The organism is Vibrio sp. 10N.247.310.98, assembly GCF_041467395.1.
GTDB classification, from domain to species: Bacteria; Pseudomonadota; Gammaproteobacteria; order Enterobacterales; family Vibrionaceae; genus Vibrio; species Vibrio crassostreae_C.
This window is the reverse complement of sequence record NZ_JBFSUL010000001.1, coordinates 64,485-122,155: the sequence shown is the minus strand read 5'-3', so window position 1 is coordinate 122,155 and position 57,671 is coordinate 64,485. Positions and strand designations below refer to the sequence as shown.

Annotated in this window: 37 protein-coding genes (1 of these 37 only partly in view); 17 read left to right on the top strand and 20 right to left on the bottom strand. The window is 43.8% G+C overall.

Annotated features, from left to right (window positions below):
- Together AB6E78_RS00455 and fabA are read left to right on the top strand one after the other, a co-directional pair.
- Nucleotides 1-863: the 3' portion of a Lon protease family protein gene (locus AB6E78_RS00455; protein ID WP_102321155.1), read on the top strand. It extends 790 nt beyond the left edge of the window; only the last 863 of its 1,653 coding nucleotides appear in the window; the start codon falls outside the window, past its left edge; its stop codon occupies nt 861-863.
- 70 nt (nt 864-933) lie between these two features.
- Nucleotides 934-1,449, top strand: coding sequence for a bifunctional 3-hydroxydecanoyl-ACP dehydratase/trans-2-decenoyl-ACP isomerase (gene fabA / locus AB6E78_RS00450; RefSeq protein ID WP_017059675.1), 516 nt, complete (start codon nt 934-936; stop codon nt 1,447-1,449).
- Between the two features lie 252 nt (nt 1,450-1,701).
- On the opposite strand, the gene rmf is transcribed toward fabA, so the two are convergent.
- From rmf to AB6E78_RS00380, 14 genes are all read right to left on the bottom strand, one after another.
- Complete coding sequence (gene rmf / locus AB6E78_RS00445; protein ID WP_017059676.1) at nt 1,702-1,875, bottom strand: ribosome modulation factor; 174 nt, start codon at nt 1,873-1,875, stop codon at nt 1,702-1,704.
- 161 nt (nt 1,876-2,036) lie between these two features.
- Nucleotides 2,037-3,761 (bottom strand): DUF3466 family protein, encoded by a 1,725-nt coding sequence (locus AB6E78_RS00440; RefSeq protein WP_102321154.1) that lies wholly within the window; start codon nt 3,759-3,761, stop codon nt 2,037-2,039.
- 9 nt (nt 3,762-3,770) lie between these two features.
- Complete coding sequence (locus tag AB6E78_RS00435) at nt 3,771-5,687, bottom strand: ABC transporter ATP-binding protein (RefSeq protein WP_372132223.1); 1,917 nt, start codon at nt 5,685-5,687, stop codon at nt 3,771-3,773.
- On the bottom strand, nt 5,665-5,925 hold the full coding sequence (locus AB6E78_RS00430; protein ID WP_019823251.1) for a glutaredoxin family protein: 261 nt from the start codon (nt 5,923-5,925) through the stop codon (nt 5,665-5,667). The genes AB6E78_RS00435 and AB6E78_RS00430 overlap by 23 nt, the downstream gene beginning before the upstream one ends.
- Nucleotides 5,926-5,950: 25 nt before the next feature.
- On the bottom strand, nt 5,951-8,071 hold the full coding sequence (rlmKL, locus tag AB6E78_RS00425; RefSeq protein WP_372122137.1) for a bifunctional 23S rRNA (guanine(2069)-N(7))-methyltransferase RlmK/23S rRNA (guanine(2445)-N(2))-methyltransferase RlmL: 2,121 nt from the start codon (nt 8,069-8,071) through the stop codon (nt 5,951-5,953).
- Nucleotides 8,072-8,578: 507 nt separating this feature from the next.
- Nucleotides 8,579-9,127 (bottom strand): cell division protein ZapC, encoded by a 549-nt coding sequence (locus AB6E78_RS00420; protein WP_017059680.1) that lies wholly within the window; start codon nt 9,125-9,127, stop codon nt 8,579-8,581.
- A gap of 206 nt (nt 9,128-9,333) precedes the next feature.
- Complete coding sequence (gene pyrD / locus AB6E78_RS00415) at nt 9,334-10,344, bottom strand: quinone-dependent dihydroorotate dehydrogenase (RefSeq protein ID WP_069597199.1); 1,011 nt, start codon at nt 10,342-10,344, stop codon at nt 9,334-9,336.
- A 330-nt stretch (nt 10,345-10,674) separates the two neighbouring features.
- Entirely contained in the window at nt 10,675-15,516 is a 4,842-nt protein-coding gene (locus AB6E78_RS00410) for an NAD-glutamate dehydrogenase (RefSeq protein ID WP_372132227.1), read from the bottom strand.
- A gap of 228 nt (nt 15,517-15,744) precedes the next feature.
- Nucleotides 15,745-15,963 (bottom strand): DUF2835 domain-containing protein, encoded by a 219-nt coding sequence (locus tag AB6E78_RS00405; RefSeq protein ID WP_372132230.1) that lies wholly within the window; start codon nt 15,961-15,963, stop codon nt 15,745-15,747.
- A 189-nt stretch (nt 15,964-16,152) separates the two neighbouring features.
- Entirely contained in the window at nt 16,153-18,759 is a 2,607-nt protein-coding gene (pepN, locus tag AB6E78_RS00400; protein WP_372132233.1) for an aminopeptidase N, read from the bottom strand.
- A 218-nt stretch (nt 18,760-18,977) separates the two neighbouring features.
- Nucleotides 18,978-19,661 (bottom strand): hypothetical protein, encoded by a 684-nt coding sequence (locus tag AB6E78_RS00395; RefSeq protein ID WP_017068918.1) that lies wholly within the window; start codon nt 19,659-19,661, stop codon nt 18,978-18,980.
- A 322-nt stretch (nt 19,662-19,983) separates the two neighbouring features.
- A complete protein-coding gene (prc, locus tag AB6E78_RS00390; protein WP_372132235.1) occupies nt 19,984-21,978 on the bottom strand; it encodes a carboxy terminal-processing peptidase in 1,995 nt (664 codons plus the stop codon).
- Nucleotides 21,979-21,995: 17 nt separating this feature from the next.
- Complete coding sequence (proQ, locus tag AB6E78_RS00385; protein WP_017057223.1) at nt 21,996-22,619, bottom strand: RNA chaperone ProQ; 624 nt, start codon at nt 22,617-22,619, stop codon at nt 21,996-21,998.
- Nucleotides 22,620-22,716: 97 nt separating this feature from the next.
- Nucleotides 22,717-23,208 carry a GAF domain-containing protein gene (locus tag AB6E78_RS00380; protein WP_057622357.1) on the bottom strand — a complete coding sequence of 164 codons (492 nt, stop codon included), beginning with the start codon at nt 23,206-23,208 and terminating at the stop codon, nt 22,717-22,719.
- An 89-nt stretch (nt 23,209-23,297) separates the two neighbouring features.
- On the opposite strand from AB6E78_RS00380, the gene AB6E78_RS00375 reads away from it, so the two are divergent.
- From AB6E78_RS00375 to rsmF, 4 genes are all read left to right on the top strand, one after another.
- The gene (locus AB6E78_RS00375) at nt 23,298-25,094 is read left to right on the top strand and encodes an ABC transporter ATP-binding protein (protein WP_102432715.1); all 1,797 of its coding nucleotides are present in this window, start codon (nt 23,298-23,300) and stop codon (nt 25,092-25,094) included.
- Between the two features lie 54 nt (nt 25,095-25,148).
- Complete coding sequence (locus tag AB6E78_RS00370) at nt 25,149-26,432, top strand: paraquat-inducible protein A (protein ID WP_048660782.1); 1,284 nt, start codon at nt 25,149-25,151, stop codon at nt 26,430-26,432.
- Nucleotides 26,419-29,076 carry an MlaD family protein gene (locus tag AB6E78_RS00365; RefSeq protein WP_372132240.1) on the top strand — a complete coding sequence of 886 codons (2,658 nt, stop codon included), beginning with the start codon at nt 26,419-26,421 and terminating at the stop codon, nt 29,074-29,076. The genes AB6E78_RS00370 and AB6E78_RS00365 overlap by 14 nt, the downstream gene beginning before the upstream one ends.
- 147 nt (nt 29,077-29,223) lie before the next feature.
- Nucleotides 29,224-30,645 (top strand): 16S rRNA (cytosine(1407)-C(5))-methyltransferase RsmF, encoded by a 1,422-nt coding sequence (rsmF, locus tag AB6E78_RS00360; protein ID WP_372132243.1) that lies wholly within the window; start codon nt 29,224-29,226, stop codon nt 30,643-30,645.
- A 300-nt stretch (nt 30,646-30,945) separates the two neighbouring features.
- Here rsmF and AB6E78_RS00355 read toward each other — a convergent pair whose 3' ends face one another.
- Nucleotides 30,946-31,854 carry a S1 RNA-binding domain-containing protein gene (locus AB6E78_RS00355; RefSeq protein WP_017059694.1) on the bottom strand — a complete coding sequence of 303 codons (909 nt, stop codon included), beginning with the start codon at nt 31,852-31,854 and terminating at the stop codon, nt 30,946-30,948.
- 28 nt (nt 31,855-31,882) lie between these two features.
- On the opposite strand from AB6E78_RS00355, the gene AB6E78_RS00350 reads away from it, so the two are divergent.
- Nucleotides 31,883-33,238, top strand: a complete 1,356-nt coding sequence (locus AB6E78_RS00350) for a hypothetical protein (RefSeq protein WP_017063834.1) — start codon at nt 31,883-31,885, stop codon at nt 33,236-33,238.
- A gap of 108 nt (nt 33,239-33,346) precedes the next feature.
- Here the strand turns inward: AB6E78_RS00350 and AB6E78_RS00345 are convergent, their stop codons facing one another.
- Together AB6E78_RS00345 and AB6E78_RS00340 are read right to left on the bottom strand one after the other, a co-directional pair.
- Nucleotides 33,347-33,832, bottom strand: a complete 486-nt coding sequence (locus tag AB6E78_RS00345) for a PaaI family thioesterase (protein ID WP_017059696.1) — start codon at nt 33,830-33,832, stop codon at nt 33,347-33,349.
- A gap of 159 nt (nt 33,833-33,991) precedes the next feature.
- Nucleotides 33,992-34,879, bottom strand: a complete 888-nt coding sequence (locus tag AB6E78_RS00340; protein WP_136974300.1) for a putative PEP-binding protein — start codon at nt 34,877-34,879, stop codon at nt 33,992-33,994.
- 207 nt (nt 34,880-35,086) lie between these two features.
- On the opposite strand from AB6E78_RS00340, the gene AB6E78_RS00335 reads away from it, so the two are divergent.
- Both AB6E78_RS00335 and AB6E78_RS00330 read left to right on the top strand, forming a co-directional pair.
- Complete coding sequence (locus AB6E78_RS00335) at nt 35,087-36,145, top strand: 3-deoxy-7-phosphoheptulonate synthase (RefSeq protein WP_017059698.1); 1,059 nt, start codon at nt 35,087-35,089, stop codon at nt 36,143-36,145.
- 12 nt (nt 36,146-36,157) lie between these two features.
- Nucleotides 36,158-36,640, top strand: coding sequence for a YajQ family cyclic di-GMP-binding protein (locus tag AB6E78_RS00330; protein WP_017063832.1), 483 nt, complete (start codon nt 36,158-36,160; stop codon nt 36,638-36,640).
- Between the two features lie 190 nt (nt 36,641-36,830).
- Here the strand turns inward: AB6E78_RS00330 and AB6E78_RS00325 are convergent, their stop codons facing one another.
- Entirely contained in the window at nt 36,831-37,772 is a 942-nt protein-coding gene (locus AB6E78_RS00325; protein WP_017059700.1) for a bifunctional precorrin-2 dehydrogenase/sirohydrochlorin ferrochelatase, read from the bottom strand.
- A gap of 480 nt (nt 37,773-38,252) precedes the next feature.
- Here AB6E78_RS00325 and AB6E78_RS00320 point away from each other — a divergent pair, with 480 nt between their 5' ends.
- The 6 genes from AB6E78_RS00320 (at nt 38,253) to AB6E78_RS00295 (ending at nt 43,882) form a co-directional block, all read left to right on the top strand.
- Entirely contained in the window at nt 38,253-39,281 is a 1,029-nt protein-coding gene (locus AB6E78_RS00320) for an amino acid ABC transporter substrate-binding protein (RefSeq protein ID WP_017059701.1), read from the top strand.
- A 71-nt stretch (nt 39,282-39,352) separates the two neighbouring features.
- On the top strand, nt 39,353-40,558 hold the full coding sequence (locus tag AB6E78_RS00315; RefSeq protein ID WP_017063829.1) for an amino acid ABC transporter permease: 1,206 nt from the start codon (nt 39,353-39,355) through the stop codon (nt 40,556-40,558).
- Nucleotide 40,559: 1 nt separating this feature from the next.
- Nucleotides 40,560-41,657: an amino acid ABC transporter permease gene (locus AB6E78_RS00310; RefSeq protein WP_372132246.1), complete on the top strand. Its 1,098-nt coding sequence runs from the start codon at nt 40,560-40,562 to the stop codon at nt 41,655-41,657.
- A gap of 22 nt (nt 41,658-41,679) precedes the next feature.
- Nucleotides 41,680-42,444: an amino acid ABC transporter ATP-binding protein gene (locus AB6E78_RS00305; RefSeq protein WP_017059704.1), complete on the top strand. Its 765-nt coding sequence runs from the start codon at nt 41,680-41,682 to the stop codon at nt 42,442-42,444.
- Nucleotides 42,445-42,726: 282 nt separating this feature from the next.
- The gene (locus AB6E78_RS00300; protein ID WP_017057206.1) at nt 42,727-43,392 is read left to right on the top strand and encodes a Bax inhibitor-1/YccA family protein; all 666 of its coding nucleotides are present in this window, start codon (nt 42,727-42,729) and stop codon (nt 43,390-43,392) included.
- Nucleotides 43,393-43,552: 160 nt separating this feature from the next.
- Complete coding sequence (locus AB6E78_RS00295; protein WP_017057205.1) at nt 43,553-43,882, top strand: TusE/DsrC/DsvC family sulfur relay protein; 330 nt, start codon at nt 43,553-43,555, stop codon at nt 43,880-43,882.
- Between the two features lie 59 nt (nt 43,883-43,941).
- On the opposite strand, the gene yccX is transcribed toward AB6E78_RS00295, so the two are convergent.
- Entirely contained in the window at nt 43,942-44,229 is a 288-nt protein-coding gene (yccX, locus tag AB6E78_RS00290) for an acylphosphatase (RefSeq protein WP_017059706.1), read from the bottom strand.
- An 88-nt stretch (nt 44,230-44,317) separates the two neighbouring features.
- Here yccX and AB6E78_RS00285 point away from each other — a divergent pair, with 88 nt between their 5' ends.
- Nucleotides 44,318-45,721: a methyl-accepting chemotaxis protein gene (locus AB6E78_RS00285; protein WP_372132249.1), complete on the top strand. Its 1,404-nt coding sequence runs from the start codon at nt 44,318-44,320 to the stop codon at nt 45,719-45,721.
- A gap of 128 nt (nt 45,722-45,849) precedes the next feature.
- Nucleotides 45,850-47,043 (top strand): class I SAM-dependent methyltransferase, encoded by a 1,194-nt coding sequence (locus AB6E78_RS00280; RefSeq protein WP_372132252.1) that lies wholly within the window; start codon nt 45,850-45,852, stop codon nt 47,041-47,043.
- Between the two features lie 87 nt (nt 47,044-47,130).
- On the opposite strand, the gene AB6E78_RS00275 is transcribed toward AB6E78_RS00280, so the two are convergent.
- Entirely contained in the window at nt 47,131-57,657 is a 10,527-nt protein-coding gene (locus AB6E78_RS00275) for a tandem-95 repeat protein (protein WP_372153720.1), read from the bottom strand.
- Nucleotides 57,658-57,671: the final 14 nt, after the last annotated feature.

Below are 57,671 nucleotides of genomic sequence, written 5' to 3'. Positions count from 1 at the left end.
TGAACGAAGCTTTGATTGAAGCCGACAATGGTGAGATTGATATTCACCATATCCAGCAAGCTCAACAGCACAAATACAACCGTGAATCTTATCTACCAGAACGCGCCCTTGATGATATTCGTGATGGCCAAGTCATTATCGAAACTGAAGGTGAACAAGTTGGTCAAGTTAATGGATTGACGGTCATCGATGTACCGGGACACCCAATATCGTATGGTGAACCTGCACGAATTTCCTGTGTTATTCACTTTGGTGATGGTGATATTGCCGATGTTGAGCGCAAAGCCGAGCTGGGTGGTAATCTTCATGCTAAAGGCATGATGATCATGCAAGCATTTGTGAGCAGCGCACTAAACCTTGAAGATCCGTTGCCATACGCTGCTTCTGTTGTGTTTGAGCAATCGTATTGCGAAGTAGACGGCGATAGTGCTTCTCTTGCTGAGCTTTGTTCTCTGGTGAGTGCTTTGTCTGAATACCCTATCAATCAACAAATTGCGGTTACAGGTGCAGTTGACCAATTTGGACGTGTGCAAGCTGTTGGCGGGCTAAACGAGAAAATCGAAGGCTTCTACCATGTGTGTAAGCACAACGGCTTAACAGGCGAACAAGGTGTGATCCTTCCAAGATCGAACTTAAGGCATCTTGCACTAAAGCCTGACCTTATTGAAAGCATTAAGAATGAAGAATTCCATATTTGGTCTGTGTCTAATGTAGACGAAGCAATTCCTCTCATTATGAACAAGCCATTTAGAGACGATGAACAAGAAAGCGTTCTGAGTAAAATCGCGGAACGTATTGAAAACTTTGAAAGACATGAGCACCCTATTGGAATCGTTGGACGCATTAAAAACTGGTTTGTCTAGTACTGATCGGACTTGTTTAGCGTACACCTGTTCACTAATATGCACCTATCAAAAATCGGAGTAATTGATAATGCAAAACAAACGTGATTCTTACACTCGCGAAGAGCTTCTAGCATCAAGCCAAGGCGAACTATGGCCACAAGGCCCTCAACTACCAGCACCGAACATGCTAATGATGGATCGCATCACTAAGATGTCTGAAACTGAAGGTGATTACGGTAAAGGTTTAGTTCTTGCTGAGCTGGATATTACTCCTGACCTATGGTTCTTCGATTGTCACTTCCCGGGTGACCCAGTAATGCCTGGTTGTCTAGGTCTTGACGCAATGTGGCAGCTTGTTGGCTTCTACCTTGGTTGGGTTGGCGGCGAAGGTAAAGGCCGTGCTCTAGGTGTTGGCGAAGTGAAATTCACTGGTCAAATTCTACCTACTGCGAAAAAAGTAACTTACGAGATCCACATGAAGCGTGTTGTTAACCGTCGTCTAGTTATGGGCCTTGCGGATGGTCGCGTACTTGTTGATGGTAAAGAGATCTACGTTGCTAAAGATTTGAAAGTTGGCCTTTTCCAAGATACGTCAGCATTCTAATCTAATAGTTAGATTTTTAGTAAAGCAGCCCATGGCTGCTTTATTTTCGTTCCAATAAGTTTAGTTATAGTGCATTAAAGTATCCCGTATTAAGCTTGAAACAGGATAAATCCACCAGCGATACGCTTATGATAGCGAAACTAGAATGCTACATAGCTCTGGGAGTCTTTGTGTTGTTCTGAAACTAACAAGGCTCCAGCCATTGTAATCAACAGACAATGGAGCCCTGACCTTGAATTCTTTACGCCCTATCTACTTATAGAGACCTGATTGCTTGTCATCTTTGGCGTCACGCCATCCACCTAACCAATAAGACCGAGAATCCATTTGGCTATATGGGCAAGCTTCTTGCGACCGTCCATTTAAACCAGCCTTGTAGCCTTGAGATTGTGCTCGTTCTAGTCGATCACGCTTTTGTCTCTTCATAGTGCAGTCCTCATACGGGTGTTACATTTACTAACATACAATGATTACAACTTTACGGAGTTTTTGTGACTCCAACTTTAAGAATCGGTCAAATTTTCACTTTTCTCAAGGTGAAAAAAAGCCCGAGTTCAGAATTGTGAACTCGGGCTCAGGAGATAAAATTATTTAAATTTTCTGCGGAACCCTAATAGACCAAGCACAGTCAAAGTTAACCAACCTAGGCTACCACCTTGGCGCTCAACTTTCTCGGTGTCGGTGCTACGAGTTACTACGCTATCAATGTCAGAGCCAGTGTCATACCTTGCTCCCTTGATTGGGATAAGCTTAACAGCTACAACCTTTTCGACTGCGTTAGATGAGGCACCACCACAGTATGAGTTGTGTGATGTTGTGTCATAAGGCTTATCATTACCGTCGACTGTACATTTGATAGCCGTTGCTGAAATCACGCCAGCATCATTGATATCCGTCGCATCAATGATTCTAAATTGGTTATTGTGACTAGACGCATCACCATCATTTGTTAAGTCATCTAACCACCATGCTTTACCACCAAAAATATCAACACGGCGTTCATCAGTTGAAGACGGGAGATCGTAAGGGTAAATAAAGCCTCTGTGTCTTCTTTCGCTGCCATCGACTTCACGCGTCGTTTCCGCATCGATCTGGCCAACAAGTTCATTGTAATTATTTACCGCTTTAGCTTCACCGCTTGAGCCACTGAAGAAGATACCGCCAGACAAATACGTTGCTGTTGGGTTTTTAGCATCCGTTACAATAAAAGGCTTATTACCGGCACTACCATTTTCAGGAACATAACCGTTACGTTTTGAATATCCAACTGCAAACAAGTTGTCGTTAATATCGGTTGCTACTGAGTTACTGTATCTAGCATCATCGTTAGATGAACCAGACTTAACCTCTGCACCGCTAATAACTTTCGTTGACCAAGAGCCTGAAATGTCTAATGAATCACTAACAAAAACACTTGCGTTCATGTCTTGAAGGTCGCCATTCCCATCTACAGTGTTGTAACCGACACCATAAAAGATCGAACTCGACTCAACAATTGAACGCATACTGCCTTGAGCAAAATAATCGCCTTGTTGGGCATTACCACTTCTGACCCAATCAATTTCTTTTGTTGTTGTGCCACCCCAAATTGCCGCTTTAGAAGCAAACGCCTTATCTGGTTCAGAAGTGTCAGTCGGATCAAACTCTTCAGAGATACTACCTACATTGTAAACGGTACCGTTGCTTGCCGTTATCGCTTTCCAAGCACGAGTTTCTGAAGCTCCAGTTGGCGCCGCTGTCGTCGTAAACAATGCATTATTGCGAATATCATCTTTGGATTTGATCCCCACAGGTTGGGCATTCTCATCTAAAGAATTGATTACCGTATTGCGAGTTTCAAAAGTATCCCCCCCTTCAACAAACGCTTTCGCATTTACGTGAGTAAGGTCATTTCTTTCCTTACTCCAAGTGTCATTCCAACGGTTTTCAGCCCAACTTTCACATGTAGAATATCTCAGCTCTCGATAACAATAGTTTTCGAAATCATCACGCTCTTGAATGTACTGAAATGGTGCATCCATTGCGAATGGTACTTCTTCACGATAACTTACCGCTTCAAGCGTATCGCGAGTCTCACCAGCAAGTTTAAATGCACTATCGGTACAGTTGGTTGCAGCTGAATCGAAGCAACCTAACGCAAGCTCATTCGTTCCGTCTGTCGCAACACCAGGTTGAATCGCCACACCATAGATTTCAGAGGCACCTGTAATTGAAGGAGTGACTTCAACGACCTTGTAAAGCGCAGCGTTGGCATTAGTTGCAGCCAAAACTAGGGCTGCAACAGTTGTTAATTTGAATTTAGTACAAGTCATTATTACTTCTTAACTTTCCTGTTGTAGTGCCTCGAGCTCTTCCCAGCGCTCAAAAGCAACTTCAAGCTCCTGCTCTGCTGCAGATAGCTTATCTAATACTGGTTGTGTCTGCTCTACAGATTTTGAAAAGAAGCTTGGATCGTTGACTTCTTCCTGAAGAGTTTCAATTTGAGTTTCCAATTCTTCCAAACGCATTGGTAACGCTTCTAGCTCTCGTTGTAGCTTATACGATAACTTCTTAGGTTTAGCTTTAACTGGTGCAGTTTTGGGAGTTTCCTCAACTACTTTCGCTGGCTTTGATGGCTTTTCAACCTGTCGGTACTCTAATGCTTGCTTTCTTTGCTGCTGAGCATCGTGGTAACCACCAACAAATTCTTCAATAACGCCATTACCCTCAAAGATCCAACTTGTCATCACTGTGTTATCAACAAACTGACGATCGTGACTCACTAAAAGCAGCGTACCCTGATAGTTGGCAAGCAAATCTTCTAAAAGTTCCAAAGTTTCGATATCTAGATCGTTGGTTGGCTCATCGAGAATCAACAAGTTGTTCGACTTAAGGAAAATACGCGCCAATAACAGACGGTTTTTCTCACCACCAGATAGTGCTTTAACAGGAGTGCGAGCACGTTTTGGAGAGAATAAGAAATCTTGTAAGTAGCTTAGAGCATGACGCTCACGGCCACCTACGGTCACTTCTTGCTTACCATCCGCGAGGTTATCAATTACAGACTTCTCAGGGTCTAGAATTTCGCGGTATTGGTCAAAGTAAGCGACTTCAAGCTTAGTGCCACAATGCAAACGACCTGAATCAGGCTTAAGCTGGTCAAGAAGCAGTTTAAGTACCGTACTCTTACCACAGCCATTCGGGCCAATTAGAGCGATACGATCACCACGCATGATATTGAAGCTGAAGTCTTTAACAATCTCTTTGCCTTCGAAGCCAAAGTTAATGTTTTCAGCTTCAAATACAATCTTGCCTGAACGCTGGCCATCGTCGATTTGGATAACGGCTTTGCCCTGCACTTCTCGACGGTTTAAACGCTCTTCACGTAGCTTCTTAAGCGCACGCACACGGCCTTCGTTACGAGTACGACGAGCTTTAATGCCTTGACGAATCCAAACTTCCTCTTGAGCAAGCTTCTTATCAAATTCAGCGTTTTGCATTTCTTCTACACGAAGCGCTTCTTCTTTCTCAACAAGATAGTTTTCGTAATCACCCGGGAAAGAGCTCAATTTACCGCGATCAAGATCGACAATACGTGTTGCCATCGATTTAATGAACGCACGGTCATGCGAGATAAAGATGATTGAACCGCGGAAGTCTTTCAGGAAACCCTCTAACCATTCAATGGTCGCAACATCTAAGTGGTTAGTCGGTTCGTCAAGTAGAAGCACGTCAGGGTCACATACAAGCGCACGAGCAAGTGCTGCTTTACGTTGCCAACCACCAGACAAATCCGTCAGTTTGGTTTCTGCAGTTAGCTTAAGCGCCGCCAATACGTTGCTTACGCGATCTTCAAAGCGCCATGCATTCGCATGATCCAATTGCTCTTGAACACGAGTAAGACGATTTAGGTTCTTTTCACTAGGGTCAGTACCGATGAGATCCAGAAGATCATGATAGATCTTCAGCTGTTCACCGATTTCAGCTAGGCCACCAGCAACGTAATCATAAACGGTACCTTGCTCATTGCGCGGTGGATCTTGCTCAAGGCGCGACACAACCACATCTTGTGTGATTTGCATCTTGCCGTCGTCCATGATGATGTTCCCAGACAGGATTTTCATCAACGTAGACTTACCAGCGCCATTGCGCCCTACTAAACACACACGTTCGTTTTCTTGCAGTGCGAAGTCCGCACGATCTAATAACGGGTGATCGCCAAACGCTAATTGCCCATTATGAATTGTAAGTAATGCCATTCTTCTTTAACCAATCATTAAGTTCTAACAAGCCAAATGGCCAGTTAAGCTCTGAGCTTTGAGAAAGGTCAGAGCTTTCAAATTTGAGCACCGGAATAGTGACCCCGTAACGGGAAAAGAGCTCATCATCAAATGCAATGTCAACAACGTTGACGTGATGGCTAATGTTTAACTGTTCCGTGAGTTGGAATGCCATCTCACATAGATGGCACCCTTCTGTACTGTAGAGAGTCAGCACTATATATCCTTATACGATCTCTTAACTACTTATGTGTAATCAACCAGCAGTTATGAATGTGCTTATTGCGAGAGAAGTCCAATGGAAGTGTCTTCGCTGAGATATTCTGAGCCTTAAGACCTAACTCATCTAGAGCTTCCAAGTCCATTTTGAAGTGACGCTTGTTGTTAGAGAACACAATCGTGCCTTCTTCACGAAGAAGACGTTTAAGGTTTTCCATCAGCTGAATGTGATCACGTTGAACATCGAAAGATTGATCCATACGCTTTGAGTTAGAGAACGTAGGTGGATCGATAAAGATCAGATCATAAGAACCCTGCTCTTTAGCTAGCCATTGTAGACAGTCAGCTTGAACAAACTGATGTTGACGACCAACACGACCGTTAAGCTCCATGTTCTCTTTCGCCCACTCTAGGTAGGTATTAGACATATCAACAGTAGTTGTAGAACGAGCACCACCCACAGCAGCATGAACAGATGCACTTCCTGTATAAGCAAACAAGTTTAGGAAATCCTTACCTGCGGCCATCTCACCGATACGACGACGAGTGATCTTATGATCTAGGAACAACCCGGTATCTAGGTAATCATGAAGATTAACAATCAGCTTAACGCCATACTCGTTCACTTCTAAGTTCGATGAGTCTTGAGCCAATTTCTGGTATTGAGAACGGCCTTTCTGTTTCTGACGAACTTTAAGCACAACGTTGTTTGCTTCTACGCCTGTTACTTGAATAGAAGCACGGATGATATCGGTTAAGCGACGTTTTGCCTTCTCTTCCGGTACATCTTTAGGCGCTGCGTATTCTTGAATCACAAGGTGACCTGGGTATACATCAATCGCTACATTGTATTCTGGTAAGTCCGCATCGTAGATACGGTAACAATCTAATTGCTCTTTCTTAGCCCACTTACCAATTTTACCGATGTTCTTTTTAAGACGGTTTGCGAAGTCAGGAGCAATTAACTGTTCTTGCTCGCCCGTTGGACGTTCTGACATCGGACGATCTGAAATTGAGTAGTTCTTTTGGTGACACGGTAACGCACCGTTATTCAATTTGAACTGTTTGTCTGCACGCATGCGTAAGCAGCTCAGTAGTTCGTCTGAACTAGAGAAGATAGACGCGTTACAACCGCCAAATTCAGCTTTAAGCTGCGCGCCAAATGCTGTGTAAAGAGCAATAAGACCCGGCTCTGTACCTAAACGCTCACCATAAGGTGGGTTAGAAACAATCACACCATCAGTAAACTCGGTAGGACGCTTAAGTTTTGCAGCATCACCTACTTCGAATTCAATCAACTCTTCAACACCAGCACGACGAGCATTGTCACGCGCTGTTTTGATCATGCGTTCGTCATTGTCATAGCCATAGAACTTACATTCTACTTTCTTAACGCCACGACGGCCTTGGACGTTCGCTTCTGCTTTCACTTCAGCCCATAGCTCTGGTTCGAAATCTTCTAGTGATTCAAAACACCACTTCTGACGTTTAACACCTGGAGCCATGTTTGCAGCCATCATCGCCGCTTCAATCACTAACGTACCTGAACCACACATTGGATCTAGGAAAGGCTTAGTTGCGTCCCAACCACTACGAAGAAGAATCGCGGCAGCAAGAGTTTCACGTAGTGGTGCTCGACCTGATTCAGGACGGTAACCACGTTGGTGAAGACCGCTACCTACCATATCAACACCAAGAATCGCTTTATCACGGTGTAAACGAACGTGGATACGAATGTCTGGGTTCTCTTTGCTAATAGAAGGACGAGGTAAAGACTTCTTCTCAAAGCAATCAACAACGGCATCTTTTACTTTCATCGCACCGTATTGGCTATTACGGATTTCGTTGTTCGTACCATTGAAGTCAACAACAAAACGCTTAGAGCTATGGAATTGATTTACCCAGTTAACCGCAGTGGTTGATAGGTACAAATCCATGTCGTCCATACAAGTGAATTCAGAAAGGACACGTACAAATCGAGAAGCCAAACGGCTCCACAAACAACAACGATAAATTTGCTCATTGGTCGCTTTGAATTTAACACCTGCTTGAACAGGTTTTGCGTTTGTAATCCCTAGTTGGGTTAGTTCTTCAACTAATAAATTCTCAAGGCCGTTTGAGGTAACCGCTAGATATTGATTCATAGTGTTCTTTTATTGATAAAAATGAGTTCGATTATACCTGAATTTGTAACTAGAGCATCACACTAAACACGTCTTTTCATTGAATCTTTCGACTAACTGGCTAGCAAATGCACAGTCTTGAAGCGATCGCTTACCCACATCCCCTTAGAACATAAGACCTATCAAACCAACTTCATTTCTGACCACTTATTAACCAAAGTAGCAATGTGAATTTATATTCACCTCAAAACTGGTATATACCAAAGGAGATTTGTGGATGAAATTTAGCTACAAAAGACCAAAAACAGGGAATAAAGACGGTAGATTTACTCTTCTGGCGATGAAAACGGGCAGAAATTAAGGTGAAAAAATAGTCGTAAGTTCACTATTTAAATGGTTAAGCCGTGATGTATTTATCAGGATGAGGTTTTTTAGGCACAAAAAAATCGGCTAATGAGCCGATTCTGAGGAAGGTTTATACGTTTGTGTGCTGCGATGCGTGGTTGAAATGATGTGCTAGATTAGAGGTTAACCTACCATCGCTATGTGCGTTTGATGAAGAATAGCGTTCGCGTCTATCATTCTATCGTGCATGACCTTAATCGAGTCGCCAAAGCGTAACCCTTTTGAAGGTGTAAGCAGAAACTCTTCTAGGTCGACAAATGCACATAGGCTCGCACACTCTCCCACTTCTAATACAATGAAATACCCTAAGCTATGCTCGTTATTCATTTGTACGATATCCCCTTCTTGAGGGTATTCGTGGCCAGCGCCCTGTGAGTCGAAGAACCAACTCTTAGGCTGTACAGGCTTGTGGAAGCGCTTTGCTGCCACGCAATAAAGCGCGAGTTCAGCTTGGCGAGGCTCAGACAGTTCTAAGCCAGAAATTTGTTCTTTGAAGGTTTGGTATGAAGATGCGTCATCAACGGTGAATTCATTATCTCTAAACGCGCAGTCCACCAGCTTATTTCGGACCAGATTCGTTTTGAAAATCATATCCTCTCCGAGGTTTAGCATTAATGAACATTGCTGCTCATCGTAATACCAACTCCATGTATCGCTAGGTTTAAGCATCATTTCGTCTCACACTGTTGAACCATTCCATTAGGTAAAACGCAAAATTACCTTCAATTACAGTAATTTTACTGAGCAATAGGCAAAAAAAAAGAGGAAATGAATTCCTCTTTCTTATCGCTTTTCTCTACAACTCAGTGAGTTACAGTGTCTCTTTTAGTAAGACGATGCCAGATTGTCGCTTTTCAAAAATAAAAGCAATTTTCAGCTTATAGATTTTTAACGATGTCGCCAACTAGGCCTGGGCCTTTGTAGATGAAACCAGAGTAAACCTGTACAAGCTTCGCGCCCGCCATCATTTTCTCTTTTGCAGCAACATACGAGTCAACACCACCTACTCCAATGATCGGCAGTTTGTCACCCAGCTCTTCGTGAAGTTTACGAACTACTTCAGTACTACGAGATTGAACAGGACGTCCACTTAGGCCACCCGCTTCATCACAATGTTTCATACCTTCAACGATTGAACGATCCAATGTTGTGTTTGTTGCGATCACACCATCGATCTTATTTTTGATCAATGATTCACAAATTTGGCGAATTTCGTCGTCGCTTAGATCCGGAGCAATCTTAAGAGCAAGAGGAACATATTTACCATGCGTCTCTTCCAGTTCAGATTGTTTCGTTTTAAGTTCAGACAATAGATCGTCTAGAGCTTCGCCGTATTGTAGAGAACGAAGTCCTGGAGTGTTTGGTGAAGAGATGTTCACAGCAATGTAACCAGCGTATTGATATACCTTCTCCATACAGATCAAGTAATCTTCAGCGCCCTTTTCAATTGGTGTGTCTTTATTCTTACCAATGTTAATGCCTAAGATGCCATCGTAGTTCGACTTCTTAACATTCTCAACAAGGTTGTCGACGCCTAGGTTGTTAAAACCCATGCGGTTGATGATACCTTCAGCTTCAACAAGACGGAATAAACGAGGTTTGTCGTTACCCGCTTGCGGACGTGGAGTCACTGTTCCTACTTCTACGAAACCAAAACCCATTGCGCCAAATGCATCAATACATTCGCCGTTTTTATCTAGGCCAGCAGCAAGGCCAACTGGGTTTTTAAAAGTAAGACCCATGCACTCTACAGGTCGGTGAGGTAATTGTTGGCGATACAAAAGATCAATAGGTGTGCCTGTGAAGCGCTTGAAATTTTGAATTGCAAGATCATGTGCCTTTTCGGCATCAAGTTGGAAAAAGCCAGTTCTGGCTAGACGGTAAAGCATTGTGCCTCCGATAGAAAAAAGCCCCGTGTAAACGGGGCGCTATTATTTACTTATTTACCCAACTATTCAATCTATTACTGTCTGTAAGGGTAAGATAATCAAGTTTGCTAACGAATGAGGTTCATTATTAAGCAAACGTTATCGTTTCTTCAAGTTATTAAGCCATTTCTAATCTCAACCTTAGTACAGCCATCAGGTCACTTAACAACAAACAACGTTTGCGTCGAAGTTTGTTCTTCAAAAGTCGTTAGGCCTATTGTTTCCACTTTACCGAAACGAAAAAGGCAGACCTTTTGGCCTGCCCTTATACTTTTTCGTCTTATCTAGTAACTAGTCTTTTGACATGCAGTTTAGATTCAACAGCATCAATTCACGCAGTGCTACTGAGAACTTAGCAAACTCATGAACAGAACCTACTTTGAATTCGTTTAGGATGCTTTCCCAACGATGTAGAGAAACAGAGTTACTTTCCATCCAGTCATCAAGCGCTTTAATCACATCGATATCTGAAGCACAACCACAGTTAAGTACTTGACCAGTTAACTGGCGTTGCTGCCAATCCAGATCTTCTCTGAATGCTGCACGCGCCAGTGCTTGCCAGTTGTTGTCTATAGCTTGGCCATTGATTTGCTTCAAGAACCAGTGCAGTGACAAACGGTCGCCTAGGTTGAAGTAAAGCTTAGACGCTTGCTGTACTGTTTTACCTGTTTCACGAGCCACTGTAGATATATCCAGTGCTGAGTACAGGCTAGACAAACGAGCCACTGAATTAGCCAGCTCAGCGTTTACACCTTGGTCAATCCATACTTGAGCCATTGCTTGATGCTCTTCTACTTCTGAAGCCACTAGGTTTTCATCCAGCTTCTCAGTAATTGCGACGACATCACCTTGGTAAAGCTCAATCAATGCATTCACTGACTGTTTACCGGTACGGTTTCTTAGCAACCAGCGTGCTAGACGACGAAGCGTACGACGTACATGGTAAAGCAATTCGTATTGAGCTTCAGAACTTGAGATGTTGTCCAGTTCACGGATGCTCTTCAATACCTCACCCAGGCCGTAGATTTCACGTGATGCCGCGTAAGCATTCGCAATATCAACAATGTTCGCGCCCGTCTCTTCTTGCAAGCGAGTCACGAAGTTACAGCCCATCTCGTTAACCATTTGGTTAGCAAGCGCAGTCGCAATGATCTCTGCACGAAGTGGATGGTTATCCATGTGCTGAGAGTAGTTACGGCGTAACTCTGTTGGGAAGTATTGCATCAGTTGTTGAGCATGGAACTCATCATTCGCAATGTCATCACTCACAAGATCTTCTTTTAGAACCATTTTACCGTAAGCGATCAATACTGATAGCTCTGGTCTTGTTAGTGCTTGGCCCTGCTTCTCACGTTCTAGCAGCGTTTCGTCATCTGGGATGTATTCCAAACCACGGTCTAAGTACCCGGCTTTTTCCATTGTGTGGATAAAGCGGATTTGCTCTTTCACTAAGCCTACACCTTGATGCTCAGTAACAGAGATAGACTCAGCTTGGCAGTAAGCGTCGTCTAGTACGATTTCACCTACTTCATCTTCCATAGATTCAAGAACTTGGTTACGTTGCTTAACGGTAAGATCACCATTAGACACCAAGCCATTCAAGAAGATCTTAATGTTAACTTCGTTATCCGAGCAATCTACACCACCAACGTTATCGACAAAGTCAGTATTAACTCGACCGCCCGTTAGAGCGTATTCAATACGACCCAATTGAGTCATACCCAAGTTACCGCCTTCACCAACAACCTTAGCTTTCAGGTCACGGCCATCGATACGTAGCACGTCATTTGCACGGTCACCCACATCGGTATGAGTCTCACTAGAAGACTTAACGTAAGTACCAATACCGCCGTTCCAAAGTAGATCAACTTTCATAGACAAGATCGCTTTGATCAAGTCGTTTGGTGCCATTGATGCTTTCTTGGTACCCAGCATTTTCTGAATTTCAGGTGTCAAAGAGATAGACTTCGCTCGGCGAGAGAAGATGCCACCACCTTGAGAAATCAGGTCTTTATTGTAATCTTCCCAACTTGAACGAGGCAGATTAAACAGACGGTCACGCTCTACCCAGCTTGATGCTGATTCTGGATTCGGGTCAATGAAGATGTGCATGTGGTTAAACGCAGCTTGCAAGCGAATGTGCTTAGATAGCAGCATACCGTTACCAAATACGTCACCCGCCATATCACCCACACCAATGGCAGTGAAGTCTGTGCTTTGACAGTTAATACCCATTTCGCGAAAGTGACGTTTAACCGATTCCCAGCCACCTTTCGCCGTGATACCCATGGCTTTGTGGTCGTAACCGTTAGAGCCACCCGATGCAAACGCATCACCTAGCCAGAAGTTGTACTCTTCAGCTACTGAGTTCGCTAGATCTGAGAATGTCGCGGTGCCTTTATCGGCTGCAACAACCAAGTATGGGTCATCTTCATCGTGACGAACAACGCTCTTAGGTGGGATAACCTCACCTTCAATGATGTTGTCTGAAACGTCTAGCAATGCACGGATGAAGCGCTTGTAACAACGTTGACCTTCAGCAAAGATCTCGTCTCGGCCAGACATCATGTGTTGACGCTTACAAACGAAACCACCTTTAGCACCAACCGGTACGATAACCGTGTTCTTAACTTGTTGCGCTTTAACTAGGCCTAGAATCTCAGTACGGAAGTCCTCTTGACGGTCTGACCAACGTAAACCACCGCGTGCTACTTTACCGCCACGTAAATGCACACCTTCAATGTCTGGTGCGTAAACGAAGATCTCAAACGCAGGAACCGGCGCAGGGATATCTGGAATCTCGCTTGGTCTCATTTTCAGAGCCAACCAAGGTTTAGACTGCTTATTCTCGTCTACTTGGTAGTAGTTAGTACGAAGCGTTGCAGTGATCATTTCCATGTAGCGACGAATGATACGATCATCATCCAAGCTTTCTACATGATCCAACTGTTCAGTGATCTTCTTAATAAGATCTTGTTGGCCTTTTACGCTGCCCTTCAGTTTCGGGTCAAAACGCTTGCCGAATAGGCTCACTAGCCCTTTCGCTAATTCTGGGTAATGAGACAATGTGTCTTCAATGTATTGTTGGCTGAATGGGAAACCAACTTGACGCATGTAACGAGCATAAGCACGTAAGATTGAGATTTCACGGCCAGAAAGACCAGCGCCAAGTACTAAGCGGTTGAAACCATCGCTGTCTAACTCACCCGCCCAGATTGCCGCAAAGGCTTGTTGGAAAAGATCGCGAGCTTCACGAAGATCAATGGTCTTATCGCTCTTGTGCAGCATAGAGAAATCAAGGATCCAATAGGTCACACCGTTGGTTTTACGCACTTCATATGGAGATTCACCGATAACGCGTAGGCCAAAGTTTTCAAGCATTGGCATAACATCAGAAAGGTGAATTGGCTCATCGCTGTGGTAGAACAACTTCAAACGAACGGCTTTTGAATCTGCCGCTTCTTCTTGAGGACGGTAGAAAAGCATACCCAGTTTGTTGTCTTCACTTAGCGCTTCTAAACGTTCAATGTCGGCAACAGCAGAACCTGGCATCATGTCTTCTTTGTACGAACGTGGGAATGCACGCATGTACTCTTTCGACAATGGAAGACCTTTGCTTTCACCGAAGTTTGCAATGATAGATTCAGACAGACGGTCATCCCACGTAGACGATACTTCCATTAAATTTTGCTCAATTGTTTTCACGTCCACATCCATGTTGTTGTTATCAACACGAACAATATAGTGCGTTCTTGCTAGCGGGCTTTCAGAGAAGTACGTTGTAAATTCAACCTCTTCTTCACAACCAAAGTACTGTTTCAAGATGCGCTGTGTTTGGCGACGAAGCTCAGTGTTGTAACGATCTTTTGTTACGTAAACCATGCAGCTAAAGAAACGACCAAACGGGTCTTTGCGAACAAACAAACGCAGGAGATCGCGATCTTGCATTTGTACTACGCCCGTACCGACTTCTAGTAGCTCTTCTTCTCGAGCTTGCAGCAGTTCATCACGTGGGTAGTTTTCAAGAATGTTGTGCAGCGCTTTGTAAGAGTATGAACCTTCACGGTAACCACTCGCATCCAAAATACGTTCTACTTTCTCGCGAACAAGAGGAATCGTTTCAACGGTTTGGTTATAAACGGCAGATGTGTAAAGACCAGTAAAGCGGTGCTCACCAATGACCTTACCGTTCTTATCGAACTTCTTAATACCAATGTAATCGTTGTAAGCTGGGCGGTGAATGCGTGAAGCCGTGTTGCCCTTGGTTACGATAAGCACATAAGGCTTTTTCGCTTCAAGACGTGCCGAATCAGAAAACTCAGATAGCTTAACGTTACGTACACGATCTGAGTTCGCAAACAAACCAAGACCTTGCTCCTTGGTCGGTTGCAGTTCAGTGTCGCCGTTAACTGAAACTAGGTCATATTCCTTATAACCCATGAATGTAAAGTTGTGTTGGCCTAACCAACGAAGAAACGCCAACGTTTCATCAAAGCGCTGGCCGTCTACTGGAATGCTCTCTTTTTGCTGTTCAACTTGATTGGTCACTTCTTCAAGTCTTTCAACCATCTTCAACCAATCGTTCACGACTAAGCTAGTGTCGGTAAAGATATCCAGCAACTCCGTTTTAAGTGCTGTCATTTCAGCTTTACTACTCAGACGGTCAACTTCGATATGGAAAAGCGATTGGAATGCACCTTCGTTATTGCTTACACCGACAACACTGCCCTTATCTGAGCGAGAGATTTGTGTTGGGTTATGAAGCATAAGGTGAGAAGAACGGTCTAGGCGAGTCAATGCCATTTTTACGGAATCAACAAGGAATGGACTGTCTGGAACGACTATCTCAACGATAGTATGAGTAGACTGCCAACCTTGACGACTTACCGTCGGGTTGAATACGCGTACAGAGATTTCGTCGGCTTTCTTTTCATTGATGTGATGCCATAAGCTAACTACAGCACCATATAAATCGGATTCGTTTCTCTGAGTTAGATCGTCGTGAGAAACGTTACTAAACAAGTGTTGAGCAAGTTGAGTTACGAGAGGTCGATGAGCAAGGTCAAGTTTGTCTTGAATCAGCTTGTAAACTTTTTCAAGTAAAACTGGAACCACAGTTTCACGTGCGGTCATAGTCACACTCCACAATTAGAATTATATTTTATTATTAGGGGGATCACTTAATCTGGTGTTTGAAACGTGCCGTTGAGCGCTTTTCTACTAACGAGTTAAGCAAAGGTAATGCATTCATTTATTGTAAAAGCATTATTGAGAAATAGTTAATTGTTTTGGAGGTGGTAAGAGGTGAAATGTTTGATTATGTGATTAAGATTCCTTTTAACTCACTAGGCATGCCAAGGTTTACAGAGCTTCTAACTTAATAAACTTATTTTTTTGGTCAGTTGTCAACCTAAACTGCCCTCTAACCCCTATTTGTGTAAGAAATGGTTTGAATCGAGTTGCAGGTAACTGTAAGCGTAAACCTGTTGTTGTTATCACTTGAACTTTACTTGCCGTACCAGAATAGCTGGCCAAAAACTGCTGATATGAGATGTTAAGTTGGAAAATATAGCGATTCATACGATACCTGTATAAATATACAGTGCCAGTATTTTTTGGCACTTTTAGATGTCTGACGGTGAAACTGAACTTGAAGCTGCTCTAGCTTATCGAAAATTCGATGAACCAGAAACAAAAAATCAGTGGCAGATATTCTCTACCACTGATGACCTTTCGTTGTAGCAAACAGTTACCTGAATGCGCGCTGACTTAAGCCTCTAGTGCTTTCGTCACTTTCTCAAACAAGTCTTTTGCTAGGTTGTCCATGTTCTTTAACGTCTCTAGTTCTTTTTTGATCAGAGCTTGGCGTTCATCGTCGTACTTACGGAATTTAAGAAGTGGATCAATCAGACGTGAAGCCACTTGCGGGTTGCTGCTGTTCAGTTCACGTAAGATCTCGCCTGCAAATGCATAGCCTTGACCAGACTTGTCGTGGAATTGAACCGGGTTCATGTTTAAGAATGAACCGACCAAGTTACGGGTACGGTTCGGGTTCTTCAAACTGAACGCCTGGTGCGACATCGACGCTTTGATCACTTCAAGTGCGTTTGAACTTGGGTTTGTACCTTGCAATGCAAACCACTTATCCATAACAAGACCATCGTGTTTCCACTTGTCACTGTAATCCACCATCAAGGTTTCACGACATGGTAGTTGTGCACTGTTTGCCGCGCCCATTGCTGCCATCGTATCTGTCATGTTATTCGCTTGTTGATACATCGCAACAACCAAGTCATTACCCTGCCCAGTATGAGCTAAGTAACTTAAGCAAACTTTACGTAGAGTACGCTTACCAATCGAATCGTGATCGATCGTGTATTCTGTTAGTGCGTGGCTGTGATAAACCGCCGCTAACTCGTCTTCAAGTTCTGCAGCTAATGTAACTTTCATCGAGTTAAGAACCGATGCGACCGCATCAATATCAACGCGCTCGTACCAACCCGATACTTCATTGTGGCTTGGTAGAGAAAGCATTTCTGCAATAAACGCAGGCTCTAGTGAATCACTCAGCAGTACGCCACGGAATGCATCAACAACAGAATCAGAAAGCTCAAACGCTTGACCCTGCTGAACTTTCTCCACGTTACTGCGGATGTACTTCGCTAATAGCATTTGACCCGCATCCCAACGAGAGAATTCATTGCGAGCATTCACCATCAAGAAGATCAGTTCTTCATCTGAGTAGTCATATTCCAATTTCACTGGCGCAGAAAATTCACGAAGTAATGATGGGATCGGTTGCTCAGAAACGTTTTCAAACACGAACGTTTGCTCTGCTTCTTTCACATCTAATACATTATGAACTGGCTTACCGTTACATTGTAACTCAACAACTTCACCCGCAGCTGTGTATAGCTCGATATCTAGTGGAATATGCAGAGCCTGCTTTTCGGTTTGCTCATGAGTTGGCGCTGTTACTTGGCGAGTCGTTAACGTGTACTCTTTTTTCTCTGCATCGTAGTGGCTTTCAACAGAAAGCGTCGGCGTACCAGACTGGCTGTACCATAAACGGAACTGAGACAGATCAACACCCGATGCATCTTCCATTGCCGCTACGAAGTCTTCACATGTTGCCGCCGTGCCATCGTGACGTTCAAAGTACAGCTTCATGCCTTTTTGGAAACCTTCCTCACCCAACAATGTGTGGATCATTCGGATCACTTCACTGCCCTTTTCGTACACCGTTAATGTGTAGAAGTTATTCATTTCTATCACTTTTTCAGGGCGAATTGGGTGAGACATTGGGCTCGCATCTTCAGCGAATTGTGGCCCACGAATAATACGAACATTGTTGATACGGTTTACTGCGCGAGAACCAAGATCAGATGAAAACTCTTGATCACGAAAAACCGTTAAGCCTTCTTTCAAGCTTAATTGGAACCAGTCACGACAAGTGACTCGGTTACCTGTCCAGTTATGGAAATATTCGTGACCGATTACTGCTTCGATACCTAGGTAGTCAGTATCTGTTGCTGTTTGGTCGTTCGCTAAAACGAACTTAGAGTTGAATACGTTCAGGCCTTTGTTTTCCATCGCACCCATGTTGAAGAAATCAACGGCTACGATCATGTAGATGTCTAAGTCATACTCAAGATTGAAACGCTCTTCGTCCCACTTCATTGAGTTAATCAAAGAAACCATCGCGTGATTTGCGCGGTCTAGGTTGCCTTTGTCGACAAAGATTTCTAGATCGACATTACGACCTGACTGCGTTGTATATGCGTCACGAAGTACATCGAAGTCACCCGCGACTAAAGCAAACAGGTACGCTGGTTTTGGATGTGGGTCTTGCCATTTCACCCAGTGACGGCCGTTTTCAGCTTCGCCTTCGTCGACACGGTTACCATTACTTAATAAGAATGGGTTTTCAGCTTTGTCTGCGATGACCGTTGTCGTGAATTTCGCCAGCACATCTGGGCGATCCATGTAGTAAGTAATGCGGCGGAAACCTTCAGCTTCACATTGAGTACAGAACGCACCACCCGACTTGTACAAACCTTCAAGTGCACTGTTCCCTTCAGGGTCAACTTCCGTAACGATCGTTAATGTAAAATCTTTCGGAAGATCATTCAAAGTAAGTAGAGTTTCAGACTGTTCGTACTGCGTCCAATCCTTACCTTCAACCAAAACAGAAACCAACTTCAAGCCTTCACCATCAAGTACTAATGTCGTGCTGTCTTTCTCCTGCTTAACACTAGAAACAGCCGTAACAATGGATGCTGAGTCGTACAAATCGAAAGTAAGATCGATTTCAGAAATCGTGTGAGATGGTGATTGATAATCTTTACGATACTTGGCTTGAGGTGTATGTGCCATGACGGGTTCCTTTTGATCGTTATACGTAATTATTTTTTAACTGTATATATCTAAAGGTTGAGCGCCAATAAAACAAGGGGAATATTAAAAAAAGGAGGCATTGTAAGAAAATGCCTCCATGTTTTGCTATTTTATCAATCAAATCAGACAGGAACGCCTAAGAAATGAACTGTGCACAATATTATCAACGAGTACGCCGTTACTGCTAAAACTCACGATTATCGAATGCGATTGAGTACCGCAAACATATCTCCCTCTTCACCTTGCAGCGTTAACACATCGCTGTTCAGTGTATATCGAGTGCCGTGTTCACCGTTCTCATAAAGTAACACTAGTTGATCGCCTTCTGTGTAATACACCCCGCGACGAATGACTTCACCACCTTCTTCATCTGATACTCGGAACATGAATATAAAGTCCGGCTGAAGGACTAAATCCATTTTTTGAATGTTACTCGCACGTAGATCGCTTCCAGACAGTTGGGCACTTGACCAGATTCCCGCCAATGCATTTGGCAAGGCCTTAGTGAACATAACACCGTTAAGATTCAGCATGTTGTGATTACTGCTGTACGCGTAAACCTGAGGTTCTGAGGTATTCAAACCCAAAATAATCGTGTCTTCATTGGCGTTATACAAACCTTCCCAATGATCGACACTGTAGTCTTTCTTTTGGATATCGATAGTGAATGAGTAGTTTGAATCAAGAGTGAGCTTGATCGCTCTAAAGTTTTCAGTGCCTTGCTCAGGATCAGGATTCATCAAATACCAATCACCAAGCAGCAAAGGAAGGTCAAAATGAGATAGATTACTATCACTTTTTGATTGTTGGTTACTCGAAGCGACCTCGCTCCCAAAAGCCACAAAACTTAAACAAGATAAAAATAGTAGAATCCATTTCATAAGCGTCCCCTCGTTTTCTTTAAGTTTAGGCACGTAATGAATAGAAAGCGAAAAAATATGATCTAAGTCACTAAATTTTAAGTGCGAAGTAACTTAAATGTCATTATCACTCGAAAAATAATACTTAAGTTTAGTTATTTTTACAGTGTACTTCACAGCCGAAAATCAAATAACAGTGGTTCTGCAGCAAGTTAAAAAGCGAGGAAGCATGCCGTTAACATGACATTATTCGAGGCAAGAACACAGGTACAAAAAAAGCGAGCCTAAGCTCGCTTTTCAAATAGTACGTCTTTAAACAATCACCTTATAACAGGTATTTTGTTTATTTCTTGATCATATCCAGCATGATAGCAACTGATTCATCAAGATAAGCATCCGGGGCTTCGTAGTCTTTTGGAATATCATCCAACGTTTTAAATGCCTCTAACTTAGCGGCTTTTTGACGTTGATTGATACGATCTAGACGAAGCGCATCCGCATCATCGCTCTCTTGCTGACGTACCTTTTCATTCAAAGAAAGGTCGTTATCGTCTTTATCTGCCTTATATTTTTCAATATCTTGCGCGATAAAGCCAAATTCCATGTCTGTTGCGATACGAGCTTCGTGTTTAGCCGTCAACGCTGCGATCTGCTCATCGTTACGCTGTAACACTGAGTACTTCGCTTTGTCGATGCTGTCCCAAGGAAGAGCGTTGTCTTCAACACTTTCACCAGTATCTGCAGGATCAATTGGCGTTGGGTAAGCAATATCAGGTACTACACCCTTGTTTTGCGTACTACCACCATTGATTCGGTAGAATTTTTGGATTGTGTATTGAACGTAGCCTAACTCTTTATCGAACAAATCATAGATATGATTCAAAGAGCGATGTTGTTGCACCGTTCCTTTACCGAAAGAGTTTTCACCTAGAATGATTGCACGACCGTAATCTTGCATCGCTGCCGCAAAGATCTCAGAGGCTGAAGCACTGTAGCGATTGACCAATACCGTTAGTGGACCTTGGTAACTAATTTCGCCATCAGTATCACTGTTCACTTTGACACGACCGTAACTATCACGCACCTGAACAACGGGTCCCTCTTTGATAAACAAACCAGAGAGTTCAGTTGCTTCAGTGAGTGCACCACCACCGTTGTTTCTCAGATCAACAATAATGCCTTCAACACCTTGCCCTTTAAGCTCAGTGATCAGTTTGTCTGTATCTTTAGAAAGACCAACATAGAAGCTTGGTACTTCGAGTACACCAATCTTCTTGCCATCTTTCTCGATAACTTCTGACTTAACAGCGCGGTCTTCTAAACGAATCTTATCGCGTACAATTGTGACAACGTGACTTTTTGCATCTTTACCATCTGGCAGGATCTGTAGCTTAACTTTGGTCCCTTTCGGTCCTTTGATTAATTGCACTACATCGTCTAAACGCCAGCCGATAACATCAACAATCTCTTCGCCATCTTGACCGACACCAACAATACGATCGCCGTCGCTCAATTGTTTGCTGTTTGACGCAGGGCCACCAGCAACGAGAGATCGAATAACGGTGTAGTCGTCAGTCATCTGAAGTACAGCACCAATACCTTCTAGAGATAGATTCATCTCTGATTGGAATTGCTCTGCATTTCTTGGAGAGAGGTAGCTGGTGTGAGGATCAACTTCACGCGCAAATGCGTTCATGTAGATCTGGAAAGCATCTTCATTATGCGATTGCGTGATACGCTTCATCGCATTGTTGTAACGCTTTTCCAAAACTTCTTGAATCTCTGGCCATTCTTTACCAGTAAGTTTTAGATTCAACGCATCGTATTTAACACGCTTCCTCCAAAGCTCATTCACTTCGGCGATATCTTTCGGCCATTCCGCTTCATTGCGATTGAGCTCAATACTTTCATCGGTATCAAACTTAATCTCAGTGTCTAGCAAAGACAGCGCATACTGAAAACGTTCAAAACGCTTCTGCATAGAAAGATTATAAACATCGAAAGCAATCTGGTTATTACCCGCTTTCAGCTGATCATCAATTTGAACAGATGATGAGGAGAAAGAGTCAATATCAGCTTGAGTGAAGATATTACGATTATAATCCAGCATCTCTAAATAACGATTAAAGATAGCTTGAGAGAAATCATCGTTGAGATTGAAGTGTTTATAGTGAGAACGAGTAAATCGAGAAGTAACACGTTTACTAGCAGTTTCGTGTTGGGCCTCAGGAACGAGTAAAGGTAAATCGTCCTGATCTAATTTGGCTTCAAGAGCCTGAGCTGAAGCTGCTAGACAAAAGCTAGCAGCAATCAGTGTCAATTTTGAACGGCATTTCATGCGTAGGAGTATCTCCTTTAAGCGCGCAAGTGCTCCGCTTTAACAACCATTTGTAGGCCGTTTGCTAACTGAACACGCACATCTTCCTTATTGATTTCAACAATGGTCGCAGCCATGTTTCCTTTACCCATGTTCACATTTACTTCTTTGCCAGCGATGAATTCGTCAGCGTTCAAAGCGCGTGTTTCTACAGGCTTTTCTACTTTTGGTGCTTTAGGCGCTTGACGACGAGGCTGTTGAGCTTTCTTCGCCTTAGGTTTCGCTTTGCCTTCTTCACGAGCTTTTTGTGCTTGTTCTTTACGACGAGCCTGAACTTTCGCTTTGCTTTCAGCAAGTGTAGCTTTAGCGTGTTCAACGTGCTCTTCTTCTAGTGTGCCACACGCGTTGCCGTCTAGGTCAACACGTTCTGCGCCAGCTTTTACGCCGTGCAGGTAACGCCATGATGATGTGTACTGTCTTAACGCTGCACGAAGCTGAGTCTTACTTACTTTTTCGTCTTCATTTAGACGTTCAGCAAGATCTTGAAAAATACCAATTTTAAGTGGCTTCGCTTCACCTTCTAGAGTAAAGCATTTAGGGAAACATTCAGCAATATATGCGATAACTTCTTTGCTGTTTTTTAACTTTTCAGTGTTTTCCATGTGGGTTCCTGGTTTTTGCGGTTTTCCGCGAGCATTAAGAAAATATTTTTACGTATTATAGAGAGATGCTTGGGAAAAACCACAGTAAGAGAATAATTTATGCCTTGTTCGCGTGCGAATTAAGCAGCTTTTCCACTTCTGCCATGAAAAATGTCAATCCGTCCTCGTCAATTTGAGAAAAACGGCCAACATTTGGGCTATCGATATCAAGAACACCCGCTATTTTTCCACCAATAGAGAACGGAATTACGATTTCAGAGTTACTTGCAGCGTCACAAGCGATATGACCTTCGAACTCATGAACATCATGAATGCGCTGAACTGTATTCGTCGCAACCGCAGTTCCACACACACCACGCCCTACCGGAATTCGCACACAAGCAGGTTGACCTTGAAAGGGACCCAGTACAAGTTCGTCTTTTTCCTTAGCTTGATCTTGCTTCATTAAATAGAAACCCGCCCAATTCAAGTCATCCAATTCCATGAATAATAATGAACTGATATTAGCAAGATTAGCAGTTAGATCGATTTCTGATTCAATTAATGCAACGGCTTGTTTGGTTAAGCGTTGGTAATGTTCTATTTTCATATTAACTTCCAATTAAATTGAGACTTCCATTATCAAGAGAACGCAGTAGAATGCGACCATCAAACTAAATAGGACTTATTCTCATTACAATGAACGATTCAGAAGACACTATTAGCCGTTCTTGGTTAATAACTCAAGTAAAAAAACACAAGTCCAAATTACTGTTTGCTAACATTATTGCCATACTTGCAACTCTCATCAGTGTCCCTATCCCGTTGCTCATGCCATTAATGGTTGATGAAGTATTACTTGATAAGCCAGCTTCTGGCTTAGATATGATGAACCACCTACTTCCAACATCGTTGCAGACACCCACTGGCTATATTGCACTGACTTTACTGTTAGTCATTATCATGCGTACCGTTAGCCAAGCGTTGAACATTCTACAAGGGCGTCAATTCACGCTCGTCTCCAAAACAATTACCTATCAAATGCGTAGCAAGATGATAGATAAACTTGGCCGTATTAGTATTCGACAATACGAGACCAAAGGCAGCGGCGGCATTAATGCTCACCTAATAACAGACATAGAGACAATCGATAAGTTCATTGGCTCAACGCTCTCTAAGTTCCTCATCAGCTTCTTAACTGTGTTCGGTACCGCGATCGTGTTGTTATGGTTAGAGTGGCGTTTAGGGTTGTTCATTCTACTGGTCAATCCTGTTGTTATTTATTTCTCTCGTAAACTAGGCAGCAAGGTTAAGCACCTTAAAAAGTACGAGAACCAATCTTTCGAACGTTTTCAGAATCGCTTGGTGGAAACCTTAGATGGTATTTACCAACTGCGTGCAGCGAATAAAGAACGCATTTTTCTCGATGAGCTTAAGATTCAAGCAAACCAAGTAAGAATCGATGCCGACAAATACGCTTGGCAATCTGAAGCTGCTGGCCGCGTTTCGTTTCTCCTCTTCTTGTTGGGTTTCGAGCTTTTCCGCGCTGTCGCTATGCTAATGGTTCTATTCAGTGACTTAACCATTGGTCAGATTTTTGCGGTATTTGGTTACTTATGGTTCATGTTGGGCCCGGTTCAAGAGCTGCTAGGGATTCAATTCTCTTGGTATAGTGCAAAAGCGGCACTGCAACGCATCAACGATCTACTTCAATTAGAAGAAGAGAAGCGCCCGATTAGCAAAGTAAACCCGTTTTATGAAGATCAAGAAGTGACAGTCGACATCGAAGACGTTACATTCTCTTACACATTAGAAAACACTGTTTTAAATAGGCTATCACTACACATCCCTGCAGGTAAGAAAGTCGCTTTGGTGGGTGCGAGTGGTGGTGGTAAATCTACCTTAATCCAGTTGCTAATTGGGGTTTACCAAGCGGACTCAGGTTGCATTCGCTATAACGGTGAAACAACCGACGACATCAGCTTTGATGTAATACGTAATCAAATTGCCGTTGTTTTACAACAACCTATACTCTTTAACGATACATTGAGGCATAATCTGACCCTTGGTGCTGAATACGATGAAATGTCGTTGTGGCGTGCGCTTGAAGTCTCTCAAATGCAAGATGTCATCAAGCAACTCAGCAATGGCTTAGATACACAGATTGGTAGGAATGGCGTCCGACTGTCTGGCGGTCAACGACAACGCTTAGCAATAGCTCGTATGGTGCTGAGCAATCCTAAGTTTGTTATTCTTGATGAAGCGACATCTGCACTCGATACAGCAACAGAGTCAGCACTGCATAAAGCGTTGAGCGAGTTTTTGAAAGATCGCACAACTTTGATAGTGGCTCATCGATTATCAGCGGTGAAACAGGCCGATCTAATCTATGTTTTAGAAGATGGGCAAGTCACACAAACGGGAACACATGGTGAATTGGTTGAACAACAAGGACTTTATCAAACACTCTACGGCAGTGTGCAATCGCACGCCTGATGTTTGTAGTCCTAAGCATTTAAGTCGGGCATCGAGCCTAACTGACGTTTCAACTTGGGAGGTCGCGTGACCTCCCCATTCCCCACCAACCCTTTATCAACTCAGCATCAATGCGATAGTAGCTCAGTGCGCCTTTGTCAGGGCTGCGAACTCCCCGTTGATAAAATGGACATCCCTTTAGGGAAATCCGCTTACTGCCCAAGGTGTGGCACTCAGCTTTATAGAGGCGGCACCCCTAGCCTGTCTGGAAACCTAGCAATCGCTGTCACTTGTTTATTGCTATTTATCCCATCGCACTTTTTCGAATTCATCAGTATTCGCTTGATTGGTGTCATGATACCCGCGACTTTACCATCCGGCGTCTTTACCTTAATGGGCGAAGGTTTCCCTTTGCTTGGTTTGCTGATTCTGTTCTGCAGTTCGATCGCTCCGTTGCTTGTATGTAGCTCGGTGCTCATCACCCATGTATCACTGCGTTTTAAGATCTTCACACCCTTTCGCTATGCATTAGCCATTATTCAGACCCTCAAACATTGGATGATGTTGGATGTGTTTCTGGTAAGTTTGGCGGTCTCATGTTTCAAACTGCAAGATTACTCAGATATTTTTGTAGGCCCAGGATTGGTTGGCTTGATTCTTCTGCAACTTTTCAGCGTATTATTGGTAAGCCGTATCAGTGTGCGTCGCTACTGGGAAGCTTGGGCAAAAGAATCTGACTACTCTTTTGCTGAAAGTAAGAACATACACTGTCACAACTGCCACCTATCTCAACCGGATGGACATACTTGCGTGCGTTGTCACCATGACTTATACCACCGCAAGCCCTACTCTATACAGAAGACATGGGCTCTGCTGTTTGCCGCATCAGTGGCTATTGTGCCAGCCAACGTTATTCCGATTTCTATCCTTATAACAAACGGACAAAGGCTAGAAGACACCATAATTTCTGGTGTCGCGTCGCTGATAAATAGCGATATGTACGGCATTGCAGCGATCATTTTTATTGCCAGTATCGTCGTGCCCGTCGCGAAAATACTCGGCCTCGCGTACATCTTAATCTGTATCAAGATGAAGCGCGCCGTTTACCACAGACAACGCATGACCATCTATTTCATTGTGAAATGGGTGGGGAAATGGTCGGTGATGGACCTGTTCGTTATTTCGATCATGATGACCTTGGTCGACCGTGGACAGATTTTAAACTTTACACCAGGTTATGGTGCAGTCGCTTTTGGCGTCGTAGTTGTTCTCACGATGCTGGCAGCGGAAAGCTTAGATCCTAGGCTAATTTGGGATAACTACACCTCTAAAGATGAGTCAGTGAATGAACAACGATAACCAATCACAAACGTCATATTCACCAGAAGTAAGGAAAAACAAAGGCATCTCACCTTTGTGGATTCTACCGATATTAACCGTTGCATTAGCCGGTTGGTTGGTCATGAAATCGATACACGATGCCGGGCAACGTGTGCAGATATACTTCTCAGATGCCGCAGGTTTAGTCGCAGGTCGAACAACGATTCGTTACCAAGGCTTAGAGGTGGGTATGGTGCGTGACATCACCTTGTCCAAAGATTTATCGAGCATCTACGTTGATGCTGACATCTACCCAGAAGCTAAGAAGCTTCTCTCAAAAGGCACTCGTTTTTGGCTTGTGAAGCCAACGGCAAGTTTGTCGGGTATCTCAGGGTTAGACGCTCTTGTTTCAGGTAACTATATTGCTATACACCCGAGCGAAACCAAAGAAGACCCAGAAACCGTTTTCCAAGCCTTAGAATCATCCCCTTCCGACTTACTGGCTTCTGAAGGTTTGAATATTTCACTGACGACCAAAGATCTAGGCGGTGTGTCTGTTGGTTCTCAAATCGTTTACCGCAAAATTCCAATTGGTGAAGTTTACAACTACCAACTAAACGACAACGCTAAATCCGTTACGATTCAAGCGTCGATTAAAGACGAATACAGCCATATCATCACCGACCAAAGCCGCTTTTGGAATGTCAGTGGTTTGGGTGCAAGTATTGGTTTTTCTGGTGTTGATGTTCGCTTAGAAAGCCTAAGTGCATTGCTTGGCGGTTCAATTGCGGTCGACTCTCCGGGAGAAGGCCAACCGGTTGAGATGAATACCAAGTTCAAGCTCTACCCAGATTTGAAAACAGCGGGTCGTGGTATCTCTATCAAGATCGCCGTTCCCGATGATAATAAGATCAGTGCAACGGGTGCTCCGATCATGTATCGAGGAATCGAAATCGGTCAAATCACTGACTTATCCTTAAGTGAAGGGCGCGAAAACGTCGTTGCATCTGCCGCTATCCAGCCTGCATTCAGTGACTTTTTGAATAGCGGCAGTAAATTCGTTCTAGAAGAAGCAGAACTATCGCTTACAGGCATGAAAAATATTGCCAACTTAGTGACAGGTAACTTTTTAACCTTGGTACCGGGTGAAGGTGAAAAAGCACGTCGATTTACTGCGATCCGTAAAAACGAGTTCAGTCAGGAACAAGAAAAGTCGGTCGCGATTCGCTTAACCTCAAACAATTCATTCGGGCTGGATGTCGGTACACAGCTTCTTTACAAAGGTATTGCTGTTGGCTCTATCATCCATGTGGGATTGGTTGATGGTGTTGGGACGGGCTCTGATAAGCACGAAGTGTTCATGGATGCACTTATCGATAATGAATACGCGCACCTTATCAAAAGCCACAACCGTTTCTTTGTGACAGGCAGTGCGACGGCAGAGCTAACCGAGTCAGGCTTGAGTGTTACGGTCCCACCGGCGAAGCAGCTTCTTACTGGCTCAATTAGCTTTGTGAGTGAAGGAAAATCTGAGGCTAGAACGAATTACCAGCTTTTCCAAAGTAAATCGTTAGCAGAAATCGCCAAGTTTAATCAGTCTGGTTCAAAGACGCTTTCGTTGTTTGCGAGTGAACTGCCATCAATTTCTAAAGGCAGCCCACTACTCTACCGCAACCTACAAGTGGGTAGTATTTCTGATTTTCAGCTTGCAGACGGTGGCGTAAGAATTAAGGTCACGATCGAAAATCGTTACACGCACTTACTCAATAAACATACCGTTTTCTGGAACCGTTCAGGCGTTGAAGTTGATGCGTCGCTATCGGGTATAAGTATTAAAGCTGCACCGGTTAAAACCCTTATCCAAGGCGGTATTGCTTTTGACTCTCTGCCGGGAATCGACAACAAACTCGACGATGTGTGGAAGCTTTATAAAGATTCGAAATCCGCTCGAAAATTTGGCCGCGCGATTACCATCACCTCTTCCGGCGATCAAGAAGTCAGCAAGGGCATGGCGATCAAATATCAAGGTGTCACTGTTGGTGAGGTTACTTTGGTGATTCCGAACTTCAACAAGGGCGGTATTGAAATTACTGCGCGTATTTTACCAGAGTACGTCGACAAGATTGCCGTGGCGAACAGTCACTTCTGGTTAGCTGAACCTGAGATTGGCCTTAACGGCATCAAAAACGTCTCTGCGCTGCTCTCTAAGCACATAAATGTAGATCCTGGCAAAGGCGAAAGAAACACGAAATTTAAGCTCAGCAAAGGACCAGTGCAGCCTGAAGGTAAGATATTCCAGCTACAAAGCGAAACGCGAGGCTCGGTATCTGAAGGCACACCTATCCTATTCCGTGAGCTAGAAATCGGCAGTGTTATCGATGTTCAGCTAGGCGAGTTTGCTGACCGTATCATCTCTACAATTCAAATCGAGCCAGACTATGCTTACCTAATCCGCGCAAACACTGTGTTCTGGAACGTATCGGGCGTCGATGTCTCTATCGGTCTGTCAGGCGCAAACATCAAAGCTGGAACGGTAGACAGTTTATTACGAGGTGGTATTACATTCTCAACGCCACCGGCGAATGAACTTCAACCAGTGGCAAGCGAAGATCAGTCTTTCTACCTCTATCCTAAAGCCGAAGATGAGTGGAAGTCATGGAGAACTGCGATTCCTCGCCCATAGTGAATCCCCTGACATTCCAGGAAGATTAATTCTTCATCAAAATGCAGCCATTAGGCTGCATTTTTGTTGTTTGCTGTAAATATGGTTTAGGGCGGCCTCATTTTGCTTTAAACTCCACGCATTAATGCAATAAATCGAGATACTCTTTTGCACGCTAACGTATATATTCCTGAAGAATTCCTAACGCACATCGAAGCAATCATGCCTAGTCATCTAGATATGGCTTCTTTTGTCGCATCATGCCAAAAACCACTTCGTAAAAGTATTCGACTCAACACATTGAAAATCAGTGTTGAAGACTTCCTAGTACGAGCAAAAGAGAAAGGCTGGGAACTGGAACCTGTACCTTGGTGTGAAACGGGCTTTTGGATTACAGCGGACGAAAGTGAAGCGCCACTAGGTAATACGGCAGAACACATGTCTGGTCTTTTCTACATCCAAGAAGCCAGCTCGATGATGCCACCCTCGGCACTTTTCCAAGGCGAAGCTGATTACCAAGCGGTGCTAGACACTGCGGCTGCACCCGGCTCTAAAACAACGCAAATCGCTGCGCTAATGAATAATCGCGGTGTATTGGTTGCCAATGAGTATGCAGCAAGCCGTGTGAAAGTCCTTCACGCTAACATCGAACGTTGTGGCGTTCGTAATGCCGCTCTAAGTAACTTTGACGGTCGAGTTTTTGGTGGTTGGTTACCAGAACAGTTTGATGCTGTGTTGCTAGACGCACCCTGCTCTGGCGAAGGCACCATTCGTAAAGATGCCGATGCGATGAAGAACTGGACGTATCAATCAGTGGTCGACATTGCCGACACGCAAAAAGATCTGATTGAAAGTGCATTCCATGCTCTTAAACCTAATGGTGTTTTGGTTTACTCAACGTGTACGCTTAGCACCGAAGAGAACCAACAAGTGTGTCATCACCTAAAAGAAACCTTTGGTGATGCGGTTGAATTCGAATCTCTGGAATCACTATTCGACAACGCAAAAGCAACCACGACAGAAGAAGGCTTTCTTCACATCTTCCCACAGGTCTATGACTCTGAAGGTTTCTTTGTTGCACGTATCCGTAAACTAGCGTCTGTTACTCCACCAGAAGTTAAAAAACGTATGGGTAAATTCCCATTTGAAAAAGCATCAAAGAAAACTCAGCAAGAAGTCGCTGAACAACTAATGAGTACTCTCGATATCGAATTGCCAAGCGATACTCAGGTTTGGATTCGCGACAAAGACGTTTGGCTATTCCCAGAAGCGCTAGAGCCGATGATCGGTGAGTTCCGTTTTTCTCGCATGGGAATCAAGATCGCTGAAACCCATAAAAAAGGTTACCGCTGGCAGCACCAAGTAGCGACAACGCTCGCAACAGGTAATGAAGCTAATGTTGTAGAGCTTAGTATTGAAGATGCTCGTGAATGGTTCATGGGCCGCGATGTTCGCCCTGAAAACTTGTCAGGAAAAGGTGAAGTACTAGTGAAGTACAATGGTGCAATCATCGGCCTTGGTAAGTGGGTTGGCAACCGAGTGAAGAACGGTTTACCACGCGAACTCGTGCGCGATAAGAACCTTTTCTAAAAGCGTTCGCACTGAATACACCTTAATAAACAAAAAGCCCAAACAACGTTAATTGTTTGGGCTTTTTCTATTCTATCGGCCATATAAGTCAGTGTGCGAGCGCTTGTAAATCAACAGCTAATTATATAAATATCAATTCAAGTCACTATTTCCAAAAAGAAAAATTGCACTTTAGAGAATCTAAACTAGACTTCAATCTAACAGTCAAAAGATTAAAACGATTAGCGTAGGCTCTTCGGAGCCCTTTCCCCTAAGCCCAAACAGGAAGGTTTGGGCTTTTTTTTTGACCGAAAGGACCGCTTACTTAACTAAGCTGATACCTTCTTTGTCGATAGTGATCTTGCCAGATTTGTATAGACCACCAATTGTCTTCTTGAACGTACCTTTGCTGGTTCTGAATGCAGAGAAAATAACTTCAGGAGAAGACTTATCATTCAAAGGCAGGTAACCGCCTTTCTTCTCAAGCAGGTCAAGAACCTTAGTGCTTAGGTCATCCATCTTAGCCACACCAACCTTCTGAAGAGACAAATCAATCTTACCGTCTTCTTCACGAACGTTTTTAATGTAGCCTTTTAGTGTTTTACCAATGAACAGCTTACCGATGATGTCAGATGGGAAAATCATACCCCAGTGTTCACCGTTCACGATCGCTTTGTAACCTAACTGGCTGCGCTCAGCGATAATGAGATCGACTTGCTCATTTTGCTTATAAGTCGCAGGCGTGTTGTCTAACCATTTGTTGAACTTCGTTGTACCAACGATACGGCTCGATGCTTTATCGATATACACATATACTAAGATTGACTGACCTTCGTTTAAACGGCCACGTTGCTCGCTGAAAGGAACAAGAAGGTCTTTACCTTTCACGCCCCAGCTCATGAATGCACCAGTGCTGTTAACACCTTCAACCGTCATCAAACCAAACTGGCCTACTTGAGCTATTGGTTTTTCAGTCGTTGCAGCGATCTGGTTGTCAGAATCTATGTATAAGAAAACATCTAGCTTTTGACCAATTTCAACACCTTCAGGAGTAAATCGTTTCGGCAGCAACACGGTTCCATAGTCGCTCGCGTCAAGGAATACACCGAAGTCTGCTTGTTTTACTACTTCTAAGTTGTTTATTTGACCAATATTAATCATCAAGGTTGTCTCTACTTTAAATTTGGCGGAGATTATACGTGATCTCTGATATGCTTTCGCTAGTTTCATTCATATTTTTACATTCTAGGAGACATCGTTGATCACCGTTGATAAACAAGATGCGATAACACTTAAAATTAACCATGCCATGGCTAAGACCAAAAAGCTCGACATGGACGTTTATCTATTCATTCCCGGTGAACTTGGACTGACTCCTGAAGTGCTTTCTGAAAGTGCCTTTTTCTACAGCTCAATCACTCAAAAACGTGCCTACTATAGTGACAAAACACTTTTACCTTTGGTACACAGTCGCTTGGCAAAACGTGGACGCTTATCTACAACACAGTATCGTGTCAGTTTGAGTCTGTTTGCCTACCAATATGTTATCGCGTTAGATAAAGCAGTCAGCAGCTTAAATAAAACTGATAGTGACGACGTAACGGCTGATGAAGTAGATGAAGTCATTGAATTGGCTTTAGATATCTTGAAGAAGCTACGCCGAAGCATCCCTTACGAAGAAAATCTCAAGCGCTACTACGCTAATATCGATAACTACCTATCTTGGTATACCGAGCAAAAGTTCCTATCGCTAGTTTCACACATGCCACGAGGTAGTGAGTATTCAACGATTAAAGAACGACTCTTAACGCTTTGTGATAAAGAGACCGCGCACCGTAAACTGAACCGCTACAACTCAGCAAGAGTTCGAGAGGACGTTACCCGCTTGAGTAACAAGATGCGTTTGCTGCGTCGTTTGATTGAACACCCTATCGTGCTTAAAGAAAAGACAACGTCGATGGGTAAGAACGTTAAGCGTGCCGTGAAAGGCATCGCGACCGGTTTGGTGATGGTTGTCGTGACCACTACTGTGATCTTGGCTCGTGACTTTCTTGGTGAGATTACCGCCTCTTTCATCGTGGCAATGTCTTTCATTTACGCACTGCGTGAGATCTTTAAAGATGACTTGAGAGACATCCTTTGGCGCTGGCTGCGTAAAGGCAAGCCAAAATGGAAGCGTCGTTACTATGATCCAACGACCAACAAGTCAGTAGGCCATAAACTGGAATGGTTGGACTACGCAAATTTTTCTAAGCTTGCAGATCGCATTCAGTCGATCCGTAAAAAGCGTGTGGTACAACGTGAAGAGCAAATCTTGCATTACCGCTCTCATACTGAGATGTCGACATCGACCTTTATGAGTGGTTATGAGGAGACTCGTGAAACGTTATCGATCAGCCTAAGAGCGCTGACACGGTTGATGGATAAAGGCTCAAACAAGATCTACCGCTTGAATGAAGGACAAGTGAGCCGCGAATCAGTAGAAAAGCGTCATCTTCTCAACCTGATCATTAAAGAGAACAACCATGATAACGAACCAACCTACTACCGTTGGAAGATCGTTATGAACCGTTCAAAAATAGTTGATATTGAGCAGATCACTCAAGAGTCATAGAGCCGTTATAAAGTTCTCTATAACGGTATGTGGAAACCATTCACATACCGTTGTTTTATCTCTTCAACGTTACCCATGACTTCTAAACCAAAATCTATTATTTAATCGCTATTTTCTTGAAGGGACTTTCTTAATTGAAAGCGTAAGCGTGAACTCCGCCATCGGCTCGTCACCATGTAAAGATGGGCAAGTCGCGATAATGGTTACGGGTTGATTGACCCGTTCTCCGGTCGACATGGTTTCTGCCAGCATAGTGTTGATCAGCTCACCGTCGTTACAAGTGAAATGCACATCACCTTCAGGGCGCTTCAAAAAGTTACCCGTCACCTCTTTAAAAGCCAACGAGATCTTTTCACCTTGCTGCTGAGATTTGCTCATCGCAAGAAACCCACCCGCGACATCCGCACCTACAGCCAAAACGCCAAAGTACATACTGTTAAGGTGATTCTTAGTACGCCTTCTAAGCGGGATTTTCACTTCAACATGTTGGTTGTCCAACGCGAGTAGTTTTGGTCGGCACAACCAGATAAGTGGGACTTTGAAAAAGCCAAACATGCTTAAGTAGAAATTTGCTTTTTGTAGAGGGGTCAACATTCGAATTACCTAGCCAAGTTAGTCATCAGACCAGTTAATCGACTAGCGATAAGAATGTCAAAAAAATGTTACAAAAAAGAGATATCATCGCACAATGATATCTCTTTCATTCTCAAAGCATTAGCGCCTTAAGTCGGCTTATCAGGCAAGCTAATCGATTTACGCAGTCACGACCGTTTCAACACCTTCAAGGTCAGCAATGTAACCTTGTAGACGTGGATAATCGACTAAACCTTGCGTAACTAGCAGCACTGGCTTCTTCGCGTTCAGGGTTGCTTTAACAATCATATCCAACAAGGTAATAACCGCTTCGTTTTGTGGATCAAAAGCGTGTTGCTGAGCTTCATTGTGTTTGTCTACGCCTAAAGTGAAAGACGCTAAGCTATCAACGTTTACCACTACACCATCGAAGTAATGCAGTAAACGTTCGCTCAGTAGCACTGCAGACGGCACATCGCACGAGAACAGTACTTTCAAACCGTTAAGGCCGCGTGGTAGCCCTTGCTCGGCAAGCAGGTCAATAATCTTAGCGGCATCGCTTAATGTTCGTACATAAGGCACAACCACTTCAACGTTAATACCCTGCTCACGCAATGTTTTAATGACCTGACACTCTAAAGCGAAAGCCTTGCTGTATTCTGGTGTTGCATAGCGAGCAACGCCACGAACGCCTAGTGCTGGGTTAATCTCTTCAGCTTCACAGTTCCCGCCAAGTAGCGAACGGAAGCCATAGCTGTCTGCACTACTTAATGCGATACGAACAGAAGTGTGATTTGGCTGAACGGCAGCTTGAATGGCAATCACTAAGGTCGAAACAAAATGCTCATCGACAGTTTTATCGCCAAGGATCGCATCTAAAGACGTTTTTTCAATATCAGTCAAAGTATCTAAGTGACTCTCGATACTTGGGTGATAAAAGACACGATCCATCACCAATTCTGATAGTGAAACGTATAAGTGGTTGGAATTATTATTATCGTTATAAGAAGGCAGCACATCACCTAAGACAAGTTCTGGGTGCAAAGTGCTTTGATTTTCTTGAGTCATTGCTGCTCCAGCATTTTTATGTTGTGTTCAAACGAAAATACCGATAGCTGCCTGTTAATACAAGTGAAAATCCCTTATTTGACGCTGGCCTGCTGATAAAAATAAGAATATTAGCAATAACTGAGATAACTTTGACTCAATAGAGTTTATTCCTCTGTTCAATTCCGTTATCTTAACCACTTCGCAATAGAATAAAAAAGCTATCACATGCCATTAAAAACTGATGAGTTGAGAACCCAAGCTCTGGGTCCTATGCCAACTCCTGCCGAACTAGGCAATGCACACCCTATTACTGACGACGTTGCTGAGCGCATTAAAAATTCTCGCCGCCAAATCGAAGATATCCTAACTGGTCGTGATAACCGCCTATTAGTTATCGTAGGCCCTTGCTCTGTTCACGATACAGATGCGGCACTTGATTACGCTGAGCGCCTAAGCAAAATTCAAGACCAGTACAAAGATGAACTGTTCGTTGTAATGAGAACCTACTTCGAGAAGCCTCGTACTGTTGTAGGTTGGAAGGGTTTGATTACAGATCCTAACCTTGATGGTTCATACGCACTTGAAACAGGCTTGAACAAAGCTCGTAAGCTTCTGCTAGATATCAACAAGCTTGGCCTAGCTACCGCGACTGAATTCCTTGATATGATCACAGGTCAGTACATTGCAGACCTTATCACTTGGGGTGCGATTGGCGCTCGTACAACTGAATCTCAGATTCACCGTGAAATGGCTTCTGCACTGTCTTGCCCTGTTGGCTTCAAGAACGCGACCAACGGCAACATCAAGATTGCTATCGATGCAATTCGTGCAGCACATGCTTCACACTACTTCTACTCTCCAGATAAGAACGGCCGCATGACGGTTTACCGTACTTCTGGCAACCCATACGGTCACGTTATTCTACGTGGTGGTGATAAAGGCCCTAACTTCGACGCTGAATCTGTAGATACTGCATGTAAGCAACTGGCTGAATTCGATCTACCTCAACGTTTGGTTGTAGACTTTAGCCACGCTAACTGTCAGAAGCAACACCGTAAGCAGTTAGAAGTTGCACAAGACATTTGTGAGCAAATTAAATCTAACAAGAACCAAATTGCAGGCATTATGGCAGAGAGCTTCATTATTGAAGGCAACCAGCCAATGACAGACATTAACAACCTAGAATATGGCAAGTCGATTACTGACCCATGCCTAAGCTGGGAAGATACTGCAACAATGCTAGACATGCTTGCAACAGCAATTAAAGATAGAAACTTAGCTTAAGGAAACAACACAATGCCATCATTTGACATTATCTCTGAAGTAGAAGCAGTAGAACTGCGTAACGCAGTAGACAACGCAAACCGTGAACTATCGACTCGTTTCGATTTCCGCGGCGTTGACGCAAGCTTTGATTACAAAGATGAATCAGTAAAATTGACTGCTCAAGACGATTTTCAACTGAAGCAAATGCGCGATATCCTTCGCAGCAACCTAACGAAGCGTAATGTTGATCCTAACGCGATGGAAGCGAAAGCGGCAGACCAAACAGGTCGCACTTGGCACCAAACGGTTATCTTTAAGCAAGGCATTGAAACTGATGTCGCTAAGAAGATCGTTAAGCTAATCAAAGACAACAAAGTTAAAGTTCAAGCTTCTATCCAAGGCGACAAAGTTCGTGTTACTGGTAAGAAGCGTGATGACCTACAAGCTGTTATGGCTCTAGTTCGCGGCGGTGAACTTGGTCAACCTTTCCAGTTTGACAACTTCCGCGACTAATTTTTGAGTTTGAGCGACCGCCTATTTGGGTTACTCATTCATCAGCACAATGCCGTGTTTGAAATAGCAAAAAGCCACTTCTTTAAGGGAAGTGGCTTTTTATTTATCTGGTCCAGCTTTAGTTTTATTCCGAGCCTCTAGCCGATTTCAAACAACCAGAAAGCTCTCATTTCAACTAGAAGCAATTACCTCAACTGAGTACTTGGGCTGCTGACAATTTTAGATCTTTGCCGACCAACAGATTAAACTCTACGCTTGCTGGTGGAATAAACACACACACTCGTAATTTCTCTGCTCTTGCTTGCTCAAGCTTTGTTGATAGCTCTCCGCTGTTGGCGTAGCTCTCTCTTTCTGCATCTCGGCGGCACAGGTCGATAAATTCAAATGGACAATCGCTCGGTGAAAGTACGAGCTCTGCCTCCTGCATCAAACGTAAAGCCTTCATAGACAACAGCTCGACATCTTGCTCGAATTCAATCCAAGTGACCTGCCCTTCGCTATCAATGCCTTCGGTTAGCGCTTGCTGGTAGTAAGACTCTAACTGCTCTCTGTCATTCACCTGCTCGATAAAGCTGGATGACAAGAAACGCTCCCAAAATTTACGACGCTCGTCGACGGTTGGGAATGACTCTTTGATTGAATTGCGTTTTGATGCACCGAAGTCTGCTATCAAACCTATGTTTTGTGGCAATACCGTTTCGAGTTTTTCTCTGATATTTCTTACTAAAACAGGTGATGCCCCGCCACTAGAGATGGCAATTTGGATTCTGCCGCGATTTATCATCGAAGGTGTGATGAAGTCGCAGTAAGGAAGATCGTCAACCACATTGACTAAAATGCCCAGTTTTTTCGCATCATTATACACTTGGTGATTCAAGCTTGGGTTGTCTGTTGTGGCCCAAACCTGCAAGTAATTTTTCGATATGATCTGTGACGAGTAAAAGTTTTGAACCCAGTGAAGCTTGTTCTCGTCCACAAGCTGCTTTAAGTAAGGCGCTACCTTGGGAGACACCAAAGTCACATCCGCTCCCGCTCGTAGTAAGCTATCGACTTTACGGCAAGCAACCTCACCCCCACCAACCACTAAGATTGGCTTATTTTCTACATCCAAAAACATTGGGAAATAACGCATGTTCTTCCTTGAGACTACTTCAATAACTATTCAGCCATGCTACCAAATTTGGAGCATATTCATAACTATCGAAGTGTAATAAAAATATTTATTGACCAAATTTCAACATTTCTTAAGTTTAATATTTCATCATTGTGATGTTTATTCAGAATATTTATCTAGTCGATTATCAATATAAAAATCTAAATCTCGTTGCACCAACAGTGTGAACCGTTGCACTATTTACATTCACTTAACATTTGGTCATTCTAATTGTGTTCGGATTTGTGATTTCATTCAAAATTCTTTTTAAATTATACATTTGTGAAACTACGGATCCTTTCCTAACCTTATAAACAGTTGTTTAAATCGCACACAGTTTCATTTGCAAAATGCAACTCGTTTAATTTGAACAACAAGGTCATAGAAAACGCAACACATAAGAGAAACTCAAACGAGCACGAGTATCAGGTGTCACCTGGTTAACAAGGAAGGATACAAATGACAAATAAACTAACACTTCTTGCTTCAGTAGTAGCTGCATCAACTGCGATGATGGCAACATCGGCATCAGCGGCAGAAAGCACTCTGGACAAAGTCACATCTCAAGGTTTTCTAACTTGTGGTGTAAGTACCGGTCTTCCAGGGTTCTCTAACCCTAACTCAAAAGGTGAATGGGAAGGAATTGATGTTGAGTATTGTCAAGCTCTTGCAGCGGCTGTACTCGGTGACAAGACTAAAGTTAAGTATGTACCTCTAACAGCAAAAGAGCGTTTTACTGCGCTTCAATCTGGCGAAATCGACGTACTATCTCGTAACACAACATGGACATTACATCGTGACACTGCTCTAGGTCTGAACTTCGTAGGCGTTAACTACTACGATGGTCAAGGCTTCATGGTTAAGAAAGAACTTGGCCTAACAAGTGCTCAAGAGCTTGATGGCGCTTCTGTATGTGTTCAATCAGGTACAACAACTGAACTTAACCTAGCCGATTACTTCCGTAACAGTGGCATGTCTTACAAGCCAGTGGTATTCGATACGGCAGCACAAACATCGAAAGGTTTCGACGCAGGTCGTTGTGACGTACTAACAACTGACCAATCTGGTCTATACGCACTTCGCCTAAACCTAGCTGATCCTAAATCTGCAGAAGTACTTCCTGAAATCATCTCTAAAGAGCCTCTAGGCCCTGTTGTTCGTCAAGATGATGATCAATGGTTTAACGTTGCTAAGTGGACACTTTCAGCAATGATTAACGCGGAAGAATACGGCATCTCCTCTAAAAATGCAGACGAAATGCTTAAGTCAAAAGATCCAAACATCAAACGTATTCTTGGTGTAGACGGTCCTAAAGGTAAAGGCCTTGGCATTCGCGACGACTGGGGTTACCAAGTAATTAAGCAAGTTGGTAACTACGGTGAGAGTTTTGAGCGTACTGTTGGTACAGGTTCTCCACTTCAAATCTCTCGTGGTGTAAATGCATTATGGAATGCGGGCGGCTTTATGTACGCTCCACCAATCCGTTAATAAATTTTCAAGCATCAATTAGGGCGGAGTTTTCCGCCCTATTTATTAAATGGATTTGAGGTTATAGTAGTATGAAACCTAATGAAACTATTTCTCCAGCTCAGGCAAAGCCACAGCCCAAAAGTGCCAACTTATTTTACAACCCCACTTTTCGCTCCATCATTTTCCAAATTATCGCCGTCGGGGCGCTTTGTGCTTTCTTTTACACGATTGTAAATAATGCACTCACAAACTTAGATTCCCGTGGTATCACCACTGGTTTTGATTTTCTCTCACAAGAAGCTGGTTTTGGTATCGGCTTAACACTGATTGAATACGACGAGACCTACTCATACGGTCGTACATTCTTTATCGGTCTTCTCAATACCGCTTTGGTTTCAGTACTCGGCATCATGCTAGCTACAGTGCTGGGCTTTAGTATGGGTATCGCTAGACTCTCTTCAAACTGGCTAGTTAGCCGATTTGCAGCTGTCTACATTGAGATATTCCGAAATATCCCTCTGCTATTACAAATCTTTTTCTGGTATTTCGCCGTTCTACAAGCCTTGCCTTCTGCTCGTCAAAGTATGAGTCTAGGTGAAGCAATTTTCTTGAACGTACGCGGGTTGTACTTCCCTGCTCCAGTCTTTGAGCAAGGCAGTAGCATTGTCATCGCATCATTGATTGTCGGTATTATCGCTACGTTTATTATCAACATCTGGGCTAAGAACAGACAGAAACTGACCGGCCAACAAACACCGATGTTGCGAATTGCCGCTGCGTTGATTTTAGGCTTACCGTTGATAACTTACTTTGTTATGGGCATGCCTATCTCTGCAGATTACCCTGTGTTGAAAGGGTTTAACTTCAAGGGTGGTGTTACGATAATCCCTGAGCTTGCTGCATTGATGCTCGCTTTAAGTATCTATACAGCAGCGTTCATTGCTGAGATTGTTCGTTCAGGTATTAACGCGGTAAACCATGGGCAAACTGAGGCTGCGATGTCTCTAGGCATCCCACGTTCTAGAACTCTAAAGCTTGTCATTATTCCACAAGCATTAAGAATCATTATCCCACCACTAACCAGTCAGTATCTAAACCTGACCAAAAACTCATCACTTGCGATGGCCATTGGTTATCCTGATCTTGTCTCTGTATTTGCAGGAACAACACTTAACCAAACTGGACAAGCTATCGAAGTAATCGCGATGACAATGGGCGTCTACCTAACCTTGAGCCTATTAACGTCCGCTCTAATGAACATATACAACCGCAAAGTAGCATTGGTGGAGAGATAAGATGAGTACACATCAATTTCAACCTGATCTTCCGCCTCCAGCGAATACCGTTGGGCCAGTCGGTTGGTTAAGAAAAAATCTATTTAATGGACCTGTTAACAGCGTCGTCACTGTGATTCTTGCTTACTTTGCTTTCACCCTATTATGGGCAATAGCGGATTGGGCATTCATCAGTGCCGACTGGATAGGAACCACACGTGATGCCTGTACTAGCGAAGGCGCTTGTTGGGTTTTTATCAGCGTTCGTTGGGACCAATTCATGTATGGCTTCTACCCAGAAGCTGAACTGTGGCGACCTCGCCTCTTCTATGCAACGTTGGCCATTTTTGTAGCCTTACTGGCTTATGAAAAAACACCTAAACGTACGTGGATTTGGTTGTTCTTCGTCAACATCTACCCATTTATCATTGCTGGCTTGCTATACGGTGGCGTCTTTGGGTTAGAAGTTGTTGATACCCATAAATGGGGCGGCCTACTGGTTACACTGGTCATCGCACTTGTTGGTATTGTAGTGTCACTCCCTATTGGTGTTGCACTTGCTCTTGGGCGCCGCTCAGAGATGCCGATCATTCGCAGTATGTGTACCATATACATCGAAATTTGGCGTGGCGTACCGCTCATTACAGTTCTATTCATGGCTTCAGTAATGCTGCCACTCTTTTTATCAGAAGGGACAGAAACCGATAAGCTCATTCGAGCACTTGTAGGGGTAGTTCTATTCAGTGCAGCCTACATGGCCGAAGTAATTCGAGGTGGTCTACAAGCAATACCAAAAGGCCAATACGAAGCAGCTGATGCTCTGGGGTTAAGCTACTGGAAAAAGACTGGGCTTATCATTCTACCTCAAGCTCTTAAAATCACGATTCCTTCAATTGTGAACACCTTCATTGGTTTGTTTAAAGATACCAGTCTTGTTTTGATTATTGGTATGTTTGATGTACTAGGAATTGGCCAAGCCGCGAATACCGACCCTGAATGGCTTGGGTATTCAACAGAAAGTTATGTATTTGTCGCGTTAGTGTTCTGGGTGTTTTGTTTTGGCATGTCGAGATATTCGATATGGCTAGAAAACAGACTTCACACCGGTCACAAACGATAATTAACAAGATCAAGGACGTATTATGACGCAGCAGACAGAAAACAACTCTCAAGGTCTTATGATCGAGTTGAAAGACATGAACAAGTGGTACGGTGAATTCCACGTACTTAAGAACATCAATTTAGAAGTTAAAAAAGGCGAGAAAATCGTTATCTGTGGCCCTTCAGGCTCTGGTAAATCAACGATGATCCGCTGCATCAACCGATTAGAAGAGCACCAAAAAGGTCATATCTTCGTTTCAGGTAATGAATTAACGGAAGACCTAAAGAACATCGAAGCCGTGCGTAGAGATGTCGGCATGTGTTTCCAACACTTCAATCTGTTTCCACATCTGACGGTATTAGAGAACTGTACTCTGGCTCCAATCTGGGTCAAAAAGATGCCAAAAGAAGAAGCCGAAGCGATTGCAATGAAGTACCTAGAGCGCGTAAAAATCCCTGAGCAAGCGGACAAGTTCCCAGGTCAGCTTTCAGGTGGTCAACAGCAGCGTGTAGCTATCGCTCGCTCTTTGTGTATGAACCCTCAAGTGATGCTGTTTGATGAGCCAACGTCGGCGCTCGATCCAGAAATGGTTCGTGAGGTGTTAGACGTAATGGTTGAGCTTGCAGAAGAAGGCATGACGATGCTTTGTGTAACGCACGAGATGGGCTTTGCTAAAGAGGTCGCGGATCGCGTTATCTTCATGGATGCCGGTGAAATCATAGAAGAGAACAACCCTGTCGATTTCTTTGAAAACCCACAATCAGACAGAACGCAGAACTTCTTAAGCCAAATCTTACACCACTAATGTGTTATGATGCATAAACTACAGAGGCGGCTTAGGTCGCCTCTTTGTTTTCAGTGTTATAATTAGTTTTTCAAGATTATAAACAGCGATTCAGTGCGATTAAAATTGAACAACGAACCTTAACTGCACTTTAAGAAATACTTTGTTACACCTTCAGAAACACTTAACCGACTATTTTGATTATTATTTTACGTATACAAGAGGAATGAGAGACTTGATTTTTCGAACTTTCACCCCCATAAATGTACTAATAACTATTGAAGTCACCTTACGAGGAAGATTATGAACAGCCCTATGTTTTCACGCACAGCATCTCAAGAAAGTGCTCTGCAAACCAATAAAGTGTTGCGTAACACCTACGCATTACTGTCTATGACACTACTTTGGTCTGCTGTTGTAGCAGGCGTATCCATGGCGATGAACCTTCCTCGCCCGGGTCTTATTATCATGCTAGTTGGCTTCTACGGCCTACTTTTCCTAACAGAAAAGAACCGTGACAACAGCATGGGTCTAGTCTTCACATTCCTATTTACAGGTTTCTTAGGCTACACCATCGGTCCAATCTTAAACATGTACGTTGGCGCAGGCATGGGTGACGTCATCCTAACTGCACTTGGCGGTACAGCACTGGCGTTTATGGGCGCATCAGCTTACGCACTAACAACTAAGCGTGACCTGTCGTTCCTTAATGGCATGCTATTAGCTGGTTTCGTAGTACTACTTGTAGGTATGGTTGCAAACATCTTCCTACAAATGCCTCTACTATCATTGGCAATGAGCGGTATGTTCATCCTGTTCTCGACTGGTGTTATCTTGCTTACAACGCAAAACATCATTCGTGGCGGTGAAACAAACTACATCTCTGCAACGATCAGCTTGTACGTATCGATCTACAACATCTTCATCAGCCTACTAAGCATCCTAGGCATCATGGGCAGCGACGACTAATCGTTCCCACCATTGAAGAATATCTAGCCCAAGAGCCTACCTCTTGGGCTTTTTTGTATCTATAAGTACGATATTTCATTGGATAGCTACAATTTCTGTTGAGAAAGACAAACTTGGTCATGTACCCTATCCGCATAGTTAATTGGATTCTGGATTAAACATGTTTGAATATAACGGCAAGCAAATCGAAACCGACGCTCAAGGCTACCTATTGGATTACACGCAATGGGAAGAAGGCATGATTGAAATTCTTGCTCAAGACGAGGCGATTGAACTTACAGATGCACACTTAGAAGTCGTACATTTTGTAAGGAGCTTTTACGAAGAGTTCAACACCTCACCAGCGGTTCGCATGCTCGTTAAAGCAATGGAAAAAGCTCACGGCCCAGAAAAAGGCAATAGTAAGTACCTTTTCAAGTTATTCAAAAAAGGCCCTGCAAAACAAGCGACCAAGCTCGCCGGTTTACCTAAACCAGCAAAGTGCTTGTAAAACCTAACCCGCTTTAGGTCATTAAGTTACGTTCAATATAAAATACTGTAGTGCTACAACTACAGTATTTTAAACGCCCCTATGCGTACGTCTTGGCGCTCACTATCTTTAACTTGATGCATCACAACGTTGTCTACTGTTGCGCTCGAAGGGCCAATATAGAGCCAAGCATGTAACTTCTCAATTTGCTGACTCTCTCCGACAACTAACACTTCAACTCGACCATCATTTAAGTTCTTTGCATAACCTGAGAGACCCATAGCTTGCGCCTGCCTACTGGTGTGGTAACGGAACCCAACACATTGAACTACGCCTGACACGACAAAAATATATTGTGAACTTTCCATAACGTTGCCTCATAAATTATATGAATGATATAGTCGAGTTTCTATTCATTCACCGCTTATTGGTGGACTTACTTCGAGTATAACGATTATGAAAGAAATCCCATTTCGTTGGATTGACAAATATCTCATTCACCTAAAAATCCAAGAAAAGTTCTATCTACTCTTCTTATTGCCTCTTCTCGCCCTGGTTATATTAACTCTCGTTTTAGATAGTGCCGCGGACTCTTTACTTGCTCACCTTTATCAAGAAGAAATGCTCTTGATGAAAGGGCTTATCGAAGCGGGTCAACTCACTAAAGATCAAGTAGCTCAGCTTGTCAGCAGCTCTGAAACCATCTCTTTAGGCTACGGTGCTGGTTCTGTTTCAGTGATGAATGGAGCGTTCAGCCTAGTTGCTAACCATGACCAAAACCTTTGGTCTGCTCTATCGACGACTCAGGTTTCTATCATCGCTGTAACCCTAACGCTTATCGCACTAGGTGTTTACTACATCATGACCTTTATTGGCGGCGCGATGTTCTCTATGAACAAAGCTCTGAACACGCTTGCGAATGGCGACTTAACTTGCCGCATGAACTACTTCTTAGTTCGTGACGAGTTCAGTGAAATCGCGATTACAATCGATAAAGTTGCGGAGCGTGAACAAAACATGGTTCTATCAATCCAAGAGTCTGTCGCTCTCATGCAGCAGATCAGCTCGGACTTGAACCAGTCAACACAACAAAGTTCAGACATCTCAGGTAACCAACAAGAACACCTGAATTGCTTAGCAAGTGCAACGGAACAAATGGCGGCTACCATTCGCGAAGTCGCTACCCTTGCTCATGCGTCTAGCTCACAAACGATGGACGCTCGCGGCGTTGCTCAGAGCGGTCAAGTCAAGGTTTCAAATACACTGGAGTCTATCTCTAGCCTATCTCAAGAGATCCAGTCCGCTTCACAAGCAGTAGAAGAACTGGATGCCAACGCGGCGCAGATCGATGAAGTAGTCACAACCATCAACGGTATTTCTGAACAGACTAACCTGTTAGCGTTGAACGCAGCTATCGAAGCCGCACGTGCTGGCGAGCAAGGTCGTGGATTTGCTGTTGTTGCCGATGAAGTTCGTGCCCTTGCCGGTCGTACTCAGCAAGCAACGGTTGAAATCCAAAGCATGATTGAATCATTACAACGTAACAGTCAATCACTGACCAAGCTGATGGAAGTCACGGTGAACAATGCTAACGAAGGCCAAACACTGATGTCAGAAGTGAACGTCGAGATCGGTTCATTAGCGGAAAAAAACCAGTCTATTTCAGATAGCAGCACTCAAATTGCTACCGCGGCTGAAGAACAAGGCGTAGTCGCTGACAACATTGCACAGAGTGTTGAAGAGATTCGTCATCAGTCAGACAGTATCTGCGAGATGATCAGTAAGAGTAATTCCAATGTTGACCAACTTCGTAAACAAAGCGATACGATGGAAGGTTTGCTGACAGGTCTTAAAGCTTAATACTGATATCCACCACAATGTGTTGATTAATCATTACTAGGGCTGCTTCTGCAGCCCTTTCTTATTTGCTTTTCACCTGCACTTCCCCGACAATACCCCTCCTTCAAATTCAACAAACAGAGTAAATTATGACTCCTTCAATTCATCTAGCTAAAGGCCGAGATAAATCACTACGCCGCAAACACCCTTGGGTATTTTCACGCGGTATCGATAAGGTCGAAGGCGAACCAAAACAAGGTGAAACTGTAGACGTATATGCTCAAAATGGTCAGTGGCTTGCAAAAGCGGCTTACTCACCAGAATCTCAAATTCGAGCTCGTGTTTGGACATTTGAAAAAGAAGAGATCAACAAGGCGTTCTTCGTAAAACGAATTCAAGACGCACAGTCTTTACGAGAAGACATTATCGAACGTGATGGTCTAACGGGCTACCGCCTAACGGCCGCAGAGTCTGATGGCTTACCAGGTATCACAATCGACAAATACCAAGACTTTCTTGTTTGCCAACTGCTAAGTGCTGGCGCTGAGTTTAACAAAAGCGTATTGGTTGAAGCGTTAATCGAGTGCTTCCCTGACTGCAACATCTACGAGCGTTCAGACGTGGCAGTTCGTAAGAAAGAAGGCCTAGAACAAGTTGTCGGCGTTCTTCATGGTGAAGAGCCACCAAAATCTATCGTGATTGAAGAAAATGGCGTTAAAATCAGCGTGAACATTATGGAAGGCCACAAAACAGGCTTCTACATGGACCAACGTGATAGCCGCAAAGAATCGATGAAGTACGTTAAAGGCAAAGGTGTCCTTAACTGTTTCTCATATACAGGTGGCTTTGGCCTTTACGCACTTAAAGGCGACGCGAAGCGTGTTATCAACGCTGACGTATCTCAACTTGCTCTTGATACCGCTAAATTCAACGCTGAACTTAATGAGTTTGATATCTCGAAAAAGCGCGCTGTATTCCTAAACGCTGACGTTTTCAAACTGCTTCGTGAGTACCGTGATCAAGGCACTAAGTTTGACGTAGTGATCATGGACCCACCAAAGTTTGTTTCAAGCAAGAATAACCTAACTTCAGGCGCTAACGGCTACAAAGACGTTAACATGCTTGCGATGCAAATCCTGAAACCAGGTGGCACTCTACTCACCTACTCTTGCTCTGGCTTAATGGGTACTGATTTGTTCCAAAAAATCATCGCTGATGCAGCATTAGATGCAGGCCGAACGGTTAAGTTCGTCGAGCGCTTCGAGCAAGCAGCCGATCATCTAACAGACACAGCCTACCCAGAAGGTTTCTACCTGAAAGGTTTTGCTTGTAAGGTTCTTTAAATACAAATTACCAGTCTAAGAAACAGCGTTACAGTTCATAAAAAACCGAGATTCTTCAATCTCGGTTTTTTATTAGTATCAGCAAACTCAATCGTCTTTAATAACTAGGATGTCAGACAAACTATTCGTCAAGTCTGCAGCGGAGAGGCCATCAAATTCAATTTTAACTTGCTGCCCATCTTTTTCTACAACCATGGCGGAGTTAACTTCGCCTCCTTCAACCTCGATGTTGTCTAACAACTCAGTGACTTGTTGTTGAGTTGGCGCATCAGCAAATAAGTCAGACAAATCAACCTTATCTCCTTCCGCGATGCTAAAATCGGAGATTCGATCGGTACTTCCATCTAAATCACTATCAACCCACTTGAATATATCAGCGTCATCACCACCAATAAGGATATCGTTTCCGAGACCACCAATCAGCGTATCTTGACCAACTCCACCTTTAAGTGCGTCATCACCACTCCCACCATCTAAGTAGTCATTACCAGTACCACCATCGATAGCGTCGATACCTGCTTGTCCGTAAACTGTATCGTTACCGTCACCAGTGAAAGCAATATCGATGCTGTCATTCTTATTCATACTTGGTCTATAACTATCGCCTTCCGATACAAAATCATCACGCTCAGCCGCACCGTCTTTAGGGTTCTTGGCTAATGACTCACTCCCCCCAAGGTAAACCGTGTCGTTTCCACCTCCTAGTTGAACGTAATCACCACCTTTGCCAACATCAACAAGGTAATCGGTGTTTGTATTATCAAACGTTGATGTTCTCTCATTTTCTGTATTCCCAGCAGAGAATTGATGCTTCTGCCATTGAAGGTCAGCTCCATCTACGGTAATCGTGTCGGTGACATCTCCAGAAGAACTAATCGTGGTTGGTGTTACGGGCTCAGGAACCTCAATTTCTGCAGTTGCCGTAGAGCTTGCAAATTTGTCCGCTCCCGTAACATATTGCTCTTCACTAACTGCTTCAACTGTAATACCAAAATCACGATTTCCAGTATAATCCGCCGGAAATACTAATTGAGCACTTACCGTCCCCACAACTCCAGCTGCATCAACAGCAAGTGCAAGTATGTAATTACTTGTACCATTGACTGGCGTTTGCAGTACTCCATCTACATACAGTTTCGCCCCTGACGGAATACCACTCACCGTAACCGAATCACCTTTAATGATTTCACTGCCATCCGTATCTTGCAAAGAAACCGTTATATCGACAGGGATTTCCTGTTGTTGAACAATACGATAGCTTCCATCTATGTTGTTTAGTTCAACGATAGCATCAGAGAAAATCAATCGTTCAATTTCATATAAGTGGTCTCCATTTTCATCAGAAGGAGTATATTGATCATTAGGTGTATCGGTCCCCTTCGTATCTCGCACTAGCCAGTGGCCGACACCTCCACCATGATCGCCTAGATCTGTGATTATGTACTGAGAAACTGGACCTGAGTAAATTACAGTGTCATACCCATCGACACCTATATCACTGGTAGTTTCATCACCTTCAATTTTGTCATTTCCAGCGCCTGATACGAACCAATCGTTGCCCGCACCACCTATATAGTGGTCCGAGTCCTGACTTTGGTCACCAACATAAAGCTTGTCCTTAGATCCGCCTTGATGTAAGTGCTCATGAATATCCGCGTTAAGTACTCTGCCTTCCTCAAAACCATCTAATTTAAGTTCTGTAAGTAGTGTGTTTTTCTCTGTAGTAGTCAACTGGGAGAACCCAACAAGTTCTTGATATACGTCGATACCGTTGGAAAAGGTAATATCCCCAATGGAAACAGCTACTAATGGGGCATCAGCCACAGGCGTAATATCTACCGTAAGCGTATGCTCTTCTGACGTACCATTCTCGTTTACAGCCTTGAACTTAATTTCAGCGTAGTCATTCGATTTATTGCCTACACCATCAACATTAAAGCCGTCATAACCAGATTCGTTAGCATCTGGATTAAAGCCGATCACGCCTGAAATTAATTGAGCCGATGTAATCTGACTCGAGTTTAGTGGCTGCCAATTTGGCTCTTGAACAGTACCAAGGTTAATTACCAACGCTCCATCGAGTGGTTGATGAGTTATCACTATATCGTTGCCAGACTCAATCCCAAAATCATCAATCGATAGCACTAAAATAGTATCTTCTTGTCCAAAGGCTTCCTTACTCTCAGCATCCGGTCCAACAGACACTGGATGAACAATCAAGTCGAAGGCCCCGTTCGAAATCTCACTGGTATCTCCGACAATCTCGTCTGAAATCGCTTCAATCTTAACGTTATAAGTGCCTGGCTCATCAACCTGAATCATCAGATCAGCGAGCACTGTTTCGGCAGTACCATTTGATGTTAACCAAGCAGATATATCAACTTCACCATCAGCATTAACAACAAGCTCCTGATCTCCAAGTTTAACAATTGAACCTTCAGGCAAACCGGACACGACGAGTCTCAACGTCTCTGAACCATCGGTATCAACAAGCTGCGTAGTTATCTTAGAGACATTGATAAAGGTATCTTCCAGCCCTTCATTAATATCGAACGCTGGGTAATAACCACCCTCTAAGGATTCATGTTCAACCTGTGCCCCGATATTAACTTTATCCTCAAGCGAACTTACATCCGGAACAATATCGAAGTTGTCCGTGTTAAAGTCTACGGGTTCATTACCACCAACTGCGACACTGATAGTGGCATTACCTGGACCAGCCTCGTTGTCGTGGAATGCAGTAATTGTGTACCAACCAGATGCCGATGGTACAAAGGCTGAAGACTCATAGGTACCGCCTCCGCCCCAAGTTTGAGAGGCCATGGTTTCACCACCGACTTCAAGTCTAAATGAATCATCTGCATGACCGCTAAACACGTATGACTCACCAGCAACTAGGAATACCAAACCAGTAAGTTTGCTCGAAATGTTTTCGATAGCTGGAGAGTTCTGAGTGCCAAAGTCTGGCGTCTGTGTAACTTCTGAAGTGTTGGCAACACCTGCAGACTCGATTGCTTGTTCAACAACGTCCGGAGCGACACCGCTACCATTGTTGTAATCAAAGTCTAGGTTCTCCCATTGCTCTAACTTAAAACCTTCATCTAAATCTACATTTGGTGTTTCTACAACTAACTTGGCAAGTGTCGTATCAGGGCGAATATCAATCGACATCGTCGTACTAGAGCTGGTGTTGATGCCATCAGAACTGTGGTAGTTAAACTCCGCATAATCTTGCTGATTATTACCAGTTACTACATTATCTTCATCAAACATTGATGTACTAGATTCATAGCTTACTGGGTTGAATATCAAGAAACCTTGTTCTACCTGCTCTTGGCTTACTGGTACACCTGTACCAATCGTTTCAGTATTTAACAGAACCCATTCATCAGTAGATTCGTTGTACAGATACATATCACCCGCACCTGGAGCACTAGTGATAACAATCGACAATTCGCTGGAATCTGCATCAGAAACGTTGAAATCGGCCCACTTAAACGTAATCGATGAACCTTGGGCTTGTGCCTCATCGCCAATGACATGTGAGTCCTGTGCTTGCGGTGCTTCATCGTTATCAATGATCGTCGCAATACCTTGCTTACCATCCACTTCGAGCGTGAAGTTCTCATTTAACTCATCAATGCCGTCTTCGTTAGTTGGTACCTTGATGTCAAACGACGTTACTCCCGCAGGCACAACAAGCTGACCATTAACAAGCGTCACGCCCTCAGTGAACTCTACGTTGTCGGTGAAATCTTTGTTATCACCGAGCTCGGCAGAACCGGAGTTTAACGACCAGTCGAATCGAGTCTCTTGACTGCTTGTGTTAACTAGGTTCACGGTGAAGACGGCTATATCGCCTTCAATTACTTGTTCATTATTTAGATTAACCGCGTTGCTCACTGTATCGATAATTGGAGCTTCATCGTTATCAGTAATGCTACCCACTGAGGATTCACCATCAACAGTCACGGTGTAGGTTTCAGCGATTTCATGGAGACTGTCATCAATTGTCGGAATCAAGATTGCAAAATCCTTCACTCCAATTGGGACAATCAGTTTGCCGCTTTGCTGATCATAGGTGACGCCATTAGTAAAACGAACCTGACTCAGGTCGAGATCTTTTTCTTCACCCGAATCATTCGCAGCATCCGTGTTCTTACCAAAAGTAACGTCCAACGCAGATTCAACAAGTGCACTTGAATCCAGAGTTACTTTAAAGCCAAGGTCATCACCTTCAACTACTGAGTCTGCTAGCAGGTCTACAGACGCAACACTAGAAGGGGTCGGTAGAGGGTTGACGATAACATTAACTTCAGCACTCGCGATTTGGCCATTATCATCAGTAATCTGATATTTAAACGTTGTTTCACCGACAAAGTCATCGCCAGTTAAATCAAAGTATACGATGCCGTCTTTGATATACGCATTACCTTCCGTTTCACCGTATACATAGGTAATACGTAGATTGTCGCCATCTGAATCGATATCGTTATTTAGAAGCTCAGAACCGATAATGCCAGCAAGCTTCGATGTTGGAATCTCAAGAATGCCGCCTTGATTCACTGCATATGCGCCTTCACTAGAGGCTTTAAAACCAGTTAGGAAGTAATCTGACGCATCATTATCATGCGTTGCTTGGTTGGAATACTCAGTTGCTTCAAATACCACAGTATCAAATGCGATTGGCGTACCATCAGGAGTAAGCGGTGTTATTTCGTAAGTACCTTTATTGTTACCGTCTTCAGCAATAAACGTATCACCTGCAACCGCTACGCCATTGAGGTACGCTACCCAACTGCCTTGTTCATGGTTATCAGTGAAATCACCGTCATTACCTTCGTTTTTAAACAAGTTAGATACTGAAAATGTAAACTGAGTCGCAGGGCTATCTAAATTGATTTCAAACTTCTCAGATTGCTGTTCTGCACGATCATATTCAATCTGAGCACCCAATCCACCCACTTTGCCGGCAACACCAATCTTAATACCGCTGTGTGCAAAGTCTTTATCTTGGCCATTGAAGCTGGCACTCAGCTCTGCACCTTCAGCCGACCATGGAGAGTCGTTGTCTTCACTGAACTCACCCAGTTTAACTTCGAAGCCTTGCGGATCGTTATTCGCATTCAGGTCACCAGACTTATCGATAGTAACTGTCTTAACTTCACTTTCGTTACCATCACTGTCTACCGCTTTATATTCGAATGAATCTGACGCCTTAGCTTCAAGAGAAGTCAGCTCCCAGTTACCTGGTCCTTGTGTGCTTGCTTCCACCGAAACAATCTCAGCACCTTCAGGAGCGACAATCGTGACATTTTGATTATTGTGGGTGTCATCATAAAGGAAGGTTTTGTCTTCTGTGACACCATTACCATAATCAAAGGTGACTGTAATCTCGGCTCTTGATTGAACACTATCATCAGCATTTGGAGCAAACCAGCCACCCAAACCGCTTAGACCAACCGTTACTGAGTCCGCTGGACGAGAAGAGAAATCAATGTTGATTACCTCATCTTGGTGAATACCGCGATTAGTCGATGCAATACCGAAACCCATATGGCCTTGCTGGCTGTTGTTCTGTACTAAAGGCTTGGCGTCAACGTTATTTCGACCTTCCGAGGTAATGGTGACGACATCACCATTATCAAACTTCAGTTCGCGAGTATACGCATCTACTTCATCACCCCAGTTATGAAACTCTGCAGTGCTATGAGGGCCTTTATCTAATGTGGATGTATCATCAACACCTAAGAAGAAGCCTGTTGATTCTTGGTCATCTTCATAAACGATGTTGTTAGGATCTGCATACGTCTGCCCAACTACCACTTCAACCTTGTTATTACCATCGACATAGTAAAGAGTTCCTGAATCAGGTAACTCTGTGATGATCACACCGAGATTTGTATCTGCGTCATTATCGTTATCATCTTCGTCATCAGAAATATGGTCTGTACCATCTCCTTCGATAGCTCCCATTCCGGTATCGAAAATAACTTGCGAAGAGCCATCTGCATTGAGAGAAATAGAGAAGTCTTCAGCTTTTGGCGGGTTATCATGGCTGTCGTCAATAGCTACATTTTTATCAGCGCTAGACGTATCTAGCTTCTCAAATACATCGGTACCATCTTGAGTTACGGATACAACACTAACGTTAAACTCTTGTCCGACTTCGTATTCGTTGTCTTGTTCAGTTTGAATCTCAAAGGTCGCTGTATTTGTATTTGCGTCTACGTTTACAGTTATAACTTCAACAATATCTTCATTGCTCGCGTTTGTGTAAGAGTACTGAAGAGTAACCACACTATCTTCAGGCACTTGCTCACTTAGCGTAATCGTAAATGGGCTTGTCTTATCACCCTCAATAACTGAATCGGGACCAGTCAGCCCAATTGTAACGGTATCTTTATCATTTGTGTCTGTCTCATCGACAATCTTAGCTGTATCTGAGTCCTGTTTGTCATTTTCAACAAACTCGCTAGTTGAGCTAGCTTTTAGAGTTACAGTTTCTTCACCCTCTAGCAATTTATCATCAAGAACCTTGATGAAGACTTCTAAGCTATCAGAGCCGCTAGCAATAATAAGATCGGCAAGCTCTTGCTCTGAAAGCGCTTTATAATCTTGTCCATCTTTAACGTAGATCGTGTCTTCGTAATCGACACCTTTAGTTGCAGAGTCCCCTGCCGACCCTAGTGTAAGAACAAGACCAACGTTCTCTGAGACAAGCTCATCTAGGTTGATTTCAAATGATAGATAAGCCTCATCACCTTCAGTTACTGGTAGACCAGCTGTCACAGTCAGTTCTGCTACAGGTAATACATCGACATTAACTGTAACGGTATCTGTACCACCGTTGCCGTCTGACACGGTAACAACAAATGAATCATCTCCATCAAACTCGTTGTTCGGAGTGTACTTCCACTCGCCGGTTTCAGGGTCGATCTCAACACTACCGTTTGTAGGTTGGCTCACCGTGTAAGTCAGGTCAGTGTCGTCAATATCGGTTGCAGTAACCTTACCAGATACAGAGTTATCCTCTTTAGTCGATACACTTATTTGATCAGTATCGCCAATCGGCACTCCATCTTTGACAAATATTGGAGCATCATTTTCTGGAGTGACATTAATCGTAACCACTGCGGTATCAGTACCACCTTTACCGTCAGAAACTGTGTAAGTAAACGTAGCGATACCATTGAAGTCATCCGCAGGAGTGTAACGAACGGTTTGAGAACCATCTTGTAGTTCAACTAACTCAACCTGACCGTATGTTGGATCAATCACTAAACTATCTAAAATAATTAACGTATCACCATCAACGTCAGAATCATTCGAAAGTAACTCGCTACTAGGAATATCGAGAGTTATATCTTCTTGTGTCTGAAGGTTTTTAATCACTTCTTGAAATTTGATATTATCTAGATAAGTCCCACTCTTGTCGCCTTCAGTGCCAACTTCTCTAAATGAAAGGGTATTTGAACCATCGCCACTACCACCTAATAATTCCAATGACTGAGTTTGCATTATGTTGCTTTCAGGGGTGATCGTAGCAACAACTTCACCGTTCCAAATAACCTCAAGCTCAGCACTCGGCAGTCGTTCGTACATTGCCGTATCAAAAGACAGTTGGTATAGGGTACCGCTTTCCACACCTTGAATTTGTTGGGTAAGGGTTACATTGTCACCGTTACCTTCCATATCAATCATACGATCGCCGTCTGTTTCATCAACAGCATAGCCTTCTTGAACTGAATCTAAAGCACCAGTTCTTGCATCGTAGGACCAACCATCTAGTTGGTCGATTCGAGAACCCCAGCCGGCATTTGATACCGATTCATAGTCTTCAAAGCTACCATTGACGATCAGGTTATCACCTAACGCTCTTGAATCATCGTTCGCGATAGGGTCATCATTTACTGGTGTGACATTAACGGTCACTGTCGTAGTGCTTTTTTCACCATGAGTATCAACAATGGTGTATTCGAAAGTCGCTTCACCATTGAAGTCTTGGTTAGGTTCAAACACGACATTGCCATCTATCAGCTGAACAGAACCGTTTGTAGCATCGGTTGCGTTGACAGAAAATATGGTTATGTCATCCCCATCAACATCGAAATCATTGGCTAGCAGCTCACTACCACTAATAGTAAGAGCCTGATCTTCTTCCGTTATGAGTTTGGGTGCATCTATTCCGGTAACTGTAATGTTATCGATGAACGCACCAAGCGAATCAGATTTACCCGCACCAGCAAAAGCGATTAAAGTAGCATCACTACTAACATCAAACTCTGCATTTACTTGATACCAACCTTTGTTATCCGGACCATCTAGTGTTACAGAAATGCCTTCTGGTGCAGTCACTGTTCCATCCGCATGCAGCGTAATAGTTGTATTCCCAACAGTAAAAGTCATATCAGACGACGAGTTGCCGTCTTGGCGAGGGTTATAATCGAACTCTACCCTCAAAGAATCTTGATCCGACGTATCAATTGATGTCGTCATCACCGTGTTTTTATGTGGGTCTAGCTCTGCGTAAAAATCACCGTCGGTAGCATCAACAATTAAGCCGTCTCGCTCAATCTCTATACCATTAGTAAAGTCCCATACCTCTGATGGGTCTTTAGAAACAACCGTCCAACCCGCTGGGTTTGCCATATTTTCAAATGACTCGGTAAGCAATATGGTTTCTTGAACGTTTTTGTAAGAATCACTGATGGCTACAGGCGCATCGTTGACTGGCGTCACCGTCAAGTTGAACGTGCTGTCTACCGGTGTGCTGCCATCTTCGTTGCCGTCTTCAACGTTAATATCGAAAGACGCCGACGTGGTTTCGCTGCCGTCATGCTTGAACGTCACTTTCCCCGCCGCCAACTGCGCCACCGTGAAGCTGCTCGACTCGACGCCGTTCACTAAGATTGTGCCGTTACTCTCGTTGCTGACCGTGAAGCTCACGCCTGTGTCCGTATCGTCAACGTCCGTATAGCCAAGATCTGCCGCCGTGATCGTGTAGCTGCCTGCTTCATCCATTTCACCCAACAGATCGCCTGTCAGCTCCGGCGCATCATTCACTGGCGTCACCGTCAAGTTGAACGTGCTGTCTACCGGTGTGCTGCCATCTTCGTTGCCGTCTTCAACGTTAACATCGAACGACGCCGACGTGGTTTCGCTGCCGTCATGCTTGAACGCCACTTCACCCGCCGCCAACTGCGCCACCGTGAAACTACTAGACGCGACGCCGTTCACTAAGATTGTGCCGTTGCTCGCGTTGCCGACCGTGAAGGTCACGCCTGTGTCTGTATCGTCAACGTCTGTATAACCCAAGTCAGCTGCCGAGATCGTGTAGCTGCCTGCCTCATCCACTTCCGCCGCCAAATCGCCTGTTAGTTCCGGCGCATCATTCACTGGCGTCACCGTCAAGTTGAAAGTGCTGTCTACCGGTGTGCTACCATCTTCGTTGCCGTCTTCAACGTTCACATCGAACGACGCTGACGTGGTTTCACTGCCGTCATGTTTGAACGTCACTTCACCCGCCGCCAACTGCGCCACAGTGAAATGGTTCGACGGAACACCACCGACTAAGATTATGCCGTCACTCGCGTTGCCGACCGTGAAGGTCACACCTGTGTCAGTATCATCAACGTCCGTGTAGCCTAGGTCCTCAGCCGTAATGGTGTAGCTGCCTTCTTCATCCACTTCACCCAACAAATCACCTATCAGCACTGGTGCATCGTTCACAGGAGTGATATTAAGCGTAACTTCTGCTTCGTCTTCCCCACCGTTCCCATCGGTCACTTTATATTTAAAAGTTGCCTCCCCGTTATAGTCGGTATCCGGTGTGAATGTAATTGTATTGTTTGTGTAGTCGACAAACAGCTCACCATTAGTCGCGGAGGTAATTGAACCCACAACAATTGAGAGCTCATCACCATCAATGTCAGTATCATTCGCCAACAATTCATCAAAAGAAATCGTGATAGACGTGTCTTCAGCAGTAACAAGTTTAGATTGATTAATACCTGTCACTGTAATGTTATCTAACAACGCACCGTAGCTATCTGAAGCACCAGCGCCTGCAAATGTAAGGTCCGTAACGTCCCCTTGGACTTCGAACTCAGCCGTGATCTTATACCAACCATTTGCGTCAGGTTGCCCTATTTGGACATTAAGTCCGTCGGCACCCGATAGAGTTCCATCGGCGTGAACAGTAACTAACGTGTCACCGACTTTAAACGTCATGTCAGAAGATGAATTACCGTCTCGTCGAGGGTTGTAATCAAATTCAACACGAACGCTATCTTGGTCTGACGTATTAATACTTGTTGTGATCGCGGTGTTTTGATGAGCATCAAGCTCAGCGAGGTAGTCACCGTCTGTCGCTTCAGCTATGAGACCGTCACGCTGAATCTCTAGACCATTTGTTGCTTCCCAATCACCCAGTTCGTCGCCAGTTACTACTGTCCAACGACCTGTGTTTGTCATGTTTTCAAAGGACTCAGAGAAGAGCAGCGTCTCACTATGAGTTTCATATGTGTCATCAATCGCTACTGGGCCCTCGTTCACGTTGCTCTCTTTCAGGGTCACCGTCGCTTCCGCTGTCGAGCCGTAACCGTCGGTCATCACCATCTGGTAAT

Bases quoted from the DNA above. Each gene is read 5' to 3' on its own strand.
- AB6E78_RS00305 (WP_017059704.1), top strand. From the start codon at position 41,680: ATGACGCAGCAGACAGAAAACAACTCTCAAGGTCTTATGATCGAGTTG.
- prc (WP_372132235.1), bottom strand. From the start codon at position 21,978: ATGAAATGCCGTTCAAAATTGACACTGATTGCTGCTAGCTTTTGTCTA.
- AB6E78_RS00280 (WP_372132252.1), top strand. From the start codon at position 45,850: ATGACTCCTTCAATTCATCTAGCTAAAGGCCGAGATAAATCACTACGC.
- yccX (WP_017059706.1), bottom strand. From the start codon at position 44,229: ATGGAAAGTTCACAATATATTTTTGTCGTGTCAGGCGTAGTTCAATGT.
- AB6E78_RS00375 (WP_102432715.1), top strand. From the start codon at position 23,298: ATGAACGATTCAGAAGACACTATTAGCCGTTCTTGGTTAATAACTCAA.
- AB6E78_RS00310 (WP_372132246.1), top strand. From the start codon at position 40,560: ATGAGTACACATCAATTTCAACCTGATCTTCCGCCTCCAGCGAATACC.
- AB6E78_RS00345 (WP_017059696.1), bottom strand. From the start codon at position 33,832: ATGTTGACCCCTCTACAAAAAGCAAATTTCTACTTAAGCATGTTTGGC.
- fabA (WP_017059675.1), top strand. From the start codon at position 934: ATGCAAAACAAACGTGATTCTTACACTCGCGAAGAGCTTCTAGCATCA.
- AB6E78_RS00295 (WP_017057205.1), top strand. From the start codon at position 43,553: ATGTTTGAATATAACGGCAAGCAAATCGAAACCGACGCTCAAGGCTAC.
- rlmKL (WP_372122137.1), bottom strand. From the start codon at position 8,071: ATGAATCAATATCTAGCGGTTACCTCAAACGGCCTTGAGAATTTATTA.
- AB6E78_RS00285 (WP_372132249.1), top strand. From the start codon at position 44,318: ATGAAAGAAATCCCATTTCGTTGGATTGACAAATATCTCATTCACCTA.
- AB6E78_RS00395 (WP_017068918.1), bottom strand. From the start codon at position 19,661: ATGAAATGGATTCTACTATTTTTATCTTGTTTAAGTTTTGTGGCTTTT.
- AB6E78_RS00410 (WP_372132227.1), bottom strand. From the start codon at position 15,516: ATGACCGCACGTGAAACTGTGGTTCCAGTTTTACTTGAAAAAGTTTAC.
- AB6E78_RS00300 (WP_017057206.1), top strand. From the start codon at position 42,727: ATGAACAGCCCTATGTTTTCACGCACAGCATCTCAAGAAAGTGCTCTG.
- AB6E78_RS00325 (WP_017059700.1), bottom strand. From the start codon at position 37,772: ATGCGTTATTTCCCAATGTTTTTGGATGTAGAAAATAAGCCAATCTTA.
- AB6E78_RS00355 (WP_017059694.1), bottom strand. From the start codon at position 31,854: ATGAAACTAGCGAAAGCATATCAGAGATCACGTATAATCTCCGCCAAA.
- proQ (WP_017057223.1), bottom strand. From the start codon at position 22,619: ATGGAAAACACTGAAAAGTTAAAAAACAGCAAAGAAGTTATCGCATAT.
- AB6E78_RS00315 (WP_017063829.1), top strand. From the start codon at position 39,353: ATGAAACCTAATGAAACTATTTCTCCAGCTCAGGCAAAGCCACAGCCC.
- AB6E78_RS00380 (WP_057622357.1), bottom strand. From the start codon at position 23,208: ATGAAAATAGAACATTACCAACGCTTAACCAAACAAGCCGTTGCATTA.
- AB6E78_RS00365 (WP_372132240.1), top strand. From the start codon at position 26,419: ATGAACAACGATAACCAATCACAAACGTCATATTCACCAGAAGTAAGG.
- AB6E78_RS00435 (WP_372132223.1), bottom strand. From the start codon at position 5,687: ATGGCATTACTTACAATTCATAATGGGCAATTAGCGTTTGGCGATCAC.
- AB6E78_RS00405 (WP_372132230.1), bottom strand. From the start codon at position 15,963: ATGAATCGCTATATTTTCCAACTTAACATCTCATATCAGCAGTTTTTG.
- AB6E78_RS00440 (WP_102321154.1), bottom strand. From the start codon at position 3,761: ATGACTTGTACTAAATTCAAATTAACAACTGTTGCAGCCCTAGTTTTG.
- pyrD (WP_069597199.1), bottom strand. From the start codon at position 10,344: ATGCTTTACCGTCTAGCCAGAACTGGCTTTTTCCAACTTGATGCCGAA.
- AB6E78_RS00340 (WP_136974300.1), bottom strand. From the start codon at position 34,879: ATGACTCAAGAAAATCAAAGCACTTTGCACCCAGAACTTGTCTTAGGT.
- AB6E78_RS00330 (WP_017063832.1), top strand. From the start codon at position 36,158: ATGCCATCATTTGACATTATCTCTGAAGTAGAAGCAGTAGAACTGCGT.
- pepN (WP_372132233.1), bottom strand. From the start codon at position 18,759: ATGGCACATACACCTCAAGCCAAGTATCGTAAAGATTATCAATCACCA.
- AB6E78_RS00420 (WP_017059680.1), bottom strand. From the start codon at position 9,127: ATGATGCTTAAACCTAGCGATACATGGAGTTGGTATTACGATGAGCAG.
- rmf (WP_017059676.1), bottom strand. From the start codon at position 1,875: ATGAAGAGACAAAAGCGTGATCGACTAGAACGAGCACAATCTCAAGGC.
- AB6E78_RS00335 (WP_017059698.1), top strand. From the start codon at position 35,087: ATGCCATTAAAAACTGATGAGTTGAGAACCCAAGCTCTGGGTCCTATG.
- AB6E78_RS00275 (WP_372153720.1), bottom strand. From the start codon at position 57,657: ATGACCGACGGTTACGGCTCGACAGCGGAAGCGACGGTGACCCTGAAA.
- AB6E78_RS00320 (WP_017059701.1), top strand. From the start codon at position 38,253: ATGACAAATAAACTAACACTTCTTGCTTCAGTAGTAGCTGCATCAACT.